At 64.5% G+C, this 57671-nt stretch carries 50 protein-coding genes, 1 pseudogene and 2 riboswitches (2 of these 53 cut by a window edge); of the genes and pseudogenes, 29 read left to right on the top strand and 22 right to left on the bottom strand.

Features of this window, described 5'->3' with window-relative positions; genetic code table 11:
* Positions 1–2068: the 3' portion of a TonB-dependent receptor gene (locus ACLRDN_RS23200; protein ID WP_413458187.1), read on the top strand. Its footprint begins 8 nt before the window's first position; 2068 of the gene's 2076 nt are visible here — the last part of the coding sequence; its start codon lies beyond the left edge, outside the window; it ends in the stop codon at positions 2066–2068.
* A 13-nt stretch (positions 2069–2081) separates the two neighbouring features.
* Here the strand turns inward: ACLRDN_RS23200 and ACLRDN_RS23195 are convergent, their stop codons facing one another.
* The 5 genes from ACLRDN_RS23195 to ACLRDN_RS23175 all read right to left on the bottom strand — a co-directional run bounded on the left by ACLRDN_RS23195 (position 2082) and on the right by ACLRDN_RS23175 (position 8430).
* Complete coding sequence (locus tag ACLRDN_RS23195; RefSeq protein WP_413458186.1) at positions 2082–3533, bottom strand: cytochrome c; 1452 nt, start codon at positions 3531–3533, stop codon at positions 2082–2084.
* Between the two features lie 11 nt (positions 3534–3544).
* On the bottom strand, positions 3545–5326 hold the full coding sequence (locus ACLRDN_RS23190; protein WP_413458185.1) for a GMC family oxidoreductase: 1782 nt from the start codon (positions 5324–5326) through the stop codon (positions 3545–3547).
* Positions 5327–5370: 44 nt separating this feature from the next.
* The gene (locus ACLRDN_RS23185) at positions 5371–6078 is read right to left on the bottom strand and encodes a gluconate 2-dehydrogenase subunit 3 family protein (RefSeq protein ID WP_413458184.1); all 708 of its coding nucleotides are present in this window, start codon (positions 6076–6078) and stop codon (positions 5371–5373) included.
* 192 nt (positions 6079–6270) lie between these two features.
* Positions 6271–7203, bottom strand: a complete 933-nt coding sequence (locus ACLRDN_RS23180) for a TorF family putative porin (RefSeq protein ID WP_413458183.1) — start codon at positions 7201–7203, stop codon at positions 6271–6273.
* Positions 7204–7353: 150 nt separating this feature from the next.
* A complete protein-coding gene (locus ACLRDN_RS23175) occupies positions 7354–8430 on the bottom strand; it encodes a putative urea ABC transporter substrate-binding protein (RefSeq protein WP_413458182.1) in 1077 nt (358 codons plus the stop codon).
* A 67-nt stretch (positions 8431–8497) separates the two neighbouring features.
* A riboswitch (guanidine-I (ykkC/yxkD leader) is annotated at positions 8498–8597 on the bottom strand.
* A 440-nt stretch (positions 8598–9037) separates the two neighbouring features.
* Here ACLRDN_RS23175 and ACLRDN_RS23170 point away from each other — a divergent pair.
* The 7 genes and pseudogenes from ACLRDN_RS23170 to atzF all read left to right on the top strand — a co-directional run.
* The gene (locus ACLRDN_RS23170; protein ID WP_413458181.1) at positions 9038–9193 is read left to right on the top strand and encodes a hypothetical protein; all 156 of its coding nucleotides are present in this window, start codon (positions 9038–9040) and stop codon (positions 9191–9193) included.
* A gap of 94 nt (positions 9194–9287) precedes the next feature.
* A riboswitch (guanidine-I (ykkC/yxkD leader) is annotated at positions 9288–9388 on the top strand.
* A 148-nt stretch (positions 9389–9536) separates the two neighbouring features.
* Positions 9537–10352, top strand: coding sequence for an ABC transporter permease (locus ACLRDN_RS23165; RefSeq protein WP_413458180.1), 816 nt, complete (start codon positions 9537–9539; stop codon positions 10350–10352).
* Positions 10349–11125 (top strand): ABC transporter ATP-binding protein, encoded by a 777-nt coding sequence (locus ACLRDN_RS23160; RefSeq protein ID WP_034333837.1) that lies wholly within the window; start codon positions 10349–10351, stop codon positions 11123–11125. Before ACLRDN_RS23165 ends, ACLRDN_RS23160 begins: the two co-directional genes overlap by 4 nt.
* Before the next feature lies 1 nt (position 11126).
* Positions 11127–11858 (top strand): urea amidolyase associated protein UAAP1, encoded by a 732-nt coding sequence (locus tag ACLRDN_RS23155; RefSeq protein ID WP_039783237.1) that lies wholly within the window; start codon positions 11127–11129, stop codon positions 11856–11858.
* 15 nt (positions 11859–11873) lie between these two features.
* Positions 11874–12509 carry an urea amidolyase associated protein UAAP2 gene (locus tag ACLRDN_RS23150; protein WP_286866202.1) on the top strand — a complete coding sequence of 212 codons (636 nt, stop codon included), beginning with the start codon at positions 11874–11876 and terminating at the stop codon, positions 12507–12509.
* A gap of 98 nt (positions 12510–12607) precedes the next feature.
* Entirely contained in the window at positions 12608–16231 is a 3624-nt protein-coding gene (gene uca, locus ACLRDN_RS23145; RefSeq protein ID WP_413458179.1) for an urea carboxylase, read from the top strand.
* Positions 16231–17622, top strand: a pseudogene (gene atzF / locus ACLRDN_RS23140) (allophanate hydrolase); the annotation flags it as partial. The gene uca and the pseudogene atzF, both read left to right, overlap by 1 nt.
* A 45-nt stretch (positions 17623–17667) precedes the next feature.
* Here atzF and ACLRDN_RS23135 read toward each other — a convergent pair.
* Together ACLRDN_RS23135 and ACLRDN_RS23130 are read right to left on the bottom strand one after the other, a co-directional pair.
* A complete protein-coding gene (locus ACLRDN_RS23135; RefSeq protein ID WP_413458178.1) occupies positions 17668–18918 on the bottom strand; it encodes a nitrate- and nitrite sensing domain-containing protein in 1251 nt (416 codons plus the stop codon).
* A 117-nt stretch (positions 18919–19035) separates the two neighbouring features.
* Entirely contained in the window at positions 19036–19707 is a 672-nt protein-coding gene (locus tag ACLRDN_RS23130) for a YitT family protein (protein ID WP_413458177.1), read from the bottom strand.
* A gap of 275 nt (positions 19708–19982) precedes the next feature.
* Here ACLRDN_RS23130 and ACLRDN_RS23125 point away from each other — a divergent pair, with 275 nt between their 5' ends.
* Both ACLRDN_RS23125 and ACLRDN_RS23120 read left to right on the top strand, forming a co-directional pair.
* Positions 19983–20858, top strand: a complete 876-nt coding sequence (locus ACLRDN_RS23125) for an AraC family ligand binding domain-containing protein (protein WP_413458176.1) — start codon at positions 19983–19985, stop codon at positions 20856–20858.
* A 48-nt stretch (positions 20859–20906) separates the two neighbouring features.
* Entirely contained in the window at positions 20907–21314 is a 408-nt protein-coding gene (locus ACLRDN_RS23120; RefSeq protein ID WP_413458175.1) for a DUF2000 family protein, read from the top strand.
* Positions 21315–21399: 85 nt separating this feature from the next.
* On the opposite strand, the gene ACLRDN_RS23115 is transcribed toward ACLRDN_RS23120, so the two are convergent.
* Positions 21400–22281, bottom strand: a complete 882-nt coding sequence (locus ACLRDN_RS23115; protein WP_413458174.1) for a LysR family transcriptional regulator — start codon at positions 22279–22281, stop codon at positions 21400–21402.
* 127 nt (positions 22282–22408) lie between these two features.
* Here ACLRDN_RS23115 and ACLRDN_RS23110 point away from each other — a divergent pair, with 127 nt between their 5' ends.
* From ACLRDN_RS23110 to ACLRDN_RS23085, 6 genes are all read left to right on the top strand, one after another.
* A complete protein-coding gene (locus ACLRDN_RS23110; RefSeq protein ID WP_413460438.1) occupies positions 22409–23356 on the top strand; it encodes an amidohydrolase family protein in 948 nt (315 codons plus the stop codon).
* Positions 23357–23367: 11 nt separating this feature from the next.
* Positions 23368–24714, top strand: coding sequence for an MFS transporter (locus ACLRDN_RS23105; protein WP_413458173.1), 1347 nt, complete (start codon positions 23368–23370; stop codon positions 24712–24714).
* Entirely contained in the window at positions 24711–25631 is a 921-nt protein-coding gene (locus ACLRDN_RS23100; RefSeq protein ID WP_039783259.1) for an SMP-30/gluconolactonase/LRE family protein, read from the top strand. The genes ACLRDN_RS23105 and ACLRDN_RS23100 overlap by 4 nt, the downstream gene beginning before the upstream one ends.
* Positions 25632–25678: 47 nt before the next feature.
* Positions 25679–26368, top strand: a complete 690-nt coding sequence (locus ACLRDN_RS23095) for an RraA family protein (protein WP_329801282.1) — start codon at positions 25679–25681, stop codon at positions 26366–26368.
* Positions 26365–27306 (top strand): hydroxyacid dehydrogenase, encoded by a 942-nt coding sequence (locus tag ACLRDN_RS23090; RefSeq protein ID WP_413458172.1) that lies wholly within the window; start codon positions 26365–26367, stop codon positions 27304–27306. The genes ACLRDN_RS23095 and ACLRDN_RS23090 overlap by 4 nt, the downstream gene beginning before the upstream one ends.
* 61 nt (positions 27307–27367) lie before the next feature.
* Entirely contained in the window at positions 27368–28690 is a 1323-nt protein-coding gene (locus ACLRDN_RS23085) for an MFS transporter (RefSeq protein ID WP_413458171.1), read from the top strand.
* Positions 28691–28759: 69 nt separating this feature from the next.
* Here ACLRDN_RS23085 and ACLRDN_RS23080 read toward each other — a convergent pair whose 3' ends face one another.
* Both ACLRDN_RS23080 and ACLRDN_RS23075 read right to left on the bottom strand, forming a co-directional pair.
* Positions 28760–29689, bottom strand: coding sequence for an amidohydrolase family protein (locus tag ACLRDN_RS23080; protein WP_413458170.1), 930 nt, complete (start codon positions 29687–29689; stop codon positions 28760–28762).
* 242 nt (positions 29690–29931) lie between these two features.
* Positions 29932–30309 carry a MerR family transcriptional regulator gene (locus ACLRDN_RS23075; RefSeq protein ID WP_413458169.1) on the bottom strand — a complete coding sequence of 126 codons (378 nt, stop codon included), beginning with the start codon at positions 30307–30309 and terminating at the stop codon, positions 29932–29934.
* Between the two features lie 90 nt (positions 30310–30399).
* Between ACLRDN_RS23075 and ACLRDN_RS23070 the strand changes: the two genes are divergently transcribed.
* A complete protein-coding gene (locus ACLRDN_RS23070; protein WP_413458168.1) occupies positions 30400–31305 on the top strand; it encodes an alpha/beta fold hydrolase in 906 nt (301 codons plus the stop codon).
* A gap of 59 nt (positions 31306–31364) precedes the next feature.
* Here the strand turns inward: ACLRDN_RS23070 and ACLRDN_RS23065 are convergent, their stop codons facing one another.
* Complete coding sequence (locus tag ACLRDN_RS23065; protein WP_413458167.1) at positions 31365–32294, bottom strand: NADP-dependent oxidoreductase; 930 nt, start codon at positions 32292–32294, stop codon at positions 31365–31367.
* Between the two features lie 439 nt (positions 32295–32733).
* Here ACLRDN_RS23065 and ACLRDN_RS23060 point away from each other — a divergent pair, with 439 nt between their 5' ends.
* The 4 genes from ACLRDN_RS23060 (at position 32734) to ACLRDN_RS23045 (ending at position 38926) form a co-directional block, all read left to right on the top strand.
* Complete coding sequence (locus ACLRDN_RS23060; protein ID WP_413458166.1) at positions 32734–33132, top strand: cobalt transporter; 399 nt, start codon at positions 32734–32736, stop codon at positions 33130–33132.
* Between the two features lie 69 nt (positions 33133–33201).
* Positions 33202–34476, top strand: coding sequence for a TolC family protein (locus tag ACLRDN_RS23055; RefSeq protein WP_413458165.1), 1275 nt, complete (start codon positions 33202–33204; stop codon positions 34474–34476).
* Positions 34477–34484: 8 nt separating this feature from the next.
* Positions 34485–35717, top strand: a complete 1233-nt coding sequence (locus ACLRDN_RS23050; RefSeq protein WP_413458164.1) for an efflux RND transporter periplasmic adaptor subunit — start codon at positions 34485–34487, stop codon at positions 35715–35717.
* 29 nt (positions 35718–35746) lie between these two features.
* Entirely contained in the window at positions 35747–38926 is a 3180-nt protein-coding gene (locus tag ACLRDN_RS23045; RefSeq protein ID WP_413458163.1) for a CusA/CzcA family heavy metal efflux RND transporter, read from the top strand.
* A 36-nt stretch (positions 38927–38962) separates the two neighbouring features.
* On the opposite strand, the gene ACLRDN_RS23040 is transcribed toward ACLRDN_RS23045, so the two are convergent.
* Positions 38963–39826: a LysR family transcriptional regulator gene (locus tag ACLRDN_RS23040; RefSeq protein ID WP_413458162.1), complete on the bottom strand. Its 864-nt coding sequence runs from the start codon at positions 39824–39826 to the stop codon at positions 38963–38965.
* Between the two features lie 479 nt (positions 39827–40305).
* Here ACLRDN_RS23040 and ACLRDN_RS23035 point away from each other — a divergent pair, with 479 nt between their 5' ends.
* The 4 genes from ACLRDN_RS23035 to ACLRDN_RS23020 all read left to right on the top strand — a co-directional run bounded on the left by ACLRDN_RS23035 (position 40306) and on the right by ACLRDN_RS23020 (position 44089).
* Complete coding sequence (locus tag ACLRDN_RS23035; protein WP_413458161.1) at positions 40306–41049, top strand: acetoacetate decarboxylase; 744 nt, start codon at positions 40306–40308, stop codon at positions 41047–41049.
* 36 nt (positions 41050–41085) lie between these two features.
* On the top strand, positions 41086–41874 hold the full coding sequence (locus ACLRDN_RS23030; RefSeq protein WP_413458160.1) for a 3-hydroxybutyrate dehydrogenase: 789 nt from the start codon (positions 41086–41088) through the stop codon (positions 41872–41874).
* Positions 41875–41889: 15 nt separating this feature from the next.
* Positions 41890–43071 (top strand): patatin-like phospholipase family protein, encoded by a 1182-nt coding sequence (locus ACLRDN_RS23025; protein ID WP_413458159.1) that lies wholly within the window; start codon positions 41890–41892, stop codon positions 43069–43071.
* A 142-nt stretch (positions 43072–43213) separates the two neighbouring features.
* Entirely contained in the window at positions 43214–44089 is an 876-nt protein-coding gene (locus ACLRDN_RS23020; RefSeq protein WP_413458158.1) for a LysR family transcriptional regulator, read from the top strand.
* 112 nt (positions 44090–44201) lie between these two features.
* Here the strand turns inward: ACLRDN_RS23020 and ACLRDN_RS23015 are convergent, their stop codons facing one another.
* Positions 44202–44957 (bottom strand): sulfite exporter TauE/SafE family protein, encoded by a 756-nt coding sequence (locus ACLRDN_RS23015; protein WP_413458157.1) that lies wholly within the window; start codon positions 44955–44957, stop codon positions 44202–44204.
* A 443-nt stretch (positions 44958–45400) separates the two neighbouring features.
* Here ACLRDN_RS23015 and tauA point away from each other — a divergent pair, with 443 nt between their 5' ends.
* From tauA to ACLRDN_RS22995, 4 genes are all read left to right on the top strand, one after another.
* Positions 45401–46429: a taurine ABC transporter substrate-binding protein gene (tauA, locus tag ACLRDN_RS23010; RefSeq protein ID WP_413458156.1), complete on the top strand. Its 1029-nt coding sequence runs from the start codon at positions 45401–45403 to the stop codon at positions 46427–46429.
* 43 nt (positions 46430–46472) lie between these two features.
* A complete protein-coding gene (locus ACLRDN_RS23005; protein ID WP_413458155.1) occupies positions 46473–47258 on the top strand; it encodes a taurine ABC transporter ATP-binding protein in 786 nt (261 codons plus the stop codon).
* A gap of 47 nt (positions 47259–47305) precedes the next feature.
* Positions 47306–48157 (top strand): ABC transporter permease subunit, encoded by an 852-nt coding sequence (locus ACLRDN_RS23000; protein ID WP_413458154.1) that lies wholly within the window; start codon positions 47306–47308, stop codon positions 48155–48157.
* Between the two features lie 64 nt (positions 48158–48221).
* Entirely contained in the window at positions 48222–49733 is a 1512-nt protein-coding gene (locus ACLRDN_RS22995; RefSeq protein ID WP_413458153.1) for a PLP-dependent aminotransferase family protein, read from the top strand.
* Positions 49734–49762: 29 nt separating this feature from the next.
* Here ACLRDN_RS22995 and ACLRDN_RS22990 read toward each other — a convergent pair whose 3' ends face one another.
* From ACLRDN_RS22990 to ACLRDN_RS22950, 9 genes are all read right to left on the bottom strand, one after another.
* On the bottom strand, positions 49763–51166 hold the full coding sequence (locus ACLRDN_RS22990) for an NAD(P)/FAD-dependent oxidoreductase (RefSeq protein ID WP_413458152.1): 1404 nt from the start codon (positions 51164–51166) through the stop codon (positions 49763–49765).
* A gap of 47 nt (positions 51167–51213) precedes the next feature.
* Positions 51214–51636 (bottom strand): nuclear transport factor 2 family protein, encoded by a 423-nt coding sequence (locus ACLRDN_RS22985; RefSeq protein ID WP_413458151.1) that lies wholly within the window; start codon positions 51634–51636, stop codon positions 51214–51216.
* Positions 51637–51983: 347 nt separating this feature from the next.
* Positions 51984–52790: a c-type cytochrome gene (locus ACLRDN_RS22980; RefSeq protein WP_413458150.1), complete on the bottom strand. Its 807-nt coding sequence runs from the start codon at positions 52788–52790 to the stop codon at positions 51984–51986.
* Positions 52790–54409: a cbb3-type cytochrome c oxidase subunit I gene (locus tag ACLRDN_RS22975; RefSeq protein ID WP_413458149.1), complete on the bottom strand. Its 1620-nt coding sequence runs from the start codon at positions 54407–54409 to the stop codon at positions 52790–52792. Before ACLRDN_RS22975 ends, ACLRDN_RS22980 begins: the two co-directional genes overlap by 1 nt.
* Positions 54396–54983, bottom strand: coding sequence for a cytochrome C oxidase subunit II (locus ACLRDN_RS22970; protein ID WP_413458148.1), 588 nt, complete (start codon positions 54981–54983; stop codon positions 54396–54398). Before ACLRDN_RS22970 ends, ACLRDN_RS22975 begins: the two co-directional genes overlap by 14 nt.
* Entirely contained in the window at positions 54980–55189 is a 210-nt protein-coding gene (locus ACLRDN_RS22965; RefSeq protein ID WP_413458147.1) for a hypothetical protein, read from the bottom strand. The genes ACLRDN_RS22970 and ACLRDN_RS22965 overlap by 4 nt, the downstream gene beginning before the upstream one ends.
* A gap of 3 nt (positions 55190–55192) precedes the next feature.
* Positions 55193–56479 (bottom strand): c-type cytochrome, encoded by a 1287-nt coding sequence (locus tag ACLRDN_RS22960; RefSeq protein ID WP_413458146.1) that lies wholly within the window; start codon positions 56477–56479, stop codon positions 55193–55195.
* A gap of 5 nt (positions 56480–56484) precedes the next feature.
* Positions 56485–57093, bottom strand: coding sequence for a c-type cytochrome (locus ACLRDN_RS22955; protein ID WP_051156204.1), 609 nt, complete (start codon positions 57091–57093; stop codon positions 56485–56487).
* A 215-nt stretch (positions 57094–57308) separates the two neighbouring features.
* On the bottom strand, positions 57309–57671 hold the 3' portion of the coding sequence (locus ACLRDN_RS22950; RefSeq protein WP_413458145.1) for an efflux transporter outer membrane subunit. The gene runs 1074 nt beyond the window's last position; 363 of the gene's 1437 nt are visible here — the last part of the coding sequence; its start codon lies beyond the right edge, outside the window; the stop codon is at positions 57309–57311.

Genomic DNA, 57671 nt, shown 5'->3' with positions numbered 1-57671 from the left:
TCACTTTGCCCGCCGGCCCGGGCCGCTGCATCGCGCACGACCCGTATTCAAACTTACCGCCCTGTCCGGCCTGCTGGCCTTGGGGGCCGCCCCTTGGGCGCTGGCGCAATCGGCCAGCGCCGCCGAGGATTCTTCACTGACGCTCGGTACCGTGGAGGTGAGCGCTCGCCGCAGCGGCCCGCTGCAACTCAACAACGTGCTGACCTCGGTGGACCTGATCGGGGCTGATCGCATCCAGCAACAGCAGGCGCAATACAACTGGGAGCTGTTCGCGCAGTCGCCGGGCGTGATGCTGACCCAGTTCCGCCAGGGCAACGAGTCGGGCAAGCTGTCCTTCCGTGGCTTCAACGGCGAGGGCGAGGTCAATGCGGTCAAGCTGCTCATCGACGGCGTCCCCAGCAACGATAACGCGGGTGGCATGCCTTTCCTGGGCACGCTGTTCCCGCTCGATATCGCCCGCATCGAGGTCGTGCGTGGCACCAACGACGCGCGCTACGGCCTGCACAACATCGCCGGCAACGTCAATATCGTCACCCGCCAGGGCGGCAACTACGACGAGGCGCGCCTGACCTATGGCAGCTTCAACACGCGCCAGGTGCAGGTGGTCAAGGGAGTGGAAAACGGCAACTGGTCGCAGAATTATTTCGTCGGCTACGAAAAATCAGATGGCTACCGCGACCATGCCCAGGCCGAGAACATCGCCTTCTCCGGCAAGTGGTTCTACACCAGCGACGATGGCCGCTATCGCACGGGCCTCAGCATCCGTCATGCCAATGCCTATGCCCAGGAACCGGGCTACCTGACGGCCCAGGACGCGCGCAGCAACCCGACCTCGTCCTATGCCTATGCCCAGTCTGATGGCGGCAACCGCCAGATGGACCAGGTCAGCCTGCACTTCGACGGCGACATCGATGACCAGCTCTCGGTCGGTGCCAAGCTCTATCTCAATCGCGTGCGCGACCAGCGCTGGCTGCGGTATTCCTCCACGACCTCGCAGCAGGAGCGCCTCATCGACGAGACCCACTACGGCCTGTTGACCAATGCCACCTATCGCCCGCGCTGGAAGGCGCTCGAAGGCATGAGCGACCTGGCCCTGGAAGGCGGCTTGAGCATGGAGCGCCAGGAAGACCAGAGCCCGCGCTACAACACCGTCAACAAGGTGCGCGTATCGCAGACGCGCGACCATCACTTCGTCTTCGATACGGTCGGTGCCTATGTACAGGCTGTGATCAAGCCGGTGGAAGCGCTGCGCATCATCCCCGGTTACCGGGTCGACCATGTGGGAGGACGTTTCAACGATCCCTCGCGCGGGGTGAGTTATGGCATCCAGAATTACGGCTACATCCGCCAGCCCAAGCTGAGCGTGGTCTACGCACCGATCCGCGAGGCCAGCCTGTATGCCAACTGGGGCCGCACCTTCCAGGTCGGCGCGGGCGCGGCGGCCTACAAGTCCAACAACAATGACCTGCGTCCTTCCATCAATGACGGCTGGGAAAGCGGCGTCAAGTTCACCCCGGTGGACTGGCTCGATGGCCGCGTGGCGGTGTGGGAGCAGCGTGCCTCGGATGAGGTCAAGCGGCGCCTGAACGATCCCACGGGCGACTCGGAAAACGTGGGACGGACCAAGCGCAATGGTGTCGACCTGCAGATCAACCTGCGCGCCAGCAAGGGCACCACGCTGTGGCTGGCGTATTCGCGCCAGCGTTCGGAAATCATCACGCCGGACCCGACCGCACCCAACACCCTCGGCAAGGAAATCGACCACGTGCCGCGCCAGGTCTATTCCGGTGGCATCGACTACCAGGCCACGGCGGACCTGAAGCTGTCGGCCTCGGTCAACGGCCAGGGCAGCTACTACCTGACCACCGCCAATACCGGCGGCAAGTATGGTGGCTATACGCTCTTCAATGCCAGCGCGACTTATCAGGTCAACGACAAGCTGAGCCTGGAACTGCAGCTCAAGAACCTGGCCAATCGATACTATGAATATGTCTGGATCAACGACCAGACCCGGCATGCGCCGGGGGATGGGCGGGCGGTCTACCTCTCGGCCAATGTGAAGTATTGAGCCGGATGGCGCCTCACGGTGCCCGCTCCTCCACCGGCTTGGCCGTCTTGCGGATCTTGGCCACATCGGCAGCACTCACGGTCGCGCCGCGATTGCCCCAGGCGGTCTGGATGTAGGAGGTCACTTCGGCCACCTGCTGATCGTTGAGCAGCTGCGCATACGGTGCCATCACCAGTCCCGCCGTGGCGGCATCGGTGGAGGGCTGGCGCCCCCCTTGCAGGATGATGCGGATGGCTGAGGTCGCATCCTGGGTCTGCAGCACCGGATTGCCGGCCAGCGCCGGGAAGGCCTTGCCATAACCGGTGCCGTTGCTGCGATGGCAGGCCGCGCAGCGATCCAGGTAGAGCGCCGCCCCTGTCGTCTGCGGACGTCCTTCGTAAGCCGCCGTGGCCGTGGCCTCGTCATAGCGATAAGGCTCGGCGCCGTTGCGTGGTGCCAGGCTCAACAGGTAACGCGACATCGCGTTGAGATCGGCGTCCGTCATGTATTGCATGGAATGCTCGATCACGTCATTCATGGCACCGAAGGAAGCCGTGTACTGGTTGCGGCCGGTACGCAGGAAGTCGACCAGGTCGGCCTGGCTCCAGCCCGCGATGCCGCCGCCATGTTCATTGCGCAGTGACGGCACGCTCCAGCCATCGACCACTTGTCCTCCGGAGAGATACAGGCGGCTGCTGTCATCGCGCAGCGACTTCTCCTGCATCGTGGTCGAGCGCGGCGTGTGGCAGCTGCCGCAGTGGCCCAGTCCTTCGACCAGGTAAGCCCCGCGCGCCAGTTGCGCATCGGTCCCGGCCGGTGCCGCATAGGGCGCAGGCGTGGGCGCGAACAGCTTGCGCCAGATCGCCAGCGGCCAGCGCATCGACAAGGGCCAGGGGATGTCATTGGCGCGATTGGCCTGCGATGAGGGCGGCACGGCCTTGGTGAAATACGCATACAGCGCCTGCATGTCCTCATCGGTCAGGCGGGAATACGAGGGATAGGGCATGGCCGGATAGACCGTATGACCTGCTTTGGTCACGCCGGTGCGCATCAGGCGCGCGAAGTCCTCATAGCTCCATTCGCCGATGCCGTGTTCCTTGTCCGGCGTGATGTTGGTGGAGTAGATCGCACCGATCGGGGAGGCCAGCGCCAGTCCTCCTGCGAAAGGCGCGCCCCCCTTGCTGGTGTGGCAGGCGACGCAATCCCCGGCGCGTGCCAGGTAGGCGCCGCGCAAGAGTTGCTGGTCATCGGCACTGGGGCTGCCTTGCCTGGCGATGCGCTCGGCCAGTGCCGCATCGGCTGGCGGCGTGGCCAGCGGTCGTTGCGGTGCGATTTCCCGGTTGAGCAGGCGCGCGCCCACGGGCGGCTTGGGTGGTGCAGGAACGCTCAGCGATTCATCGGCATGCGCCAGGTTGTAGGCGGCACTGGCGGCCAGCGCCGCCGTACCGAGCGCCAGGGCCGAGATCAGGATCAGTCGTTTCATCATCGCTCCCGTCTTCACGCGCTGACCAGCGGCCGCGGGTCCTGCAGGTACTGCTCGCGGATGGCGCGTGCCGACCAGTAGGTCAGCGCCACGGCCGCCCCGGTCGGGTTGTAGCCGATGCCCTGGGCAAACACGCCCGAGCCCACCGCAAACACGTTGTGCACATCCCAGCTCTGCAGGTAGCGGTTCACCACGCTGGTGGAAGGATCCGTGCCCATGGCCACGCCACCGGCCCAGTGCGTGGTCTGGTAGCTGCGCAGGTCGGGCGCGGCCCCGAAGTCCTTGACGGTGACCTTGATCTCGCGCGCCTTCAGTTCGTGCGCGATCTTGACGGCCTGGTCGGTGACGTAGCGGCTCATGCGGATGTCGTTGTCCTTCCAGTCGAAGGTGAATCGCAGCAGCGGCTGGCCGAAGGCATCCTTGTAGTTGGGATCGAGATCCACATACACGTCGCGATAGACCATGTTGGCCCCATGCACGTCGAAGGACATGGTGTTCAGGTAGCTGGCCTTGACCGCACGCTTCCAGTCGCGGCCCCACTTGGGCGTACCGCTGGGCACGGCGATGCCCGAGATCGGCTTGGCCCCGGCCGGGTTGCACCAGATCGGCGAACCACCGACGAAGCCCAGCGGGCCGTGGTCCATGTGGTCGCCATTGAAATCATCCACCGCCACCCCATTGCCACCGGCACCGATGAAACCGTTGATGTTCTTGCCCGGATCGAAGAAGGCGTTGATGGTCGACATCATCTGGAAGGCGATGTTGCGCCCGACCGCACCGGTGTTGCTCACCGGATCATAGGGCTTGCCGATGCCCGAGAGCAGGAACAGCCGCGCATTGTTGTATGCGAAGGTACTGGCGATGACGATGTTGGCCGGCTGGAATACGGTATCGCCATTGGCATCCACGTAGGTAACACCGGTGGCTTTCTTGCGGCTGCTGTCGAGTTCGATGCGCAGCACGTTGCAGCTGCTGCGCAATTCGAACAGCGCACTCTTGCGCAGGGCCGGCATGATGTTGACGTTGGGCGAGGCCTTGGAATAGTTGTAGCAGGCATAGCCGGAGCAATAACCGCAGAAGGTGCAGGGCCCCATCTGGCAGCCGTACTGGTTCACGTAGGGCGCCGAGGCATTGGCCGAGGGCAGGGTGAAGGGGTGGAAGCCCGCCTGCTGCGCGGCCTTGCGGAACAGCGCGGCCTGGTATTGCTCCTTTTGTGCCGGCAGCGGGAAGTTGTCCGAGCGGTTGGCCTCGAAGGGATTGCCGCTGTCGTCGACCACCTTCCCGCCCACGCGGTAGGCGGTGCCGGAGGTTCCCATCATCTTTTCGGCGAAATCGAAATACGGCTCCAGTTCTTCGTAGGTCACGCCCCAGTCCTGCAGGGTCATGTCCTTGGGAATGAAACCCTTGCCATAGCGTTCCTCGTAGTGGCTGCGCATGCGCAACTCTTCCGGCAGGATGCGCCAGTGGCAGCCCGACCAGTGCAGGCCCGCACCGCCCACGCCTTCGCCCGGCTTGAACATGGCGATCTGGCGATAGGGGATAGCGCTGTCGGCGCTCTTGCGGCGGAAGGTGAACGAGGATTTGTTCAGATTCTGGAATAACTTGAAGCGCTGCTGGTATTCCAGCTCATTGATGGTCTTGGGATAGGCGCCGTCCGGGTAAGTGTCGCGATAGACGCCGCGTTCCAGCGCCACCACACTTTGTCCGGCCTCGGTCATTTCCTTGGCCATGATGGCACCGGTCCAGCCGAAGCCGACGATGACGACGTCGACTGTTTTCATGTTCTTGTTGGCCATATGCTTGGGCTTTCGGGGTCAGACGATGCTAAGGGAGGCAGCGATCAGCCGCGCGAGATCGGGGGCAGGGGATAGGTGCGGCCGTATTGGTCGACCCAGTCGTAATAGTCGGCGCGGGCACCGGGGAAGCCGATCATCTTCCAGGAAGCCATCCCCTTGTTGCCGCCATCGGTGGGGTCGCAGAAATAGCCTTCGTGCACGTTCTGCAGCAACAGGTTGAACAGCGCTGCAGGCGGGATGGTGGCCATCTTGATGCTGCCCTGGTCGCCCTTCTCGAACTCGCCCATCATCTTTTCGCGTTGCTGGGTGTTCAGTTCCACATAGCCGTGGCCGTATTGCTGGCGGATGGCCGCGTCGAATTCGGCCAGGCCCTTCTTGTACAGTTCGCGCGGCGGATAGGGCAGCTGGTAGCCGAACTCGGGCGGGGCGTCCGGGGTGAAAGGGCCCTGCATGTACCACAGCTGGCCCTGTCCGTAAGGGGTGTTCATCTGCGCATCGATGAAGGCGGGCACGCCCGCTTCCAGCGCGCCGGGTCCAGTTTCGTCGGCTGGGATGAGGGTATCGGCCAGGGCGCTCAGGAGCGCGAATTCATCCTGGTTGAAGAAGACGGGTTTGTGGGGGGTGTTGCCGGCTTGTTCCTGGGCACTGGCGGAAAGGCTGCCGGTGGTCACAACCAGCGCCGCCGCGGGTGCGGCGGTCAGGGCGCCGCGCAGGAAACGGCGGCGATTGGCGGAGATGCTTATTTTTTTCATGGCGCGTTTCCTTGAGGGAAATCCGGAGCGTGAGCAAGGTCTTGCCTTGCCCACGGCTGAGCCATGATGCGCGCGATGACGCCGCGGGGGGATCAGTCATCCTGCGCTTTTGATGTCGGAAATGTCTGACGCGCCCGCATCAGCGGCTTGATACCCGGGAGGTATCAAGCCCTGCGTGTAGGCAGCGCGGCTTCAGAAGCCCCAGCTCAGCATGCCCACCAGCTGGTTGCCCTGCTTGACGTCAAAGCGGTTGTAGCCGCCGAGGATGGCCTGCAGCGACCAGGTGATGGACGAGTCGGGGAAGGGCGCCGACAGGCCCAGCGTCAGGTGGCGCAGGCCGCCGCTGCTGGGGCCGTTGCCGGCGAAGCAGCCATTGACCACGAAGGCCTGGCCCGCGCCGCAGGCGGCACCGGTGGCGGTATCGCGGGTGCCCAGATACTTGCCCTCGCGGCTGTAGGTGTAGGCGCCCAGCGTGCCGGTGAAGGTGATGTCGTAGGGCAGCGGCTTGGTGTAGACCAGAGTCCAGTAGGTATCGCCCTTGTTGCCCCAGACCACGTCGTTGAGCAGCGTCTGCGCATTGAAAGACAGCGCGCCCCAGGTCAGGCCGGCCTTGGTTTCCAGCGCATTGGCATGGCGCCCGTTGGCGTAGTAGTAGCCGGTCATGCCCAGGGTATAGCCGAGGTCGCCGCTGATGTTGCCGGCGTAAGCGAAGTAGAAATCGTTTTCCACCGAACGCGGCTTCTGGAATTCGGTGATGCTGCGATCGCTATAGGAGTTGCCAAGCTGCTTGTACGAATAATTGATGGTCGAGGCCCAGTAGCCGAAGCTCCAGCCGCTGCTGTGGACGAAATCGATGCCCCATTGCAGCGCGGCCTGGTCCGATTCGGGCGCGTCGGCACCGGCATTGCCCAGCGGCTGGCCGTTGCCATAGGTGGTGGTGACGCCGCGCAGCACGTAGCGCGAGGCCAGGTCGATGTGTTTGGTGATGGTCCACGGGCCGGCAGGGGCCGCAGCCGGCGCCGCATCATCGGCCAGTGCGGGAGCGCAGGCCAGCAGGGTGGTGAGGGCAGCGGCGCAGGTGCCGAGGCCGCAAAGGCGCGACAGGGAAGTGGCGTAGGTAGTCAAGGTTCTCTCCGTTGGGTGGTCTGGAATCAGCGTGGATCAAGGTGAAAGCGAGGGACGAGCAGGCCCCGGCGGGTCCGTTGCCGGACCCGCGCATGACAGGGCGTGATGCAGTTGTTGTGGTGAAGCCGGGCGCGCGTGCGCGCGAAAAACTTAAAGTTTTCCGTCGGCCGCCATCTTCATGTAGGCCGGATCGAAGCGCAGCTTGACGTTCTTCTTGTCGCCGATCACCACGTTGCCGTCGAAGGCGACACCGATGCCATCAGCGCTCTTGACGTTGGGACCGAGGATGCCGTGGTCATAGCTGAACTTGGCGATGCGGCCCATGATGGCCGGCAGCTCCTTCTTGGTGGCGAATTCCAGCGCCGCCTTGGGCTGGTAGAACATGGCGGTGGCCGCCAGCTGCGACTGGAAGCCTGCCAGGTCGGTGCCGGAAGCCTTGCCCATGGCGGTCAGTGCGCGGGTGGCGCGCTCATCCTTGGCGGTCATGATGGCCATCATCTCGTACCAGGCACCGGTGAGGGCCTTGCCGAAGGCGGGGTTCTCCTGCAGGGTTTTTGTGTTGACCACCATCAGGTCCATGATCTCGCCGGGCAACTGCTTGGAGGTGTAGACCAGCGACACATCGGGCGAGGCCGCAATCGAGGACAGCATCGGGTTCCAGGTCACCGTGCTGGTGACGGCCGGGGTGGCGAAGGCGGCAGTGATGTCGGCATCGCTGGTGTTGACCACCTTGACGTCACGCTCGCGCAGGCCGGCCGTCTCCAGCGCGCGCGCCAGCAGGTAGTGCGAGACCGAGAATTCCACCAGCTGCACCGACTGGCCCTTGATGTCGGCCAGCTTCTTGTTCTTGCCCTTCAAGACGATGCCATCGTTGCCGTTGGAATAGTCGCCCACGATGAGCGCCGTGGAGTCCACGCCACCGGCGGCGGGAATGGTGAGCGCATCCATGTTGGTCATGGTGCAGCCGTCGAACTTGCCGGCGGTGTACTGATTGATCGACTCCACGTAGTCGTTCAACTGCACGGCACTGATGGTGATGCCGTACTTCTTGCCCCACTTGGCCAGGATGCCTTGCGCCTGGGCTTCGCCCCAGGGCATCCAGCCGGCATAGATGGAGGTACAGACCTTGAAGTCGGTGCGGGGGGCGGCGTGGGCCGATGAAAGCGCGCCCGTGAAGGCGGCCAGGGCGATGGCAGCGCCACCAAGGATTCGGGAAATGTTGTACACGGCGTAGGGTCCTCGAAGGGTTTATTGGAAAAAAGCCCGGGAGCGGCGCGGTCGTTGCGAACGCGTCATCTCCCGGGCTTTTCTCCCGCCGTGTAACCCCTTGCGAGGTCGACTGCTCTCGGACCAGACATCCGCACCAGCGAACCGGAACCCTAGCTGTCCATTGCAAATTGTGCTGACTCAAGACCGGACTCGCCGGCTCCCGCTCGCTTTTCAGCAAGGTTCATGCCAATGCCCTCTGGCGATGTCGATGATGCGGGATGCCGGTTTTCGCTATTAATAGCGAACGGCTCAACGCTTCATTGGCTGCGGCATCCGTGAGCGATGCTGGCGCATCGTGTCCGCGCCAAATCGGTGCCGGCTTGCACCATGCTTGCGCTCCGGCGATGTGCGATGCGCCACGCGATTGGCTGCGCGCCAGTGCAGGTGCGGGTTTGCGCCGGGTGCGCAAGAGCGTGCAGGGCTGGTCTGGATCTTGCATGCAAGATTGTCGTTCTCGCCGTGGGCGAGCCAAGACGACTTGGGCCGAAGCAAATGAAGCGCATGCATCACGCGTGGCATCGGCAACCATCCCTGGACGGCCAGGCCATGTTCGCAGGAGCAGACCATGCCCATGACCCGATCTCACGACACTGCCGTTTTTCCCTTCGCCTTTTCCAGCGAGGCCGCACAGGCCCTGCCGCTATGTGGCCGCATGCGCACTTCATTGCTGCTCATTGAAGTGCTTGCGCATGCGCTGCGCTGGCTGCGCCGTGCGCGCTGATGGTATGGAATTTGCTGAAATCCAATGACATGCAGGGCAGCCCGCACCGATGATCTGGCGATGACCTGATCATCCGACGGCTGCACAAGACGTTCAAATAGCTGGCTAGGGTTCCGGTCTGCCGCAGGCAGATGACTGGTCCGAGAGCCGGCGACCTCGGTCGAGGTTACACGGCGGGACAAAAGCCCGGGAGAGAGTTGCACCACAGGTGCCGCGCTGCTCCTGCTTTTGTTCAACCCCGACCGGAGTTTCCCGTGATCGCTGTTCGCCACCCCAGGTTCCATCCCGTAGCCCTTGTGCTGCGTCCGTCCCTGCCTCGGTCCTTGTCACAGGGAGGCGCGCCATGCGCTTCCTGAATCGCCACCCCGGCCGCTCCGGGCAGTGGCTGCTGACGCTCCTGCCCTTCCTCATTCTGGCGCTGCTGTACGCCTTCGGCTCGGCCACGCGCCTGGCCGACAATCCCAATGACAAGCTCTTGCCCAGTCTCGCTCAGATGGTCGATGCGGTCCGTCACATGGCCTTCATGGAAGATCCGCGCACCGGCGACTACCTGTTCTGGAGCGACACCCTGGCCAGCCTGCAGCGCGTGCTGCTGGGCCTGGGCATCGCGGCCGTGGCCGGGCTGGTGCTGGGCATCGCCAACGGCATCTTCCCGGTGCTGCGCGCAGGATTCTCGCCGCTGCTGACCGTGATCTCGATGGTGCCGCCGCTGGCGATCCTGCCGATTCTCTTCATCGTCATGGGGCTGGATGAATTGTCCAAGGTGATGTTGATCGTCATCGGCGTCACGCCCTTGCTGGCGCGTGATCTCGAACACACCGGCCGCGCCATCCCCGCCGAACTGCTGATCAAGGCGCAGACACTCGGGGCCAACAGCTGGACGCTCGTACTGCGTGTGGCCTTGCCGCAGATGCTGGCGCGCCTGCTGGTTTCGCTGCGCCTGTCGCTGGGGGCGGCGTGGCTGTTCCTCATTTCCGCTGAAGCGATTTCGGCCACGGCTGGCCTGGGCTATCGCATCTTCCTCGTGCGCCGCTACCTGGCCATGGACGTGATCCTGCCCTATGTGGTCTGGATCACGCTGCTGGCGTGGCTGATGGACTGGTCTCTGCGTGCGATTCACCGCCGCTTCTTCCCCTGGGCTGAAGGAGGCCGCGCATGAGCTACATCGAGATTCGCAACGTGTGGCAGCAATACGGCCAGAACGTGGTCCTGGAGCGCCTCAACCTGCGCGTGGAAGAAGGCCAGTTCTGCACCCTGGTCGGCGCCTCCGGCTGCGGCAAGTCCACTTTCCTGCGCTTGCTGCTGGGGCAGGAGCGCCCCAGCAAGGGCCAACTGCTGCTGCAGGGCCAGCCCTTCCCGGCCGAGCCAGATGCCACGCGCGGCGTGGTGTTCCAGCGCTATTCCGTGTTTCCCCACCTGAACGTGCTGGACAACGTGGCCATCGGTCTGGAGCTGCCGCGCTCGCCCTTGCTGGGTCGCCTCTTCGGCGGTGCCAAGCGGCGCGCTCGTGAAGAGGCGGCGCAGCTGCTGCATCGTGTCGGGCTGGGCCACGCGCTGGACCTGTATCCCAGCAGCCTGTCGGGCGGCATGCAGCAGCGGCTGGCGATTGCCCAGGCGCTCATCGTGCGCCCGCGCGTGCTGCTGCTGGATGAACCCTTCGGTGCCCTCGATCCGGGCATCCGCAAGGAAATGCATGCCCTGCTGCTGGACCTCTGGAAGGACAGCGGCCTGACCGTCTTCATGGTCACCCATGACCTCTCCGAAGGTTTCACCTTGGGCACGCGCTTGCTGGTGTTCGACAAGGTGCGCGTCGATCCGCAATACCCGCAGGCCTATGGCGCCCACATCACTTACGACATCGCCCTCAACGAGGCCCGTGCCCGCGAACAGGCGGACAAGCTGGCCTCCCTCCTCACTGCAAAGGAAAGCTGACATGAGCAAGGATCCCCTGGCCCTGCAGGCCAGACTCTACGAAGAACTGCTGCCCGGCGGCGGCCATACGTCCTTCATCCTCAAGCGCGGGCAATCGCTGCGCATCACCGACATCGAAGGCGGCGCCAACGTCAGCATGATGATGCTCAACGCCCAGCAGCCCAGCGAACGCCTGAACCTGCCCGACACCCTCAAGGGCCAGCACACGGCGCGCCTGCAGGCCGGTCACTGCCTGTACTCCGACATGGGCCGCGTGCTGGCGGCCATCACCGAAGACACCTGCGGCTGGCATGACAGCTTCGGCGGCGTGCTCAATGCCGAAGAGGTGCGCGAGAAATACGGCCAGGGCCGCTACCAGGAATTGCGCAACGGCTTTCATCGCAACGGTGCCGACAACCTGCTGGTGGAAATGGGCAAGTGGAACCTCGACCTGCAGGACCTGCTGATGGTGGTGAACCTGTTCTCGCGCGTGAACGTGGATGCCGAGGGCGTCTTCCACTTCGTGCCCGGCAATTCCAAGGCGGGTGACTTCATCGAGCTGGCCGCACCGATGGACACGCTCATTATCCTGACCGCCCTGCAGCATCCCATGGACCCGCATCCGCACTACGCACCGCGCCCGGTCCGGCTGGCGTGGCTGCAGACCCACAGCGACGACAGCACCCATGCCTGCCGCCATTCTCGCCCCGAGAACGAACGCGCCTTCCACAACACCGAACGCTTCCATCTCTGAACCAGGGAGACTCACATGCACATCATCGAAAGCCAGCGCGCCCCAGAACAAGCCGTGTTCCGTCACGTGATCCCGGCCGGCGAACCCTATCTCTTCAACCTCAGCGCCGGGCAGACCGTGCGCCTGCTGGACCTGGAAGGCAACCAGGCCATCGATACGCTGTTCTACAGCGCCACCCATCCGCGTGAACGCTATGATCCCCAGCGCACCCTGCGCCGCCAGAATCGCGCCTACCTGGGTGCGGGCAGCGTGCTGTATTCCAACCTGGGCCGGGCACTGGCCACCATCGTGGCCGATACCTGCGGCCGCCATGACACGCTGGGCGGGGCCTGCGCGCAGGAGAGCAATACCGTGCGCTATGCGCTGGACAAACGCTACATGCACAGCTGCCGCGACAACTTCCTGTGTGCCTGTCTTCATGATGGCCGCCTCAACAAGCGCGACATCGGCGCCAACATCAACTTCTTCATGAACGTGCCGGTCACCCCCGAGGGCGGTCTCACTTTCGAGGATGGCATCTCGGCGGCCGGCAAGTACGTGGAGCTGCGCGCCGAGCAGGATCTCATCGTGCTGATCTCCAACTGCCCGCAGCTCAACAATCCCTGCAACGGCTGGAACCCGACGGCGGCCGAGGTGCTGGTGTGGGACTGATCCACATCGCTTGAACGACCGCAGTAGTGCACCCCTCGCGGACGACCGCGAGCCGGTTTTTCGAATCACGGGACGACCCGGATTTCCAGGCCCACTCCATGTTTGACCATCTGCTCATCGCCAATCGCGGCGCCATTGCCTGCCGCATCCTGCGCACCTTGCGCACGCTGGACGTGACCGGCGTGTGCGTCTATTCCGAAGCCGACCTCGGCAGCCTGCACGTCTTGCAGGCCGGCCGCGCCATCTCGCTGGGAGAAGGGCCGGCCGCCCAGACCTATCTGGCCGTGGACAAGATCCTGGCCGCCGCCCGCGACAGCGGCGCGCAGGCCATCCACCCGGGCTATGGCTTCCTCTCAGAAAATGCGGCCTTTGCCGAAGCCTGCGAAGCGGCCGGCATTGCCTTCGTCGGCCCCACGCCCGCGCAGTTGCGCATCTTCGGGCTCAAGCACACCGCGCGCGCACTGGCACGTGAGCAGGGCGTGCCGATGCTGGAAGGCACCGACCTGCTGGAGAGCATCGATGATGCGCTGGCCGCTGCAGCCCGTGTCGGCTATCCGGTGATGCTGAAGAGCACGGCCGGTGGCGGCGGCATCGGCATGCGCGTCTGCCGCAGCGATGCCGAACTGGGCGATGCCTTCGATTCGGTACGCCGCCTGGGCCAGAACAATTTCAGCGATGCCGGCGTCTTCATCGAGAAATACATCGAACGCGCCCGCCATCTGGAAGTGCAGGTCTTCGGCGATGGCCAAGGCGAGGTGATCGCATTGGGTGTGCGTGACTGCTCGGTGCAGCGGCGCAATCAAAAGGTGCTGGAAGAAACCCCCGCCCCCAACCTGCCCGAGGGCATGGCCGACGCCCTGTGTGCGGCAGCCATCAAGCTGGCCAAGGCGGTGAACTACCGCAGCGCCGGCACTGTGGAGTTCGTCTATGACAGCCTGGCCGGGCAGTTCTACTTCCTCGAAGTCAATACCCGCCTGCAGGTGGAACATGGCGTGACCGAACAGGTCTGGGGCGTGGACCTGGTGCGCTGGATGATCGAGCTGGCCGCCGGCGACCTGCCGCCGCTGGCGCAACTGGCAGCCAATCTGCAGCCGCGCGGCCATGCGATCCAGGCGCGCCTGTATGCGGAAGACCCGGGCCGCCAGTTCCAGCCTTGCCCGGGCCTGCTGACCGCTGTCGATTTCCCGGACGCCGATGGAAAGGCGTTGCGCATCGATACCTGGGTCGAGGCCGGATGCGAGATCCCGCCGTATTTCGATCCCATGATCGCCAAACTCATCAGCTGGCAGCCCACCCGCGAAGCAGCCCGTGTGGCGCTCAATACTGCGCTGCGCGAGACCGCGCTGTACGGCGTGGAGACCAACCAGCACTACCTGCGCCAGATCCTCGACGATGTCCCCTTCGCCAGCGGCCAGCCGTGGACGCGCTGCCTGGAACAACTGGTCTATCGCGCCGATACGGTGGAGGTGCTGTCACCCGGCACCCAGACCACGGTGCAGGACCATCCCGGCCGCATCGGTTACTGGGCGGTCGGCGTGCCGCCCTCGGGCCCGATGGATGAGCGCGCCTTGCGGCTGGGCAATCGCCTGCTGGGCAATGCCGAGGATGCGGCCGCACTGGAAGTGACCATGATGGGCCCGGTATTGCGCTTCAATACCGCTGCCTGCGTGGTGGTGACCGGTGCCGTGATCCCGGTGCTGCTCGATGGCGTGGCCCAGCCCATGGCCACCGTTCTGCATATTGCGGCCGGCAGTACCTTGAAGCTCGGCACCATCAGCGGGGCCGGTGCGCGCAGCTATCTGGCCGTGCGCGGTGGCGTGCAGGTCCCGGCCTATCTTGGCAGCCGCAGCACCTTCACGCTGGGCCAGTTCGGCGGCCACGCGGGCCGCGCGCTGGCCAGTGGCGACATCCTGCATCTGCTGCCGCTGGCCGGCGATGAGACGCCCGCGGCCGGCCAGGTCTTGCCGGCCGACCTGTATCCTGCGCTGGAGACGGTGCGGCAGGTCCGCGTGATCTATGGTCCGCATGGTGCGCCGGAGTATTTCACGCCGGCCTACATGGAGACCTTCTTCGCCACCGACTGGGAAGTCCATTTCAATTCCAGCCGCACCGGCGTGCGCCTCATCGGTCCCAAACCGGAATGGGTGCGTGACAGCGGCGGCGAAGCCGGGCTGCACCCCTCCAACATCCATGACAATCCCTATGCCGTGGGTGCCGTCGATTTCACCGGCGACATGCCGGTGATCCTCGGACCGGATGGCCCCAGCCTGGGCGGCTTCGTCTGTCCGGTCACGGTGATCGAGGCCGATCTCTGGCAGATCGGCCAGCTCAAGGCGGGCGACAAGGTGCGCTTCATTGCGGTGGACGTGAGCACGGCACGCCGCATCGCCCTGGCCGCACACGCCGGTATCGCCAGCCTGCAAGCCCAGCCGGTGGACTGGTCGCCTGCACCGCTGGCCTCACCCATCGTGCTGGACCTGGGCCAGGATGAACAGCGCCTGGTGGCGCGCCTGTCGGGCGATGCCAACCTGCTGCTGGAAGTGGGTAGCCCGCAACTGGACCTGGTGCTGCGTTTCCGCGTGCACGCCCTGATCGCGGCGCTGGAAGAACAGGCCTTGTCCGGCGTGATCGACCTGACCCCCGGCATCCGTTCGTTGCAGGTGCATTACCAGCCGGAAGCGCTGCCATTGCCAAAGCTGCTGGAGACCATCGCCGGATTGTGGGACGCCGTCTGCGCCCGCCAAAACCTGACGGTTTCGTCGCGTATCGTGCACCTGCCTTTGTCCTGGGACGATCCGGCCTGCCAGCTCGCCATCGAGAAATACATGACCACGGTGCGCAAGGATGCGCCCTGGTGTCCCAGCAATCTGGAATTCATCCGCCGCATCAACGACCTCAAGGACATCGGTGCAGTGCGCGAGACGGTCTTCGATGCCAGCTACCTGGTCATGGGACTGGGTGACGTCTACCTGGGCGCACCGGTGGCCACACCGCTGGACCCGCGCCATCGCCTGGTCACCACCAAGTACAACCCGGCGCGCACCTGGACTGCCGAGAATTCGGTGGGCATCGGCGGCGCTTACCTGTGCATCTATGGCATGGAAGGGCCGGGCGGCTACCAGTTCGTGGGCCGCACGCTGCAGATGTGGAACCGCTATCGTGAGGTCGCGGCCTTCCGGGGCAAGCCGTGGTTGCTGCGCTTCTTTGACCAGATTCGTTTCTATCCGGTCACGGCCGACGAATTGCAGACCATCCGCCGCGATTTCCCGCTGGGCCGCTTCGAGGTCGGCATCGAAGAGACCCAGCTGAACCTGGCGGACTACCAAGAGTTCCTGCAGCGCGAAGCCGAGGGGATTGCTGCCTTCCGCCAGCACCAGCAGGCTGCCTTCGATGCCGAACGCCAGCGCTGGATCGCCAGCGGCCAGGCCAACTACGAGAGCGAGGAGAGCAGCGCCATCGTGCAGGAGCACCAGCCGCTGCAGGCGGGCCAGCTGGCGGTGGATGCACCGATTGCCGGCAACCTGTGGCAGGTCAAGGTCAGCCCCGGCCAGCGTGTGGCGCAGGGCGAGCTGCTGATGATCCTGGAGTCGATGAAGATGGAAATCAACATCACCGCGCCTGAAGCGGGCATCGTCGCCGAAGTGCGGGTGCAGCCGGGCAGTCCGGTGCGTGCAGGACAGTGCGTGCTGGTCATGGAAAACACTGAAGCGGAGGCCGCATGATCCATTCCTTCGACCTGCGCATCGATGCGCTCACAGCGGCCTATCGTGATGGCAGCCTGTCGCCGCGCGCCGTGATCGCCCGCCTGCGCGAGAGCGCCATGGCGCTCAACCCGCAATACCGGCTCTACATCCACCTGTTGAGCGAGGAAGAAATCGAGCCCTACCTGCAGGCACTGGAGGGGCAATCCCCGCACAGCCTGCCACTGTATGGCGTGCCGTTCTCGATCAAGGACAACATCGACCTGGCCGGCATCCCGACCACGGCCGCCTGTCCGGCCTTCAGCTATGTGCCGCGCGAGAGCGCCACGCTGGTGGCGCAGCTCATCGCGCTGGGCGCGATCCCCATGGGCAAATGCAACCTGGACCAGTTCGCCACCGGCCTCAACGGCACGCGTTCGCCCTATGGCGCTTGCCGCAACAGCGTGCATCCGGATTATCCTTCCGGCGGCTCGTCCTCCGGCTCGTCTCTGGCGGTGGCATTGGGCTTGAGCAGTTTTGCACTGGGCACCGATACCGCCGGCAGTGGCCGCGTTCCTGCTGCCCTGAACAATCTGGTCGGCCTGAAGGCGACCAAGGGGTTGCTCTCCACCGCCGGTGTGGTGCCGGCCTGCCGCACGCTCGATTGCGTGACCTTCTTCACCGCCACGGCGGCCGAAGCGAGCCACCTGCTGGCCCTGTGCACGCAGGCCATGCAGCCTGATGAGCGCGATGAATACAGCCGCGCCAACCTGCCGCACAACGATGCAGCGGCCTTCCAGCCACCGCGCAAAGGCTTGCGCGTGGGGGTGCCGCGCCAGCTGGAATTCCTCGGCTGCAGCGAGAGCCCGGCCCTGTTCGTGGAAGCGATGGGACAACTGGAAGCCATCGGCGCCGTGCCCGTGTCCATCGATTTTGGTCCCTTCCTGGAGGCAGCGCGCCTGCTTTATGAAGGTCCGTGGGTGGCTGAACGCTACAGCACCATCGAGGCGCTGCTGCAGGAGCGGCCCGGCGAGATCCTGCCGGTCATTCGTGACGTATTGCGCAAGGCGCCCCAGTTCAGCGCCGTCGATACTTTCCGCGCCCAATATCGCCTGCAGCAACTGAAGGCCGAATGCGACCGCATCCTCGCTACCGTCGATTGCGTGGTGACGCCGGCCTATCCGCGCCCGGTGACGCTGGAGGAACTGCGCGAGCAGCCGGTGCAACGCAATTCGGACCTGGGCTGGTACACCAACTTCATGAACATGCTGGATTACGCCGCAGTGGCCACGCCCATGAACTTCATGAAGAACGGCCTGCCCTGGGGCATCACGGTATTCGGTCCGGCCTTCAGCGACCAGAGGCTGCTGGGCGTGGCCGATGCCTTGCAGCGGGCGCACGGGCGGCCGCTGGCCGGGCAGCGTCACATCGAAAGCCGATTGCTGGCTGCTTGAACCAGCGCGGAAAGGGACGCCGGATCAGGTGTCCGGCAGGATTTCGGTCAGCGACAGGATCGCCTGCGCCACTTCGGCGATGCGCCGGTTCTGGTTCATCGCATGCTTGCGCAGCAGGCGATAGGCCGCCTCTTCGTTGAGGCCCTGCTTCATCATCAACACGCCCTTGGCGCGTTCGATGAGCTTGCGTTCTTCCAGGCTCTCGCGCACGGTGGCCAGTTCCTGGGTCAGGTTCTGCAGGCGCTCGGACTGGCTGCGCAAAATATCGACGATGGAGTGCGTCAGGTGCGGCCCGACGCCGGCGCGCAAGGAGTCATCCGGCAGCGGCTGGCCTTCCAGGCTGGAAGAGAAGGCTTCGAGGGGATCGCGCGCCTCCTCCTGGCTGAAGAGCTGGGCCTGGTCGCCCAGTGTCTTCTGCAATTCGACGATCTTGTCCTGGCACTGGGATTGCACGTATTGCGCCAGGTGGATCTCCACCTGGTGCAGGCCATCCATGCGGGTCGAGCAGCACTGGTACCAGGTGTCGGCCAGCTCGGGGTCCAGCGGCCGGCCGTGGGCGGTCAGCAGCTTGCGGCGCAGCCTTTCCAGATCGGCCAGGGGCAGCGTGGCCTGCATGGCCGTCCATTCGTTGCGGAAGCCTTCGGCAAAGGATTCGAAGCGGCGCAGGGCCTGCTCCTGCATCTCGATCTGGGTTTCGATGGTCTGTTCCTGCTCGCGCGTGATCTTGCCCGTGACAAACGCGGCGGCGCCGGCGGCCCGTTCGCGGCCCGCAAATTCCTTGCCTTGCATCAGGTTGAACAGCGCCACCAGCAGCCGCGAAATCTGCGGATCCACCGCCACGTCGGCGGCTTCGAACACCAGCGCCAGCAGGGCGCCCACGACCGTCTTGAAGCGCTCGTAGCTGGCCGCCGGCGTGCAGGCCAGCGCGGCTACGTCGGCGCGCAGCTTGGGTAGTCCCTCCAGCGCGTGCAGGGCGAAGGCGATGCGGGTATAGAGACGGGCGCCGTTGGAGAGGGCGTTGTCGTGTTCGACCGATTCCAGCCAGGTCTCGCATTCCCCTTGCGCGGCCTGGCTGGCCGCGACCCGCTCCTGCCACACCTGGGCATCGCGCTCACCGTGCGAGCCGAGGTAGATGTTGGAGATGCCGCGTTCCTGCTGCAGGCAATGGATCAGCTTGCCGACGGTCAGCACCAGCTGGCAGGTGCGCGCCAGGCGTTGCAGTTCCTCCACTTCGCAGCGGCGGGCGGTGATCAGGTAGTTCAGGACTTGGCTCATGGCGGGCAGGGCTCAGAATCACGGGGGCTGGCCGCATCGCGCGCAGGATTGGCGCGATGCATGGACGACCCGGATTGTAATGGAATCGCTCCGCCGGCGGCCGTTTCGGTGCGAGGGCTAGCGCGCGATATACCACTCGTAGCGATGATTCCACGCCACGAACACGTTCATGGTGACGGCACCGACCAGCGAATAAAACACGCGATCCATCGGCAGGAACAGGGCCGCCGTGGCAAACAGCGCCAGGTCGAAGCCCATGAGCAGCCAGCCGGCCTTGAAGCCGGTACGTTCCTGCACGTAGGTGGCCAGGATGCTCATGCCGCCGCAGCTGGCCTGGTGGCGGAACAGGCCGATCAGGCCAATGCCCACGCACAGCCCGGCCAGCACGGCGCCGACGGCGGGATCGAGATGGCTGTAGCTGATGTAGTTGCCGGCCACGTTGGTCAGGACCGATACGGCCGTGACCGCCGCCAGCGTGCGCCAGGTGAAGGCCGCGCCCATGCGCAGGGCGGCCAGCAGGTAGAAGGGCAGGTTGATGAGGGTAAAGGCCATGCCGAAGCTGATGCCGGTGGCATAGGTCACCAGGAAGGCCACGCCGGCGATCTGGCCGATGATCAGGCCCAGGCTATGCAGCATGGACATGCCGAAGGCGATCATGACCACCCCGAAGAGCTGGCCCTGGAGATTGTCGATCCAGCTGTGGCGCACGGCAGGCGCGGCCGGGGCGCGCGCGGACGGGGTCGACGCAATGGGGGTGGAAGGCGAGGAATCCGCAGTGGAAGTCGTCATGGCAATACCAATCATCAATCGTGGATAACGAACGCGTCACGTCAATGGCCAGGCCGGCGGGTAAGCCGGATCGGCCATCGGTGTGCGGCTGCCTTCTGTCGTCGGCAGCCGCCGCAGGGGCGCATGGTAAAGGATTTGTTGCAGTGCGGCGATAGCCGGATGAGGCGGCGCGGCGCCGCTGCAACACTTCTCATCAAGCAGGAAATGTGCCAGGAAGTCCCGGTGGGCGGGACGAGATTGTGCCCCGCGCGGCCGTCCGGGGCTAGAATTCGGCCATGGACATCCCTTCCACACCGCATCAAGTTGCCCCGCGCGTGCTGCAGACCGAATGGGTCGACTTGCGCCGTGACGACGACAGCGGCATCGAGAGCATCAGCGCGCACTTTTCCGGCCATGCCTACGATCCCCATGCGCACGACGAGATGCTGGTCGGCGTCACCTTGCAGGGCGTGCAGCGTTTTCGCTGCGGACGTGCCTTGCATGTGAGCACCCCGGGCAAGTCCATCCTCATCGAGCCCGGCGCCATCCATGACGGCCGTGCGCCGCACGAGAGCGGCTTCACCTACGCCATGCTCTACCTGCCGCAGCCCTGGCTGGCCGCCATGGCCGAGCATCTGCAGTTGCCCGCCGTGTCGCGCTTTGCCGCCTTTGACCAGACCCTGCATGATGACGCGCCCCTGGCCCAGGCCATCCACCGCGCCTTCCTCGCCTTGCACCTGCGTGAGGGCCGGCTGGCGCGTGACGAGTCGCTGGACCGCATGCTGGTCTTGCTGGCGGGCAGGATCCGCGCTTCCGGCAGCGGGCGCAGTGCGGCCGCCTCGCCCGCGCTGCAACGAGTGCGTGAACTGATGCATGCGAACCTGGCCCATGACCTCAGCCTGGAGGATCTGGTGGCTTGTTCGGGACTGGATCGCTTTCGCCTGACGCGCCAGTTCAGTGCGGCCTTCGGCAGTTCGCCGCATGCCTACCTGGTGCAATTGCGCCTGCGTGCAGCGCGCCGCCTGCTCGCCAGCGGTGCGGACCCGGCGCAGGTCGCGGCCGATACCGGGTTTGCCGACCAGAGCCACCTCGGGCGATGGTTCCGGCGCGCTTACCGCATCACGCCGGCGGCTTATCGCCGTGCCTGCACAAACGTTCTAGCCGGGGACTGAGGCGGTTTCCTAAGATGCGGCGGGTCAAGTGTCCTCAAGGAAAACCGCATGTTCGATACCAAAATCGCCATCCTGGTGCGCAATGACCTGCCCATGTGGCAGCGCCTGAACGTCACCGCCTTCCTGGCTACCGGCATTGCCGCATCTGCACCGGAGTCGCTGGGCGCGCCCTATGTGGACGCCAGCGGCCAGCGTTACGCCAGCCTGTGCGGCCAGCCCATCCTGATCTTCGAGGCCGACCTGGCCGGATTGCAGGCGGCCCATCGCACCGGGCTGGCGCGCGAGCTGACGATGGCCGCCTATGTTTTCCCGATGTTTGCCACCGGGCATGACGAGGCCAACCGCCAGGTCTTCCTGGCAGAAGATGCCGACAACATGGACCTGGTCGGCATCGCCTTGCGCGGCCCGAAGAAGGGGGTGGAGAAAGCTACCAAGGGCTTGGCGTTGCATCCTTGAGGCCAGGCCAGGTCGGACCTGCGCGGCAAATCGCTTTCCTGGCCAGCGCAAACCGCCTCGACCGGCTGCACTGAAACCTGTTTCGCTAATCCAGCGAGGTCCCGCGAATGATCTTGATGAGCCTCAGTGCCGCCGGCGAGAGATAGGTATCGCGCCGGTAGCTCAATCCCATCCGGCGCAGCATCGTGGTTTCCTTCAATACCACTTCGCGCAGGTGATTGCGTCCGGCCAGCAGGTTCTGCTTGGAGGCGAAGCCCAGCAGGTTGCTGCGCTCGATGAGCGGCATGATCATGTTCAGCACCGTCGGAGTGATCTGCACCGTCGGACGCGACAGGTGATGACGGTCGAAGACGTTGTCCAGCCACTGCCGGCTCAGTACCGACTGCGCCGGCAGCACCCATTGATACTCCAGCAGATGGCGCAGCCGGATCTTGCGGTCAAAGATGGGATGATTGGGGCTGGCCATGACGACCATCTCGTCGCGCATGATTTCTTCGGTGTGAAACAGCTCGTCATCCTGGATCATCGGTCCCAGCACCACATCCAGTTCTCCCGCCTTCAGGCCCTCCAGCAGGGCATCGTTCATCGACACCTTCAGGTCGATCGTGACCTTCTCCGCCTCGGCCAGCAACTGCTGGCAGATGCCCGGCAGGATGTGTTCGGCCAGGGTCGGGATGCAGCCCAGGCGGATGTTGCCTTCGCGCCCGTGCGCATAGTCGCCGATCTCGCGTGCGGTCTCGTCCATCATCAGGCTGATGCGTCGTGCCCGATGCAGCAGGGCTTCGCCCACCGGTGTGAGGCGGATGCCGCGACCCACCCGCTCGAACAGCGGTGCGCCCAATTGTTCTTCCAGGCGATCAATGCACTTGGTCAGCGCCGGCTGCGTCTTGAAGAGCCGCTCGGCCGCCCGTCCCACGTGCCCTTCCTCGGCGATGACGGCGAAATACTTGAGATCGCGGAAGTCCATGATTCATTCCTGAAAGTTATGGATAACAAAATAAAAGCAAATATACATTAAATATCCCCGCACGTAGACTGCCCTCCAAACAAGAACCCTCGCCCCATGCGGCGACGACAACATGGAGACCAGCACGATGCAAGACCTGCCTTCCCGGCGCGCTTTCCTGCGGCACAGTACACGGCTCGCGCTCGGCCTCGGTGCCATCGCCCGGCTGCCGCTGGCGCGGGCGCAAACCGAGCCCTCTGCCCACTCTGCCGGCACGCAACACGCCGCCAGCCGCCTGCCCGCCGATGCCTGTGATTGCCACATGCACATCTACGACCCGCGTTTCGCATGGGCACCGGGTGCCAAGCTGCTGCACGCTCCGGCCACCGTCCCCATGTATCGCCGCCTGCAGCAGCGTCTGGGCACGACGCGCAACGTGGTGGTGACACCTTCGGCCTATGGCGTGGACAACAGCTGCACCCTCGATGCGCTGGCGCAACTGGGTGCGACTGCCCGCGGCGTGGCGGTGGTCAATGACCAGGTCAGCGATGCCGAGCTGCAGCGCCTGCATCAGGCCGGCGTGCGCGGATTGCGCTTCAACCTGGCGCTGGGATCGGTCACCACCGTGGAGATGATGGAGCCTCTGGCGCGCCGCGTGGCTGCGATGGGCTGGCATCTCCAGGTCAACATGCCCAATGACGCGCTGCTGGCCAATCGCGCGCTGCTATCGGCCCTGCCGGTGCCGCTGGTCTTCGATCACTTTGCGCGCATCCCCCTGCAGGCCGGTTCGGGCCATCCGGTCTTCGATTTCGTGACGTCGCTCATGCGCGAGCAGCGCGCCAGCGTCAAGTTCTCCGGCGCCTACCTCTACAGCAAGCGTGGTGCGCCCGACTACGAGGATGTCGCGCCGCTGGCCCGTGCACTGGTGCAGACAGCGCCGTCGCAGGTCGTCTGGGGCAGCGACTGGCCGCACCCGACCGAGCAGCACAAGCCCGATGATGCGCGCCTGCTCGATGTGATGACGACATGGCTGGGGTCCGACGCGATGCTGCGCACGGTACTGGTCGACAACCCCGCCCGCCTTTACCAATTCTGACGGAGAACACCATGTCGCAGATTTCCACCCAAGCCGCGGCGCACGCCGCCGCAGCCGGCGCTACCGCCGCCGTCAGCGAAGAAGCCATCATGAAGAAGGTGATGCGCCGCCTCATCCCCTTCATCCTGCTCTGTTACGTGGTCAGCTATCTGGACCGCATCAACGTCGGCTTCGCCGCGCTGACCATGAACAAGGACCTGGGCCTGACGCCCTCGCAATTCGGGCTGGGTGCGGGCTTGTTCTTCATCGGCTATTTCTTCTTCGAGATTCCCAGCAACCTGGCGCTGCATCGCTTCGGCGCGCGCATGTGGATCTCGCGCATCATGATTTCCTGGGGCGTGATCTCGATGGCCACCGCCTTCGTGGTCGGCCCCAAGAGCTTTGCCTTGGCGCGCTTCCTGCTGGGCATGGCCGAGGCCGGCTTCACGCCGGGCATCTACCTGTATTTCACGCAGTGGTTCCCCGGTGCCTGGCGCGGCAAGGCCACGGCCTTTTTCCTGATCGGCATCCCGGTGGCCAACATCATCGGTTCGCCGCTGTCGGGTGCGCTCATGGAATTGCACGGCATGTGGGGCTTCAAGGGCTGGCAGGTGCTGTTGCTGCTCGAGGCACTGCCGGCCGTGCTGCTGGGCGTGCTGTGCCTGTTCCTGCTGCCGGATCGTCCGTCCAAGGCGGCCTGGCTCACGCCTTCTGAAAAGCAGTGGCTGGAAAACGAATTGTCCACCGAACAGAACGTGCTGGCCGCCCGCCATGGCAACAAGCTCAAGGATGCCTTCACCAACTGGCGTGTCTTCGCGCTGGCCGGTGCGAATTTCTGCGGCATCATCGGTTCGCTCAGCATCGGCCTGTGGCTGCCGCAGATCATCCGCGAGTTCGGACTGCCCTCGCATCAGGTCGGCCTGGTGGCGGCCATTCCCTACCTGGTCGGCGCGGTGGCCATGACGCTGTGGGCGCGCCTGGCCAATCGCAGTGCGCACCGCCTGTTCTTCGTGGCCGGGGCCATCGTGCTGGCGGCGCTGTCGCTGGCCATTTCGGCCTTCCTGCATACGCCGCTGCTGAAGATGCTGGCCATCACCATTGCAGTGGCGTCGATCCTGTCGTTCCAGGCGACCTTCTGGGCCATTCCTTCGGGCTTCCTGACCGGCCGCGCGGCCGCCGGCGGCCTGGCGCTGATCGTCTCCATCGGCAACCTGGGCGGCTTCGTCGGCCCGTCGGTGATCGGCTTCATTCGCGAAAGCACCCAGGGCTTTACCTATCCGCTGATCTTCGTGGCCGGTGCCTTGCTGCTCGGTGCCGTCATCACGCTGGCACTGGGTGATCCGTCCCGTGCCCCTTCCACTTCCAAGGAAACAGCATGAGCTTCTTTGCCCCGCCTCCCACGGTCGAAGCCAGCGTCTTCACGCGCTTGCCCGATCATTTCCGTACCCCCCGCAAGAATGCCTGGGGCGATGCCAACCGGGGCGGCCTGCCCATCGATTCCTTCCTCGAAGGCCCGTCCTTCGACCGCCAGGGCCGGCTCTACGTCACCGACATTCCCTATGGCCGCATCTTCCGCATCAGCATGGACGGCCAATGGGAACTGGTCACCGAATACGACGGCTGGCCCAATGGCCTGAAGATCGACAAGAGCGGCCGCATCGTCATCACCGACTACAAGCGCGGCCTGGTGCAGCTCGATCCCGATACCGGTACCGTCACGCCGCTGCTGGAAACGGTCGGCTCGGAAGGCTTCAAGGGCGTCAATGACCTGGTGTTCGGTCCCAAGGGCGAGATCTATTTCACCGACCAGGGCCAGACCGGCCTGCAGGATGCCACCGGGCGCGTGTATCGACTGGCACCTGATGGCCAGCTGACCTGCCTCATCAACACCATCCCCAGCCCCAACGGCATCGTCTACGACCCGGCCCTGAACCACCTGCTGGTGGCGGTTACGCGGGCACAGCAGATCTGGCGCATCCCGCTGCATCACAACGGCGTGGTGGGCAAGGTCGGCGTGTTCGCCAACCTGCACGGCGGCATGGCCGGTCCCGATGGCCTGGCGCTGGATGCCGAGAGCTGCCTCTACATCGCCCACACCGGCTTCGGTTCCATCTGGCGTCTGTCGAAGTTTGCCGAACCCTTGCTGCGCATCCGCTCCACGGCCGGCATCTCGACCACCAACCTGGCCTTTGGCGGGCCGGACGGCAAGAGCCTTTTCATCACCGAATCCCAGACCGGATCCATCCTGCGCGCCGACGTGCCGGTGGCCGGCCTGCCCATGTATTCCCACGCTTGAGCGTGGTCCCCTGACTGCATCTTCAATTCTTCCATCAAAGGATCCCCATGAGCACCCAACCTGATTTCATCCGCGACATCGAACGCGTCGACGCTGCCATCGTGGCCCAGGCTGCAGAATTCCCGGCCTCCATCCTGGCCGATGTGGCCGGCCGTCGCGGCACCCTGTGCAGCCGCGTGGCACCGCTGTCGCCCTCCATGCGCGTGGCCGGACCGGCCGTGACGGTGGAAGTGCGTCCCGGCGACAACCTGATGATCCACGCCGCCATGGCCATCGCCAAACCGGGCGACGTGCTGGTCATCGATGGCAAGGGTGATGAGACCTGCGCGCTGATGGGCGAGATCATGGTGTCGCAATGCAAGGCCAGCGGCCTGGCCGGCATCATCATCTATGGCTCGGTGCGCGATACCGAAGCCATCCGTGCCATCGGCTTCCCGGTCTATGCCGTGGGCGCCAATCCGAACGGCCCGACCAAGAACATCGCTGGCCGCGTGAACTGGCCGGTCTCGGTAGGCGGCACCGCCGTGCAGCCGGGTGACCTGATCGTGGGCGACGCCGATGGCGTGGTGGTGGTCGAGCGTGAGAAGGCCGCATCGCTGCTGGCGGCAGCCGCCAAGAAGGTGGCCGATGAAACCAAGCGTCTCACCGAAATCCGTGGTGGCGGCCCGCTGCGCCCGGGCTGGCTGGAAGGCGCACTGCGCAAGGGCGGCGTGCTGGCCGAAGGAGAATCGCTGTGATTGCCGTCAAGAAGGAAGTGGTGATCGTCACCGGTGTCGACCTGGCACCGCAAGCGGTAGAGATCCTGCGCGACTTTGAGCTGGTCTATGCCGGTGCCAAGCCGACCGAGGAAGACATGGTCAGGCTGGCGCAGCAACATCAGCCGGTGGCCATCATCGTGCGCTACGGTGGCGTGAGCGCGCGCGTGATGGATGCGGCCCCCGGCCTGCGCGTCATTTCCAAGCACGGCACCGGCATCGATTCCATCGATACCGAAGCGGCCAAGGCGCGCGGCATTGCCGTCAAGGCAGCGGCCGGTGCCAATGCACCGGCGGTGGCCGAGCATACCTGGGCGCTCATCATGGCCTGCGCCAAGAACGTGGTCGGACTGGACCAGCGCATGCGTGAAGGCCACTGGGACAAGTCCACCCACAAGAGCCTGGAGCTGCGCGGACGCACGCTGGGCCTGGTCGGCATCGGTGCCATCGCGCGTCGCGTGGCCGCCGTGGCGGTCGCGCTGGAGATGCCGGTGCTGGCCTATGACCCGTATGCGAAGGAAGCGCCGCAAGGCGTGCGGCTGGTCGATCTCGATACGCTGTTTGCGCAATCCGACGTGGTCTCGCTGCACTGCCCGCTGACGGCCGACAACAAGCACATGATCAATGCGCAATCGCTGGCGCGCATGAAGGATGGCACGATCCTGGTCAACACGGCGCGTGGCGGGCTGATCGATGAAGCGGCGCTGATCGCGGCACTGGCTTCGGGCAAGCTGCGCGCAGCCGGCCTGGACAGTTTCGAGAAGGAGCCCTTCACCGCACCGCATCCGCTGCAGGACGTCAGCAACGCCATCCTGAGCCCGCATATCGGCGGCGTGACCGCCGACGCCTACATCGCCATGGGCACCGGCGCGGCCAGCAATGTCCTGGCGGTATTGAACGAACAGACCGTTACCGGCTGATTCATAATGACTGACGGGCCAGCCGCCGATACAGGCGGCACCCGACTTCCGAGAGAGAGACATGGAGACCATCCAAGACGACAAGCGGCTCGAACAAGAGACCGTGCGCAAGGTGACCTGGCGCTTGCTGCCCTTCCTGATGCTGTGCTACCTGTTTGCCTTCATCGACCGCGGCAACATCGGCATGGCGGCCTTGCAGATGAACCACGACATCGGGCTCTCGCCCAAGATGTTCGGCTTTGCCAGCAGCCTGTTCTTCATTGCGTATTTCATCTTCGAAGTGCCCAGCAACCTGGCACTGCAGAAGTTCGGCGCACGCAAATGGCTGGCCCGCATCATGGTCACCTGGGGCCTGATCTCGGCCTGTACTGCCTTCGTGCAGGGGCCGGTGTCGCTGTATTTCGTGCGTTTCATCCTAGGCGCCGCGGAGGCCGGATTCTTCCCTGGGGTGGTGCTGTACCTGACCTATTGGGTGCCATCTGCATATCGCGCCCGCATCGTGGCGCTGTTCATGGTGGCTATCCCGGCGGCCAGCTTCGTGGCCTCGCCGGTCTCGGCGCTGCTGCTGCAGATGGATGGCATCGGCGGATTGCGCGGCTGGCACTGGCTGTTCCTGCTGGAAGGGTTACCGACCGTGTTGCTGGGCGTGGTCTGCCTGTTCTTCCTGACGGATCGTCCGGACCAGGCGCGCTGGCTCAATGATGCGCAGCGCCAGTGGCTGGTTGCCACCATGAACAAGGAAGCAGCCAGCCGTACCGCCAAGCAGCACATTCCCCTGTGGAAGCTGTTCAGCCAGCCGCACGTGTGGGGCATGGCCCTGGTGTGTGCCTGCGCTTCGGCGGCCGGTTCGGTGTTGAACGTGTGGCAGCCGCAGTTGCTCAAGTCCTTCGGGCTGACGGTGATGCAGACCGGCCTGGTCAATTCGATTCCCTACCTGGTGGCCTCGGTGCTGATGGTGTGGTGGGGCCGTCATTCCGACCGGACCGGTGAACGCCGCTGGCATACCGCCATTCCGCTGATCCTCATCGGTGGCGGCCTGGCGCTGGCGTCGCTGGCCAACACGCTGGCCCCGGTGGTGCTGCTGCTGACCATGGTGTTGATTGGCGCGTATTCGTTCAAGGGACCGTTCTGGGCCGTGGCCTCGACCTGGCTGGCGACGGGTTCGGCTGCTGCCGGACTGGCGGGGATCAATGCGGTCTCCAACCTGATCGGCGGTGGCCTGATGGTCAACGCCTACGGCTGGATCAAGGATGCGACCGGCAGCTACGCCATGGCCTTGTTGCCGCTGGTGGGCTTGTCGGTGGTGAGCGTGGCCATCCTGCTGGTGCTGTCGCGCAAGTCGCGCGTGGCCGCTACCGGCGGCTTGAAGGAAGCCGTGCGCTGAGCACAAGCGTGATGACAAAAGAGCCGCCTTGCTTGCGCAGGCGGCTCTTTTGCATTGCGTGTCGCGGTTTCAGGAAAAACCGAACAAACTCGCCGGATTGCTCACCAGGATCTGGTGGCGCAGCGCCGGATCAGGGGCCCAGGCGGCCAGCAGGTCGAACAGCACGGCGTCATCCGGTTTGATCTTTTCGGTGGGATGCGGCCAGTCGCTGCCCCACAGCGTGCGCTGCGGTGCCGCCTGCAGATAGGCGCGCGCCAGCAGGCTGGTATCGGGATAATCAGGCGGCCCCTGCAACGTATCGGCATAGGGCTCGGAGAGCTTGATCCAGGTATTGCCCTTGGCCAGCAGGCGCAGGATGGCTTGTGCGCCGCGATGATCCAGTCCTTGCGGCTGCGGGATGCGGCCCAGATGGTCGATCACCACCGGGGTGGGCAGGCCGGCCAGCACGGTTTCATGCTCGGCGATCTGCGTCCCCGACATCAGCACCTGCACATGCCAGCCCAGCGGCGCGATGCGCTTTGCCGTGCGCAGCAAGCGGTCCACGGTCGTGATGCCCCAGCTTTGCGGCGACAGGAAATTGATGCGCACGCCGCGTACTCCCAACTGATCCATTTCCTTCAATTGCGCCAGTTCCACGTCATCGTCGATGACCACGATGCCGCGTGCCTGCGCGCCGAACTGGGTGAGGGCATCGAGCAGGCAGCGGTTGTCGCTGCCATAGGTGGAGGGCTGGACCACCACGTTGCGGGCGATGCCGAGCTTGGCCATCAGGCGCCGGTAGTCGGCCACGGTGGCGCCGTCGGGGCGGCCGCCGCGCCAGTGCGGCGAGACCGGGAAGCGCGCGTCATAGATGTGGTGATGGCTGTCACAGGCCAGTGCTGGCGCCTTGAGCCGGGGTGGCTGGTCGCCGGCGGAGTTGGGAATGGACTGGGCGATGGCCGAGCGCGCTGCAGTACAGGCGAGCAGGCTGCCGGCCAGGAATTGTCTTCTGTTGACCATGGGTCTCCTTGCGTTGTTGTTGTCGGGACGGCCGGGGCGCACCAGATCAGAGGGCACCAGCGTCTGCCATGGAGTCTAGTGATGGGGTGGGATGCAGACTATTTCCTTTTTTTTCTGCATTCATAACTGCGGGGAATGGATTGCAATTCAGGCCGGAATGTCTGTTGACTTTGCGTGGGCTCAAAGACTGCCTGCGTTAGTGACGTTCTGCAACGAAGTGACCAGCCGGCGATGCCGGCCATTCATTTTCCAGCGCTGTCCTCGAGCATCGAGCGCAACTGCAAGCGGCGCTTCTGCAATTGCGTGATTTGCTTGTCGATGGCCAGCAGCCTTGCCCGTTGTGTCCCTTTGGTTTCCGGACAGGCCAGTGCACCATCGACGATGAGCATGCATTCGGGGAAACCCTTGATCTCGGCCAGATTGAATCCTGCATCGAGAAAGCGGCGGAGCTGCTTCACCTGGGTGATCGCCAGTGTTGAAAACATCCGGTAGCCATTGGCCGATCTGGTGGAAGCCAGCAGGCCCTGTTCGTCATAGTGCCGGATGGCTCGAATGCTGGCTCCGGTGCTTTTTGCCAGCTCACCAATCGAAAGCTGGCTGTGGCGCTCTTTCATCTTCATCGCCCTGACTCCAAAAAATGGCTTGACCCTCACATGGATGTCAGGGTCGAGACTGCGAGTCTAAACCACTTGCCCAATAAGGAGTTCCCCATGCTTGTCCAGCAGTCTTGCCGATTTCTAGTCTTGCTGATCCTGTCCCTGGCCTTTGCCGGCCCGGGTTGGGCGCACTCCGGCTTGAAAGAATATTCTGCCGTGGCCCCTGATGGCGTCGTCCTGGCCATTCAGGAGGCAGGCAATCCCGAGGGGCCGCCCGTGCTGTTCATCCACGGTCTGCTGGGCAGCCACCTGAACTGGGAAACACAGTTCGCCGATAGCACGCTGGCGAAGTATCGCCTGATTTCTTATGACCTGCGCGGTCACGGAAAGTCGGACAAGCCGGCAACCGAGAACGCTTACCGGGACGGGCACATCTGGGCCGCGGACCTGGCGGCGGTGATCCGGGCGGCCCATGCAGAGGGCGCGGTCCTGGTCGGTTGGTCGCTGGGCGGTGTGGTCATCTCGAATTACCTGGCTGCCTACGGTGACGCAAGCATTCGCGGTGCCGTCTACGTCGACGGCGTGGTGGAGTTGAGCGCCGAGCAGATCACCTCGCATCCGCAGGTGTACAAGGACATGATCTCGCCGGACCTGAAGACGCATCTGGACGGCGAGCGTGCCTTCCTCGCACTGTGCTTCAACAGCAAGCCCGATGAGGCCACGTTCGCCCGGCTGCTGGCCAATGCCGCCATGGCGTCATGGCCGATGCAGAAGGCGGTGCAGTCCATGAGCGTGTTTGCTGCCGAGGGCATCGGCCGGGCCAGGGTTCCGCTGCTCTTCCTCTACGGTGGCAAAGACGAGCTGGTCAGGACGGAGCCGACGATTGCCCGGGCGCGTCAGCTCAATGCCGCGATGGAGAGCATTGTCTATCCTGATTCCGGACATGCGCCGTTCATCGAGGAACCGCACCGTTTCAATGTGGACCTGGCATCTTTTCTGGGCAAACATGCTGGCCGGTAAGGTACAGCGCGCTCCAGCCTCCCGGGCGATAAACTGAACCGGGTTCTAGGGATGGCCGGTCAAGCGATATCGAGAACGATCCTCCCGCGCGCTGCCTTGCCCGACTCCAGCAATGCATGCGCGCGCGCTGCCTCGGCCAGCGGGAAACATTGGCCGACCGCCGGCACCATGACCCCTTGTTGCGCCAGCATCGCGACCTCGCGCAGACACTGTGGATCGTCATCGATCATCGAGCGGACCACGCGCACCTTGAATTCTTCCCCGCGCTCCCTGATGGGCGCGGCGACCAGCCACACCAGCTGCCCGCCCGGCTGGAGAACGGGATAGGAGCGGTCGTGGGTGTCGCCACCGACCAGGTCGAACACGACATCGAATCCCCGCAGGGCCGAGAAATCTTCCTTGTCATAGGCGATCACTCCTGCCGCGCCCAGTGCCAGGACATCCTCCCTGTTGGCGCTGCTGCAGGTGGCCCACACCTCGGCGCCCAGATGCACTGCCAACCGCACCATCAGACTGCCCGCCGCACCAGAACCGGCGTGGACCAGCACCTTCATCCCGCTGCGTACCTGCGCCGTCCTGACGATGGGAATCCATGCACTGGCACCGGGCTGCAACAGGGCGGCGGCCTGCCGGTCCGAGAGCGTGGCAGGCTGCGCAACCACGCGCTCGGCCGGCAGGACGATGGTCTCGGCGTAGGTGCCCTGGCCCAGCATGTCGGCAATCACGCACACGGCCTGGCCGACTTGAAATCCCTGCGCTGCCGACTCGGCGATCACGCCCGCGCCATCACGGTCCGGGACCTTCGGCAGCGGCAGCTCAATGCGCCCCTGCAACAGGCCCGCACGCAGCTTGGTATCGACGGGAGCCACGCCTGCTGCCCGCAGGCTGACCCGGACCTGGCCCGGTGCCAGGGCAGGTTCCTCAATGGATTCCAGCGCCATGACCTCGGGTGGGCCATAGCGGTGATAGCGAATTGCCTTTGCGTTCATCGTGCTTCTTTCAGTTTGGTTTGTTGCGGAAGCGCTCAGGCAGATCGCTTGCAGCGCTTCCCGGAATACCTCGGCATCTCGCAGAGTGAATGTGAACAGGCCCTGGTGCAAATCGACCCTTTCGATTCCAGCGATAAGCCTGACTGATGGCACTGCAAGCCTGTGCCAGAGGCCGCCCTGTGGCGCTTCAAGCGAAGCTGATCGCCATCGCCCTTCAGACGCGCCAATCCCCATGCCAGGTCTCTGGCGACAGTCATTACAAATCTGTAATGACTGCGCCATCTTTCTGTCGCGGGCACTTCCTTAGAATCCTTTCCAACCATGCGCGCGGCCAAGCCACGTACTGCCGGTAGCGTGGTGCATGGCAAGGCCTTTGACGCCGCGCTGTACACCGGGGCATAATCGCTGCCGCGTCTGGCCGGCGCCGCCTGTTCACTGCATGGCGGCCGACCGGATGGGCCCGTCGTCATTCTCCTTTTCAGCCATGCGTGCACTGATTCTCCTGCTTGCTTTCCTGTTGCCGATGCAGCTCTCCTGGGCGGCGGTGGCATCGTATTGCCAGGCAGAAAAGGACAGGGTAGCGGCGCACCTCGGCCATCACGAACATCCCTCCGCCAAGACGCAAGAGCAGGCGGCTTCCCAGGATTCCAAAGCAGGCCAGGCCGACCTCGATTGCTCGCTGTGCCAACTCTGCGCCATGAAGTCGGTGCAGGCATGCACGGCCCTCTTCGCTGCGCCGCTGGCCACACGGCAGCCGTCGCACTTCAACCACCTTTCCCATCCTGCTTCGCACATCGCCGACGGGCCCGACAAGCCCAACTGGCTGCTCGCCGCCTGAGTCGGCGAGGACACTTCATTCCCATCATCTGCTCTCGCCGAATTCCCCTTTTCATCACCGGAGAATTCGATGTTTCGTCACAGCTTCATGCTGGGGCTGGTGCTGCTTGCAGCAAGCTCCAGCCATGCGCAATCCAACCCGCAGTCCATTCTGCCCGTCACCGCATCCACCCTGGACCAGGACACCGGTCCGCTCTCGCTGCAAGCCGCGATCAGTCTCGCCTTTGAGCAGAACAAGACGCTGGCAGCCGCCCGCAAAGAGATCGAGGCCGTCGACGCCACGATCCTGCAAGCCGGAGCCCGGCCCAATCCGGAGTTCTCGGCACTGATCGAGGATGCCCGCAAGTCCAGCCGTACCACCACCTACCAGATCAACCAGCCCATCGAACTGGGCGGCAAGCGCAGCGCCCGCATCGAGGCTGCCCGGCGCGCACGCGACATGGCCGTGCTGGACTACGCCGCCAAGCGCAACGAACTGCGCGCCGCCGTAGTGGCAGCGTATTACGAGGTGAGGGTGGCCACGGAACGCCAGCGACTGGCCCACGAACTGCTGGCGCTGGCCAGCACCTCGGCCGGGATGGCGCAACGCCGCGTCATGGCCGGCAAGATTTCTCCCGTCGAGCAGACCAAGGCGCAAGTGGCGCAATCTGCTGCGCAGCTGGAACTGAACCAGGCCAACAGCGAGCTCAGTCTCGCCCGGCAAAAACTGGCGATGCTCTGGGGCGCCACGGCCGCCCGCCAGCCCTTGAGCGACCAGGGGGTGGAAGCCCTGCCGCCCTTGCCGGCCATTGCACAGCTGACCGAACAGGTGGCCAATGGCCCGGCCGTGCGGCTGGCCCGGCTGGAAGTCGAGCGCCGCCGTGCATTGGCCAGCATCGAGACCAGCAAGCGCACGCCCGATGTGAGCCTGACCCTGGGCAACAAGCGCGATGAATCCAACGTCAGGAACATGTGGGTGGTGGGTTTCTCCGTTCCCATTCCGGTTTTCGACAGCAACCAGGGCAATGAGCTGGAAGCCTTCAAGCGCGTTGATATCGCGCGCGATGCGCTGGCACTGACTGAACTGCAGATGCAGGGGGAAGCCGCGCAGGGCTTCGAACGCTTGCGCAATGCCAGGGAAGAAGCCACGGTCTTGCGCAATGACATCGTCCCCGCCGCGCAATCGGCCTACCAGGCGGCCCGCACAGGATTCGAACTGGGCAAGTTCGGCTACCTGGATGTGCTCGATGCACAACGCACCTATTTCCAGGCCAAGGCGCAGTACTGGAAAGCCCTGTCCGCCGCCTTCCAGGCGGCCGCCGACCTGGATCGCCTGGCCGGTACCGAGACCCCTCCAGCAGAGTGAGAACAGACATGACCAAGAAACAGACATTGACCATCGCGGCGATCATCGCCATTGCAGCGCTCGTCTCGGGAATCCTCCTGATGAAGGGCAACAGCACCGAAGGCGGCAGCGACAAGCCGGACGCCCACCAGGATGAGGGCGGACACAAGGAAGACGACCATCATGATGAGGACAAGGACGGCGAGCACAAGGACGGCGAGCACAAGGAAGAAGGAAAGATCGCATTGACCCAGGAGCAGATCGCCGCCGCCGGCATCGGCCTCAAGACCGCCGCTGCGCTGCAGATCAGGTCCGGCCTGCAATTGCCGGGCGAGATCCGTTTCAACGAAGATCGCACCGCCCATGTGGTGCCGCAGGTGGCCGGCATCGTCGAATCGGTCTCGGCCAAGCTCGGGCAGAAGGTCAGGAAGGGCCAGGTGCTGGCCGTCATCAGCAGCAGTGTAGTCTCCGAGCAGCGCGCCGAACTGCTCAATGCAGAACAGCGCCTGTCGCTGGCCCGCAGCGCCTATCAGCGCGAGAAGCACCTGTGGGAACAGAAGATTTCTGCCGAGCAGGATTATCTGCAAGCGCAAGCTGCGTTGCGCGAGGCCGAGGTGGCCGTGCGCAACGCTCAGCAGAAACTGCGTGCCATCGGGGCTACCGGTGCATCGTCCGGCAACCTGAACCGCTACGAAATCCGCGCACCCTTCGACGGCATCGTGGTCGAGAAGCATCTCGGCCTGGGCGAGGCCGTGCGCGAGGATGCCAATGCCTTCCTGATCTCCGATCTGTCCAGTGTCTGGGCCGAGATCATCGTCTCGCCCAAGGACATGCAGGGGGTGCGTGTGGGCAAGAAGGTGGTGGTGCGCGCCACCGCCTTCGACGCGGCTGCCGAAGGCGCTATCTCCTACGTCGGCGCCCTGATCGGTGAACAGAGCCGCACCGCCAAGGCGCACGTGGTGTTGCCCAATGCGGCCGACCTGTGGCGTCCGGGCCTGTTCGTCAACGTCGAGGTGGTGGCCGAGGAGACCCAGGTGCCGGTGGCTGTCGTGGCAGATGCCGTCCAGACCGTCGAAGGCAAGAGCGTGGTGTTCGTCCGTGTCGCCGACGGCTTCGTGGCGCGGGAGGTCAGCCTGGGACGCTCCGATGGACAGTTCGTTGAAATCACCGCCGGTCTTGATGCCGGTACCGACTATGCCGCCACCGGCAGCTTTGCCATCAAGGCCGAACTGGGCAAGGGCTCTGCCGAGCACAGCCACTGAGCCGCGCGACTTCAGGAAAGACGACAATCATGTTTGAACGCATCATTCGCTTTGCCATCGAGCATCGATGGCTGGTCCTGCTGGCCGTGCTCGGGATGGGCGCCTACGGGTTATACAGCTACCAGAAGCTGCCCATCGACGCCGTCCCCGACATTACCAACGTACAGGTGCAGATCAATACGGCCGCGCCCGGTTATTCGCCGCTGGAGACCGAACAGCGCATCAGCTATCCCATCGAGACCGTCATGTCCGGCCTGCCGCATCTGGAACAGGTGCGCTCGCTCTCACGCTACGGCTTGTCGCAGGTGACGGTGATCTTCAAGGACGGCACTGACATCTACTTTGCGCGCCAACTGGTCAATGAGCGCATCCAGCAGGCCAGGAGCCAGCTGCCGCCGGGCATCGACCCCGGCATGGGACCGATCTCCACCGGCCTGGGCGAGATCTACCTGTGGACGGTGGAAGCCAGGGAGGATGCACGCAAGGCCGATGGCACACCCTACACCGCCACCGACCTGCGCGAGATCCAGGACTGGGTCATCAAGCCGCAGCTGCGCCTGGTGCCGGGCGTGACCGAGATCAACACCATCGGCGGCTTCGCCAAGGAGTATCTGGTGGCCCCCTCGCCGCAGAAGCTGGCCTCCTACGGCATGACCATGGACACCGTCGTCAGGGCGCTGGAGAAGAACAACAACAACGTCGGTGCCGGCTACATCGAGCGGCGCGGCGAGCAATACCTGATCCGCGCACCGGGCCAGGTCGGCTCCACGGAAGACATCGGCAACATCGTCCTGGCCAACGTGAAGGGCGTACCGATTCGGGTACGTGACGTCGCCGAGGTCGGGATCGGCCAGGAACTGCGCACCGGCGCGGCCACCGAGAATGGCCGCGAAGTGGTACTGGGCACCGTGTTCATGCTGATCGGTGAAAACAGCCGCAAGGTCTCGCAGGCGGTGGACAAGAAGATGCGCGAGATCAACCGCACCCTGCCGCAGGGCGTGGAGGCGGTCACCGTCTATGACCGTACCGTACTGGTGGACAAGGCCATCGCTACCGTCAAGAAGAACCTGGTCGAAGGGGCCTTGCTGGTGGTGGCGGTGCTGTTCGTCTTCCTCGGCAACATCCGCGCGGCCATCATCACGGCCACCGTCATTCCGCTGGCCATGCTCTTCACCTTCACCGGCATGGTCTCCAACAAGGTGAGCGCCAACCTGCTCAGCCTGGGGGCGCTGGACTTCGGCATCATCATCGACGGCGCGGTGGTGATCGTGGAAAACTGCGTGCGCAGGCTGGCCCATGCGCAGCAACATCATGGGCGCACGCTCACCCGCAGCGAGCGCTTCCATGAAGTCTTCGCGGCGGCCAGGGAAGCGCGCCGTCCCCTGCTGTTCGGCCAATTGATCATCATGATCGTGTACCTGCCGATGTTTGCGCTCACCGGTGTGGAGGGCAAGATGTTCACCCCGATGGCCTTTACCGTGGTGGCGGCGCTGATCGGCGCGATGATCCTGTCGGTCACCTTCATCCCGGCGGCCATCGCGCTCTTCATCGGCGAGCGCGTCGCGGAAAAAGAGAATGTCATGATGGCCTGGGCCAAGCGCCTCTATGCGCCCATGCTCACGCGCATCATGGACAACAAGGCCGTGGTGCTGACCTTTGCCGGGGCCCTGATCGTGGTGTGCGGTGCAGTGGCGACGCGCCTGGGCACGGAGTTTGTACCAAGTTTGAACGAAGGTGACATGGCGATCCAGGCGCTGCGCATTCCGGGGACCAGCCTGAGCCAGTCGCTGGAGATGCAAAAGCAGATCGAGCGCACCCTGAAGCAGACCTTCCCCGAGATAGAACGTGTCTTCGCCCGCACCGGCACGGCCGAAGTGGCGTCCGACCCGATGCCGCCGAACATCTCTGACGGCTACATCATGCTCAAGCCGCAGGACCAATGGCCGCAGCCGAGAAAGACGCATGAGGAGCTGCTGGCCGCGATCCAGGCCGAAGTGGAAAAGATCCCGGGCAACGGCTACGAATTCTCGCAACCCATCCAGCTGCGCTTCAACGAGCTGATCTCGGGTGTGCGCAGCGACGTCGCGGTGAAGGTCTTTGGCGATGACATGAACGTGCTCAACGACACCGCCGGCAAGATCGCGGCCGTGCTGCAGAAGATTCCCGGCGCCACCGAAGTCAAGATCGAGCAGACCACCGGCCTGCCGATGCTGACGGTGGACATCGATCGCCAGAAGACGGCGCGCTATGGGCTCAATGTCTCGGACATCCAGGACACCCTCGCCACGGCCATCGGCGGCAAAGAGGCCGGGACCCTGTTCCAGGGCGACCGCCGCTTCGGCATCGTGGTGCGCCTGCCTGAGCAGGCGCGCACCGACCTGGAAGCGATGCGCCGCCTGCCGGTCGCCTTGCCGCTGCAGGAGGGCGCGCTGCGCACCAGCTACGTGCCGCTGGGTGAGGTCGCCACGCTCAACATCGCGCCGGGGCCCAACCAGATCAGCCGTGAAGATGGCAAGCGCCGCATCGTGGTCAGTGCCAACGTGCGCGGGCGGGACCTGGGTGGTTTCGTGGCCGAGGCCGGGCGCGAGCTGCAGTCCGAGGTCAGGATCCCGGCCGGTTACTGGACCACCTGGGGCGGCCAGTTCGAGAACCTGCAATCGGCCACGCAGCGTCTGCAGATCGTCATTCCGGTGGCCTTGCTGATGGTGTTCGTGCTGTTGTTTGCGATGTTTGGCAACGTCAAGGATGGCCTGCTGGTGTTCACCGGCATTCCCTTTGCGCTGACCGGGGGCATCCTCGCGCTGGCCTTGCGTGGCATCCCGATGTCGATCTCGGCGGCGGTGGGCTTCATCGCGCTGTCCGGGGTGGCGGTGCTCAATGGCCTGGTGATGATCTCCTTCATTCGCAGTCTGCGTGAGGATGGGCGTTCGCTGGATGCCGCCATTCACCAGGGGGCGATGACGCGCCTTCGCCCGGTGCTGATGACCGCGCTGGTGGCTTCGCTGGGCTTCGTGCCGATGGCGCTGGCGACCGGGACCGGCGCCGAGGTGCAGCGGCCGCTGGCGACTGTCGTCATCGGCGGCATCCTGTCCTCCACGGCCCTGACCTTGCTGGTGCTGCCGCTGCTGTACCGGCTGGCGCATGGGGGGGATGAAGAGGGCAGCTCGCGCGGGTTCAATTTTTTGCGCAAAGGGAAGGCCGGATCATGAGGGCCACATAGCGGTGCCGCCTGCGCGCACTCGTCGTTACGGATACTGGAGGGTGCTGCGCAGGATGGTCACCAGGGAATCGATGGATTCATTGTTGCCCGACGCAAAATTGAGGAAGAACTCGATATGCCCCGGATCGGGCAGCTTGTCGGTGTTCGCGTGCTGAGGGAAACCGGGTTCGTCGGCTATCGTTTCTTCGTTGAACAAGGAAATGCCCCATCCCGCCAGGATGGCGGCGCGCATGGTGGTGGCATCATCGCATTCCGTATGCACGGTCCAATGCAAACCGGCCTTGCTGAGGATATCGAAGATGTGCTCACGGATGAATGCGGGCGCCGGAAGCATCACCAACGGAATCGGCGCGTCTTGCGTAACCAGACTGTCGACGTCGCCGACCCATACCAGCCGTTCCTTCCTCAGTACCTCGCCACGCAGGTCACCGGCGCGCTGGGCCCCGAGCACGATATCCAGGTTGCCTGACTGCAGTCGGGCCACGAGCTGTTCGCTGGGCGCCGTCTGGCACCGTACCTCAAGCCTGGGATGTGATCGCCGCAGTTCACTCATGAGAGGGAAGAGCAGCGAAGGCGCAATACCGGGATTGAATCCCAGCCTGACCACCCCCTCCAGAGGCATGGTCGAGAATTGGCGCCGCAGGCGATCCGACAGATCGACCACTTGCCTGGCCGTGATGAGCAAAGCATCGCCGTCATGGGTCAGTTCCACCTTGTGGTGGCTACGCTTGACCAGGGTGCGGCCGGTCAGCTCTTCCAGGCGCTTCATCTGCGCGCTGATGGCTTGCTGGGTCAGGTTCATGCGTTCGGCTGCACCCGTAAAGCTGCCCTCTTCGCTGAGGTACACGAACATGTGCATCAGCGCAGGATCGATGAGTCGATTGATCATGGTCTTCTCCCCGAAATGCCGGGCCCCTGCCCGGCTTGTCCGTGCGCGCGCACAGGCCCGCTGGCCACGCACGATATCCACAAATCTTTATTGTTCTGGCTACAAATATTCTTTGTTTCTCATCCTCCTGCCCGAACCTTATGATGTCTTGGCCACTTGGCAGGTGGAGATCCCGGTCCCGGATGGCATCTTCAACCGCCGCCATTACACCGGATTGCCGAATCGATATGCATTGTAGGACGCTCAAAGGATGATCATGTGTTCGCGCCGTATGCCCGCCGTTCGTCTTCACTCTCTCGCTGCCCGTCGCGGCAGGTCCTCTGCCATAGAGGGAATTGCCTGATCCCTTCCGTTGCCTGCGTGTGCCTGCCTGCTGCCGGTGCCCGCGCTCATTTTCGCGCCCGTATCGCCACCGGCCTGGTCCGGCTCAGCGCATGGGGGCGCCCTTGAACCGGCGATTACTGTTAAAGGAAAGAACGATGAAAGAAGAAGACATTCGTCAGCAAGCCTATGCCATGCCGTTCACCAGCCCGGCATTTCCCAGGGGGCCTTATCGTTTCAATGACCGGGAGTACCTGGTCATCACCTATCGCACCGATGTGGACAAATTGCGTGCGGTGGTTCCCGAACCCCTGGAGATCGATCCCGAGCAACCCTTCGTGAAGTACGAGTTCATGCGGATGCCGGACTCTACCGGATTTGGCGATTATACGGAATCCGGACAAGTCATTCCGGTGAGCTTCCAGGGGCGCCGGGGCGGCTACAGCCATTCCATGTTCCTCGACGATGATCCGCCGATCGCCGGTGGCCGGGAGCTGTGGGGCTTTCCCAAGAAGCTGGCCAAGCCCTCCCTGAAGGTCGAAACCGACTGCCTGGTCGGCACGCTCGATTATGGCTCGGTGCGGGTGGCCACGGCCACCATGGGATACAAGCATCGCCCGCTGGAGCTGGACCCGCTGCGGGCCTCCCTTGCCACGCCCAACTTCCTGCTCAAGATCATTCCCCACGTCGATGGCACGGCGCGTATCTGCGAACTCGTTGAATACCATCTCGAAGACATCGACCTGAAGTGGGGCTTCAGCGGACCGGCCGCACTCTCGCTGACCTCCCATGCGCTGGCTCCGGTCGGTGACTTGCCGATCCTGGAGATCGTCTCGGCGGCGCACTTCAAGGCCGATCTCACCTTGGGTCTGGGCAAGGTTGTCCACGATTATCTGCGTTAGTCCATTCATCACACATCACACACCACAGGGGTAGAAATGCGTCTCGACAATAAAGTTGCCATCGTCACCGGTGCTGCCAGCGGCATCGGCAAGGAAATCGCCCTCACGTTCGCCCGCGCAGGCGCCAAGGTCGCCATCGCCGACCTCAACCTGCAAGCCGCCGTCGCCACCGCAGCGGAAATCGAAACCATCGCAGGCAAGGGCAGCGCCATCGGCGTGGCGATGGATGTCTCCAACGAAGAGCAGGTCACCACCGGCATCGACAACGTGGTCAGCCACTTCGGCCGCCTCGATGTGCTGGTGAGCAATGCCGGTATCCAGATCGTCGCGCCGCTGGACCAGTTCGATTTCGCCAAATGGAAGCAGATGCTGGCCATTCACCTCGATGGCGCCTTCCTGACCACCAAGGCCGCTCTGCGCCACATGTACGAACTCGGCAATGGCGGCAGCATCATCTACATGGGGTCCGTGCATTCCAAGGAAGCCTCCTTGCTCAAGGCCCCCTACGTGACCGCCAAGCATGGCCTGATCGGCCTGGCCAAGGCAGTGGCCAAAGAGGGCGCCAAGCATGGCGTGCGCGCCAACGTCGTCTGCCCGGGCTTCGTCCGTACCCCGCTGGTAGAAAAGCAGATCCCCGAACAGGCGCGCACGCTCGGCATTTCCGAACAGGACGTGGTCAAGAACGTCATGCTCAAGGAAACCGTCGACGGCGAGTTCACCACCGTCCAGGACGTGGCCGCAGCCGCCCTGTTCTTTGCAGGCTTTGACAGCAATGCGCTGACCGGCCAATCCCTGGTCGTCAGCCACGGCTGGTTCATGCAGTAATCCACGAGAGCGACCATGAACAAGCCCCAATCCCGTGCTGCTGCAAGGCCATCCGGCAAAGGACGCAGCGCCTTCGAATGCATCGCATTGGTCCTGCAGGGCGGCGGTGCACTGGGCTCCTACCAGGCTGGTGTCTATGAGGCGCTGGCCGAAGCCGAGGTGCATCCGGACTGGATTGCGGGCATCTCCATCGGTGCGATCAATTCCGCCATCATCGCCGGCAACGCCCCGCAGGACCGGGTCGCCAAGCTCAAGGGTTTCTGGGATTGCATCACCGCCAATCCGGTCCTGGACATGGCCGTGCTCTCCGAGGTCCATGGGCCCCATGGTGATTTTTCGCGCGGTCTGTTCAACCAGATCAGCGCCGGCATGGCGCTGTTCAAAGGGGCGGCGGGGTTCTTTGAGCCGCGCCGGCCGTCGCCCTTTTTTCATCCCAATGGCAGCCTCGGGGCGACCAGTTTCTACGACACCTCCGCATTGAAGGGGACGCTGGAACGCTTCATCGATTTCGACCGCATCAACAGCCGGGAAACCCGCCTGAGCGTGGGTGCGGTCAACGTGCGGACCGGCAACTTCACCTGTTTCGATACGGAAACCCATCTGATCCGGCCGGAGCACATCATGGCCAGCGGCTCGCTGCCACCGGGTTTCCCGGCCACCGAGATCGACGGCGAATTCTATTGGGACGGTGGCCTGATCTCGAACACCCCCCTGCAATGGGTCGCCGATGGTCCGACGCGCCAGGATACCCTCGCCTTCCAGGTTGACCTGTGGAACGCCGAGGGCAACTTGCCCGGCAACCTGGTCGATGTCACCACGCGCCAGAAGGACATCCAGTATTCCAGCCGCACACGCAGCGCCACCGATCATTTCAAGCGCGTGCAGCGGGTGCGCGGCGCGCTGGCCAACCTGCTGCAGAAACTGCCGCGCCAGTTGCAGGATATGGAAGGATTGGAGTTGCTGCGGGAGGTGGCCGATCACAAGGCCTACAACATCGTGCACCTGATCTATCGCTCACGGCAGTATGAGAGCCATTCCAAGGACTATGAATTCTCGCGGCTGACCATGCAGGAACACTGGCAGGCCGGGTATGAAGATGCCGTGGCGACGCTGAAGCACCCGGAGATTTTCGAGCGGCCGTCGAACCAGGAAAACGTGATGATCTTTGACAGGCTGGGCACAAGCCGGCGCGCCTGAGGGCGCCGCACGCATGGGTTGGAAGACAGGTTGTCCCTCGGGTTGACCTGGGTAGTACCGTCATCGCGGCCATAGGCGGCGTTGACGAGCGCATCTGCTCGGGGGAGCGGAGCGGACTGGTTCGCCGGATGGTGAGAATAAATTGAATAACAGGTTCATCGATCCCGCACTCATGCATATGCTGGTCTATCTGCATGAGGAGGGCAGTATCAGTGGCGCAGCCAAGTGCCTGCATCTTACTCAACAGGCTGTGAGCGCCCAGCTCAAGCGGCTGGAGGAAATGGTCGGCCGGCCACTGGTGTGCCGGCAGAATCAGCGGATAGAACTCACCCCGGATGGCGAGGTGATCCTGCTGGCAGCACGCAAGATGGTGGATATCGCCAATCGTATCCGCTACCAGTTTTCCAACACGACCCTGGATGGTTTCGTGCGCTTCGGCTTTACGCAGGGCTTGAGCCTGCCCACGCTGTTTGCCCTGCTCAGCGAACTGCGCCGTGCCCAGCCGCGCCTGGAAGTGCGTTGCGAGACCGGCCGCACCAGCCAGCTGCTGGCCAAGCTGGAGGCCGGCGGTCTGGACGTGGTGCTGGGGGCGCAAGCCGACGGCAATGCCCAGGGGGAAGTGATGCGCCGCGAGCGGCTGGTGTGGGTCGGCGACCTGCATCACCTGGTGCGGCCGGGGATGACCATCCCGCTGGTGGTGCTGCCTGCGCCGACCTTCATCCGTGAACATATCTTCGACACGCTCAGCTCGGCCGGTCACAAGTGGACCGTGCATTTTGAAAGCGATGATCCCGCCTCGCTGCGCACGGCGATCCGTTCGGGATGGGGAATTTCCCTGTTCAACGAAGAGACCGTGCTGGGCGATTTCACCCTGCCGCATGCGATGGAGACGACGCTGCTGCCCTTTCCCGGTCACGTTGAATTCTTCATGCGCTACAACCCGCTCAGGAATGATGCACTGATCCGGTCCTTCGCCACCGTGCTGCGCAAGGTGCTCAACCGGCCGGCGGGCATCTAGGGTCTGTTCACGCGATTTTTGTTTGACCGCAAGCGTTGGTGATGGAAGGCAACGAAGCCCGATATCAGCGTATCGCGCATTGCCTGCCCGCCTGGCGCCATGTATGTTCGCGTCAACCTGCCAGGGCCACCATTCCTGCACAGAACAGCAAGCCCGCTACGATACGCTGGAACCATAGCGGCGACAGCCATCCGTAGATACGTTCGCCCATCAGCACCCCGCCAGCAAAAGCCGGCACCAGCCAGGCGCTCATCGACAGTTGCGACCAGCCGACCTGGCCATCCCATGCCAGGATCAGGGCAGCGCCAAAGAACAGCACCATGAAATACGCCAGCAGATTGGCCCGCAGGAAAGCTGTCTGCTCTGGCTCGGCCGACGACGCGGCTGCGCGCCGGATTCCGTCGAAGTAATACACGGCAGCCACCCCGCCAATCCCGCACAAGGCGGTCATCATCCCCGAGATCGCACCTGCGGCCAGCGTGGCGCTGGCGCCCCCGCTGTGACGCCAGCGCCAGCCCAGCACGTGCAGTGCAGTCACCGCCAGCACGGACAGTCCGATGAGCCGATGCAGATCCGGCAGGCGTCCGCTGGCAATGAGTTGCACGCCCACGGCTGTACAGGCCAGGGCAATGGCGGCCAGCGGCAAGACCGTGGGCCAGTGTGCGCACCGTATCCAGCCGCGCCAGCCCTGCAGCGAAGCAGCGCAATTGACCAGCACGATCAGGGCGGCGGCCTGCGAAGACGGCAAGACCAGCCCGAACAGCGGCGCCATGACCAGCGCCCCGCCGAAACCGGTCACGCCCTTGGTCAGCCCGGCCAGCAGGCTGACCGCCATCAGGCCCGACAGCAGCGGTAAGGAGGGACTCATGTGGCCACCTCGGCAGCAAGGAAAAGGGATCGTTCATCCATGGCGCAATCATTGCATTGACCAGGGCAGGCACATAAGACCAGGAGGGAGCTTTTCATGGAGCCAGCAGCCCGGGTGCGTGCGGCCGGCAGCACGCACGAAAACGGTGCCAGCTGCCTGAGTGCTGCACCATCGCCGCACTCGGCGCCCGCTGCGCCTGCACGGCAGGCACCCGGGTGCGGCAAGCTGCTGCCCTTGTCTTTCAACAAGGATGCGAGGCAGACCGACTTCAAGCCTGCTGGTCCAATCGAAAGCCTGCCGTGGCTCCATCGGATGGCGCGGTTTCTGCGTCACAGTAGACGCGCTGCCAACACCGTACCAGGCAAAGCAGCCGCAGGCCGCCTTGCCTGCTCCCATTCCTGCATCACGAATATCACGAATATCACGACAACGAGGGGTTCCACATGAAAGCATTCGCATTGCGCCGTACGCTGTCCACCCTGCTGGCTTCCGTCTGCCTGTTTTCCGCCACCCTGGCCAGCGCCGCCGACAAGGAGGTCACCATCGCCTACCAGGACATGATGGTGCCGTGGCGCTACGCCCAGCAGCTGGACGAAGCGGCCAAGGAAACCGGCTACAAGGTCGGCTACCGCAAGTTCGGCGGAGGCGGCGACGTGATCCGCGCCATGGCCTCGGGCAACGTGCAGATAGGAGAAGCCGGGTCCAGTCCGGTGGCGGCCGGACTGTCACAGGGTCTGCCGATCCAGTTGTTCTGGATCCTGGACAACATCAATGACGCCGAGGCACTGGTGGTTCGCAACGGCTCCGGGGTCAGTTCGGTGGCGCAGTTGAAGGGCAAGCGCTTGGGTGTGCCCTTCGTTTCCACCAGCCACTTCCATGCATTGATGGCCATCAAGCAGGCCGGCCTGTCTGCCTCGGACGTGAAGGTACTCAACATGCGTCCGCCTGAAATCGCCGCCGCCTGGGAGCGTGGCGACATCGATGCGGCTTACGTCTGGAACCCGGTGCTGGCCAAGATCGGTGCCAGCGGTTCGGTGGTGACCAGCTCGGGCAAGATCGCCGCCCAGACCGGTATCGCCACCTTCGATGGCTTCGTGGTCAACCGCGAATGGGCCAAGGAAAACGAAAAATTCATGCTCAGTTTCACCCGCATTCTGGCCAAGTACGACGCCCTTTATCGTGCCAACCCGGCGCAGTGGACCGGCGATACCCCGCAGGGCAAGGCGGTAGCCGCCATCTCCGGCGGCGAACCGGGTGAAGTGGCCGCCGCCCTCAAGCTCTACCAGTTCCCGACGCCGGCCGAACAGGCATCCACCCGCTGGCTCTCGGGCGGCAAGGAGGCCGGTGCGGTCAAGTCACTGCAAGCCACTGCCGAGTTCCTGAAGGAGCAGAAGACGCTGCAAGCCGTCCTGCCGGATTACTCGGTGGGCGTGACCGACCAGTACGTCAAGGCCATTGCGGCTGGCAAGTAAGCCCGGCGGCAGCCGTTCCACCCCTTCACCCTGGAGAGCAACCATGCTGGAAATCGACCAGATCTCAATCGAATACCCGGCCCGCAAGGGGCCACCCAGCCTGGCGCTGGATCAGGTCTCACTGGCCATTGCGGCTGGCGAATTCGTGGTGGCCCTGGGAGCGTCGGGGTGCGGCAAGACCACCTTGCTCAATACCATCGCCGGCTTCATCGCGCCGACCCGTGGCGAGATCCGGCTGGGTGGCGAGACGATCGAAGGCCCGGGTTCGGATCGCGGCGTGGTGTTCCAGAAACACGCCCTCATGCCATGGATGAACGTGGTGGAAAACGTCGAGTTCGGCCTCAAGCTGCGCAAGATGCCACTGCATGAACGGCGCCGCATCGCCCTGGAATGTCTCAACAAAGTCGGCCTGCTGTCCTCGGCCTACAAGCAGGTCTACGAACTTTCCGGCGGCATGCAGCAGCGCGTGGGTGTGGCGCGCGCCATCGCTTCCTCGCCTGCGGTCATGCTGTTGGACGAACCGCTGGGGGCGCTGGATGCGTTCACCCGTGAAGCCATCCAGGAACTGTTGCTGAACCTGTGGAATGAATCGCAGGGCGTGTTCTTCTTCATCACCCACGATGTCGAAGAAGCCCTGTTCCTGGCGACCCGGCTGCTTATCATGGCGCCGGCTCCAGGCCGGGTGGTACATGACCTGCCCATGCCCTTCGCCAAGCGCTACCTGGCCACGCGCGATGCGCGCCGCACCAAGGCCGATCCTGAATTCATCGCCGCACGCGAACACGTGCTGGCGCTGGTGCACCAAACCTCTTCCAGCGGAATGCACTGATGAACACTACCGCCCCTACCCTCACTGCCGAGACAACGGAGACTGCCATGCCAGCCAGCCCGATCCCGTCTGCCACCGGCCAGGCCAAGCCACGCAAGCGCCGCCGTCCGCGCAACTATGGCGCACCCGGTCAGGGCAGTACCTGGCTCATCAGCAGCCTGACCATCGTGGTCCTGCTGCTCCTGTGGTGGCTCGCGACCACACTGCACTGGATCAAGCCGCTGTTCCTGCCCACCCCGCAAGCCACGCTGACGGCCCTGGCGGAGGCCTTGCGCGGCCAGACCCAGGGCGATACGCCACTGGCCCAGCACGTGCTCATCAGCATCACCCGGGTGATGGTGGCCTTCCTGCTGGCGGTGCTCACGGCAGTACCGGTTGGCCTGGCCATGGGAACCTCGCGCCTGGTGCGCGGCATTGCCGATCCCATCATCGAGTTTTATCGTCCGCTACCGCCACTGGCCTATCTGCCTCTGATCGTGATCTGGCTGGGTATCGATGAAAGTGCCAAAGTCACGCTGATCTATCTGGCCTGCTTCGCCCCGCTGGCCATGGCATCCAAGGCCGGTGTGCGTTCGGTGGCCATCGAACAGATCAATGCCGCACGGTCGCTGGGCGCGAGCAACTGGCAGGTGATCCGCATGGTGGTGTTTCCGGCAGCCTTGCCGGAGATTCTCACCGGCATGCGCATCGCGGTCGGCTTCGGCTGGACCACCCTGGTGGCCGCCGAGATGGTGGCGGCAACGGCCGGGATCGGGCAAATGGTGCTCAATGCTTCCAACTTCCTGCGCACTGATGTGGTCATCATGGGCATCATCGTCATCGGCGTGCTGGCCTACCTGATCGACCTGCTCATGCGCAATATGGAGCGCAAGCTGATCCCCTGGAAGGGCAAGATGTGAGCCGGATACAGCCTCTGGCACGAATCCTGCGACAGTGCAGGCTTTGGGATTGCGGAGCAAAGCAGTGCGTGACCACCAAGCCCACCAGGTAATGTGGCATCAGATCTTCCCCGAACCGCAGCGTCAGGGCGCCACCCTGCAAAGCCAACTGCGGGTGCGGCTGGTCGATGCGGTACTGGACGGCCGCCTGCCGGCGGGCATTCGCCTGCCTTCCAGCCGCGAGCTGGCCGGCATGCTGGCCATCTCGCGCAATACCGTCGTACTGGTCTATGAAAAACTGGCCGAGGACGGCTACCTGGAAAACCGACCGCGCAATGGCTACTACGTCAGCGAACGCTACCTGCACCAGCAGCCGCCGACGCCGGCCGCCACACCACTGGCGCCGGACGTGGTACCGCATGCGGTGAATTGGCAGGCCAGGATGCAGAGCGAACCACCCGGCATCAGATGGCTGGACAAGCCGGAAGACTGGCAGCGCCATCGCTACCCCTTTCTTTATGGCCAGTTCGATCCCAGCCTGTTTCCCATTGCCGATTGGCGCGAATGCAGCCGACAGGCACTGGACGTCAGCTCGATTCGCGGCTGGGCACCGGATGCCATCGACCACGACAACGCCTCGCTGGTGGAGCAGTTGATCAAGCGGGTGCTGCCCCGGCGCGGAATCGCCGCGCGCCGTGACGAAGTACTGCTGACGGTGGGCGCCCAGCAGGCGCTGTATCTGGTGAGCGAACTGCTGGTGCCGCCGGGTTCTACCGTGGCCGTGGAAGACCCGGGCTACATGGATGCGCGCAACATCTTTCTGTGCCGTGGGGCGCAACTGGTCGCACTGGAGGTGGACCGGGATGGCGTGCTGCCCGATGCTGCCGTGCTGGCGCAGGCGCGAACCCTCTATTGCACGCCCAGCCATCAATGTCCGACCGGCATCACCCTGTCCACCGAGCGCCGTCTGGCTTTGCTGGAATGGGCCAGGCATCATGATGGCGTGATCATCGAGGATGACTACGACGCCGAGATGCAATACGCCGGCAAGCCCTCTCCGGCCCTTAAAGCCATCGACCATGACCGGCGGGTGATTTACATCGGCAGCCTGTCAAAGACGCTTTCGCCGGGACTGCGCATCGGTTACATCGTGGCGCCGGCCGAAGTGGTGGTACGCCTGCGGGTGTTGCGGCGGCTGATGATCCGCCACCCGGCCACCAACAACCAGCTGGCAGCGGCGCTGTTCATCTCGCATGGCCACTATGACCGCTTCCTGCACCAGATGCGCGAAGAACTGGCACGGCGCGCAGCCCTGCTCATCGCCGCCGTGCGCACGCATCTGCCGATGATGGACTTCACGGCGCCCGATGGTGGCTCGGCCTTGTGGGGCCGGTTTGCACCGGAGATCGACACCCGTCTGCTGCAGCAAGCGGCCTTCGGGCAGGGCATCTTGATCGAATCCGGTGAGGCCTTCAGTCTGCAGGACCCGGCCCATTTCAACTGCCTGCGCCTGGGGTTCTCGTCAATCCAGGCCGAGCGCATCGAGCCTGGCATTGCCGCGCTGGCTGCCTTGCTGCCACGTTGCCGCAGGCGCTGAGGCAGTCCTGCGCGGGCAACACCCGCGCCTCAGAGAATCTCGTCGCGCAGCCAGTACCAGTGATACAGCATTGCCTGTCCGAGGCGGCGAAACGGCGCAGCCCATTCTCCCTGGCGCGGAAAGGGCAGGGCGCTGTCATAGATGGGCAGATCGACCTCGGGCCCGCGCAACCCGGCCACGCGTTGCGCCATGCGGCGCCCGGCGTGGGCCGAGAAGGAGACGCCGTTGCCCCCGTAGCCGAGGGCGTAATACACGCTTTGCAGCGGATCGGGCTGCACTACGCGCGGCATCATGTCGTGACTGACGTCGACCCAGCCCCACCAGGAGTGGTCGATGCGGATACCCTTCAAGGCGGGAAACTTGCGCGCCAGGCCATCGACCAGCAGGCGATAGTGGCTGTCGCGGTGGGCATCGGCGCCCGTGATCGCACTGCGGCTGCCGATCTGCACCCGGCGATCAGGTAGCAGGCGGTAATAGAAGCGCAGCGTGCGCGTATCGGTGATGGCCTGGTGCGTCAGGAAATTGGTCGCCTGCAATTCTTCGTCGGTGAGCGGGCGCGTGACGATGGAGTTGGAGAGCACGGGAAAGACCCGGTTCTTCAATAGCGGCGTCAAGCCCGGCAAGCCGTACGCACCGGTGGCCACCGCCACGGCACGGGCGCGCACGGTGCCGCCGGGGGTACGCAGGTAGTGGACACCCTGGCGGGTCTCCCACGCCGTGACCGGGCTGGAGGGATGTACGCGCGCGCCCAGGGCGCGGGCCATCTTCATGTAGCCGAAAGCCAGTTTGAGGGGATGGACGCAGATCCCCGTGGGCTCATGCATGGCACCGGCGGCCTCTTGGTCGCCGCACCAGTCGCGGCGGACTTCTTCGCCCGTGAGGATGCGGGTGTCGTAGCCGAAACGGCTGCGCATGACCTCGGCTTCGTGGCGCAAGAAGGCCATCTTCTTGGGACGATGGGCGATGTAGAGGTGGCCACCCGGTTGCGCGTCGCAATCGATCTCCTCGGTGAGCTGGCGGAAGGTCTCGAAACCGTTACGGATTTCTTCATCCAGTCGCAAGGCGGTCGGCAAGCCCCAGCGTTCTATCCATTGCGAGCGATACAGGCGGCCGCTGGCGTTCTGCCCTTGCCCGCCATTGCGGCTGGTGCAGCCCCAGGCCACCTGATTGGCTTCGAGCACGGTAGCGCGAATGCCATGTTCGCGCGCCAGGAACAAGGCGGTGGCCAGGCCGGTGAAACCGGAACCGATAACGACCACATCGGCGTCGATATCGCCATCGACAGGGCCATCGTCCATGGGCGGCTCGCCAGCGCTGGCGACCCAGTAGGTCGGGGCATATTGCATGTTGTGGCCTGGCGAATGCGACACCAGGGGATCGAAGGCGGGATCGTAGGCGGCGGCACCCAGTTCGGCGCGGGACAAGCTGTTCATGGCGGTGGCCCTGTTGGCGGTTCAGGTAGATGATGCTGCAATGGCGCTCAGGCCGGCTTGGGGGTGCGATTCTTGCGGAACACGTTTTTCTGCAGGATCTTGCCGTCGCGGAAGACGAACAGGTCCACGCCATCAGCCTCGATGGGCGTGCCGTCTACGGCAGTGCCGGTGAAGGTCCATTCGGACACACCGCGCTCGCCGGCGACCCAGTGCCGGCCATTGCGCCACTGTGCATCGGGCACGCTGATCCAGGCCGAGGCGAAGGCCCGCGCTACCGCTTCCGTACCGGTGTGGCGGGTGCCGTGGGCGTCGTGGCCGGCAGCAGCAAGGAATTCGCACTCGGGGTGCATGAAGCGCATCAACGCATCGATGTCGTGACGGTTCCACGCATCGGAAAAGGCTTGCAGGGTTTCTACCGTCACCGGTGCATCGGCGCTGGAAGAGGAAGGCAACTGGACGGACGAGGACATGCGGACTCCATGGAATGGCCTGATGCAGGCCGATGACACACAGCCTAAAGGAGCCTGGGCCGTCGGCCATAGAGCCAGCGGGAGCTTTTGATCAGGCCAGGTCCGTACCAGTGGCACCAGGCTGGCGCAACCGAGCCAACCGTCATCGCTACCACCCATCGGTCAAGCGCCACATGACCAGTTTGGCCGCACCCAATGCCGCCCGCTGGCCCCGGCCAGAGTGCGCTTGGCGACCTCTCGCACTCGCAGATTAAGTGTGAAGTGTGAACAGGCCCCTGCTCAGGAAATACGGCCGCATTCCCTTCACGCAAATGCGGCCGTGGTCCATGCCCTTCGGCAGCGCAAGCTCAGAATGGCTGCAGTGCCGCGCGCGCGTAATAGTCGGCGATAGCGCTGATCTCGTCCTCGCGCATGGCGTGGGCCACATTGCGCATCTGGAGCATGGCGTCGTTGGCCCGCTCGCCGCGTTTGAAGAGGGCCAGCTGCTCGGCCAGATAGTGGCGCGGCAGGCCATCGAGCCAGGGCGCCCCGATCTTGCGGTCGGCGCCGCCGTGGCAGGAAATGCAGGGCGCGATATTGCGCAGGGGATCGCCCACCTGCACCAGCCGGGGAACGGCGCTGTCGGCCAGGCCGCCTGCCTGTGCCGGGCGGGGCAGGCTGGCGAAGTAGGCGGCCAGGTCGGCGGCGTCGCGGTCGGACAGGGTCCGGGCCAGTGCGCCCATGACGGCGCTGTTACGCTTGCCGCTGCGGTAATCGGCCAGCTGCTTGATGATCACCTCGGGGAATTGTCCGGCCAGGCCGGGCGCGTCCGAACGGCTGTGGCCCTGGACCCCGTGGCACATGGTGCAGGCCAGGGCCAGGGTGGCCCCGCGTCCCACGGCCTGGGGCGACGCCGGACGGCTCATCGCCGGCAGCAGCACCACATTGCTGGCCACCACCGGCGCTGGTGCCTTGGCCGACGGCGCGCTCCACTGGCCGGGCACGCCGGCGGCGCGGCAGATGCTGTCCCACAGGCTGGCGGCACGGAAGTCGGCCTGCACCGACGGCAGCCAGAGGAAGCCCACCGCCAGGCAGGCCAGGACCACGCACAGCAGGGCCAGTACGCTCCAGCGCGTGGCGGGGCTCATCGGTGGGCGCTTGCTTGCGAGGGGCATCACTGTCCTCCAATCGGAATGACCGGCACCCAGGCCTCGGGCAGTGAAGCCAGCTGGGCGATGGGATAGGCGTAGTTGACCAGGGTCAGCGCGATCATCATGCCGACCCACAGGCGCAGGCTGTTCAGGGGCGCGGGCGGGCGCAGCTCCGGATGCACCGCGACGGCGAAGCTGAAGGGGCGCACCGGACCGTTCTGCGTGCGGGCCGAGGCAAGGATGTAGAGGAACAGCCCGGCCGACACCACCAGCACCATGCCGCCCACGACCGAGATCAGCACCAGCAGGCCATGTGGATGCAGGGCCGGATGGGTGTAGTCGTAATAGGCCATGCGGCGAGGCGCACCCAAGAGGCCCACGAGATGCCAGGGCATGGTCAGGATCATCATGCCCGCGAACCAGAGGGCGATCTGCAGTTTGATGAGCCGGGGCGAGGGCGTGGCATTGTGACGCAACTGCGGCCACAGCTCATAGGCCGCAATGAAATACATGATCACGATGGCACCGGCAAAGATCAGGTGGAAATGGCCGGTGACCCATTGCGTATTGTGCACCGTCTCGTTGACCTGGTAGTTCATGTTGATGAGGCCGCCGGCCCCGCCGAATCCCAGCATGATGAAGGCATAGGTGACGGCCAGCATCATCGGCTGGTCCCACGGCAGTGCCTTGACCCAGCCGAAGGGCCCCTTGCCGCCGCGCAGGCGCCCGACGATCTCGGCCGAGGCGACGATGGTGAAGACGGTCAGGAAGGTCGGGATCGACACCATCGCGGTCATCGCCGCATGCACGAACTTGAAGCCGGCACCGACCTGCGGATCGGCGAAGAGGTGGTGGATGCCGATGGGCATGGAGAACACCAGGAACAGTGCGAAGGACACGCGGGCCATGGTGTCGCTGTAGAGCCGGCCGCCGATGGCGCGCGGGAAGATGGTGTAGAACACCAGGTAGGCCGGCACCAGCCAGAAATACACGATGGCATGCAGGGTCCAGGAGAACAGCACGCGTGCCAGGCCGGCATTGATGGTGTCGGTCCAGCCCAGCGAAGCCGGCAGGATCTGCAGCAGGATCTCGCTGCTGGCGCCCATCGAGGTCCAGGCCCACAGGCAGGCACCGGCGACATTGCCATACATCGCCAGCGGCACCACCTGGCCCGGATGCGCACGCTTCCAGGCCAGCAGGTTGATGACCATCAGCGCCACCCAGATCCAGGATCCCACCACCACCAGCACGACGCCGAGGTAGTAGAAGGGGCTGCCGATCATGGGCGGATAGAAGGTGTAGAGCACCGAGGACTTGCCTGCCGCCGTGGTGGCCCCGGCCATCACCGTGCCGCCGATGACCAGCCAGAATCCCAGCCAGGCCCAGCGCAGGCCGAGCAGGGGCTGCCGCAGCGCGATCTCGGTGATGGCGTAGCCGATGCCCATCGCCACCAGCGTGGGCAGCACATAGGCCATCACCGTGCCGTGCAGGGTCACCGAACGATAGTAATGCTCGGGATTGCTGATCCAGCTGTGCAGCGGACTGCGGATGTACATTTGCCACTCGCCCAGCAGGATGGCGAGGAAGAAGGCGATGAAGGCGATCCAGAGATGGGCCAGGACCAGGCGCTTAACGTGATACACAGTTCAACCTCTCTTCGTGTTGCATGCGCGACTGGAATTCTTCGCGCGAGATGACCTGGACCTTGGCCCACATGGCTTCATGGCCCACGCCGCAATATTCGTGGCAGGGCATGAGCTGCTCGCCCTGTTGCTCGAAGCGGGTGGTGAAGGTGGAGATGAAGCCGGGGATGAGCATGGTGTTGGCGTTGGTCTTGCCGATGAGGAAGCCGTGGATGGCATCGGTGCTGGTGCCGCGGAAGGTGACCGGGGTTTTTTCCGGTACCACCAGGCATTGCGGCACAAATGAATATTGCTGCGCCACCAGCCGCACCACCACGCGCCCGCCGGCTTCCTGGGCGGTGCCGAGATTGCTCTCGATGAATTCGCCGCGCAGGTGGACGCTCTTCACGTCGATCTTCTCCACCCGCGAAGGCGGCATGGCAGCCCAGTGCAGGGCCGTAAAGACCATCAGCGACAGCAGCGCGAGGATCACCAGCAGCACGAAGATCAGCCAGCGCCGCTCGGCCAGGCTGGCCACCAGCGCCGAACGCTGAAGGCCGGAGGACGTTGCCGGTGGAGGATTGAGTGGATTCATTGGACGATGCCTCGCGGCAGGTAGACGAAGAAGTAGAACAGGAAGAACAGCGCGATCACGATGGCCGATGCCAGGCCGGCCACCGCAAAGGCACCGCCAGGACCACGCTGGACGATGGCGTCGATGTCGGTGCTGTGCGCATCGTCGTGGTGCTCGCCACGGCTGTGCCCTGCAGAAGCAGAAGGGATGGGGTCGGGTGCGTGCATGGCTTACTCCGGTAACAGCTTGCGCAGGTCGTTGACCGCCTGGCCGGCCACAGGCGTACCACTATTGCCCCAGGCCACGCGGATATAGGTCACCACGGCGGCGATCTCGTCATCCTTCAGGATGTGGGAGAACGGCGGCATGCCATGCGGACGCGGATTGTCGATGGTGCCCGGCGGGAAGCCGCCATTGAGCACCATGCGGATCGGGTTCACGGGCGAAGCCATGGTGATGGAGGGATTGCCCGCCAGCGGCGGATAGGCGGGCGGCATGCCCCGGCCGTTGGCGCCATGGCAGACGGCGCACTGGGCGCTGTAGAGCGTGCGGCCGAGTTCCATCTTCTCAGGCGCCACCAGGCGGTCCTTGGGCGCGGGCGGCGGCGATTCCTGCTTCTGCGGCAGCGACTTCAGGTAGACGGCCATGGCGCGCACATCTTCATCGGTGAGGTATTGCAGGCTGTTGTAGACCACTTCGGCCATGGGGCCGTAGACGGTGCCGCGATGGGAAGCACCCTTGCGCAGCAGGTCGGCGATCTCGCCGATCTCCCAGTTGCCCAGCCCGGCTTCCATGTTGGAGGTCAGCGAGGGGGCGTACCAGTTCTGGTTGGGGATCATGCCGCCTTCGAAGGCCTTGGCATTGCTCGATCCGCCCAGCGCATTGATGGCGGTGTGGCACATGGTGCAGTGGCCCAGTCCCTTGACCAGATAGGCCCCCCGGTTCCACTCCACCGTTTGCCCCGGATCGGACTGGAACTCACCGGGTTTGAAATACAGGGACCGCCAGCCCAGCAGCAGTTCGCGCTGGTTGAAGGGGAAGCGCAATTCATGCTCGCGGTTTTTCTTCTTCACCGGCGGCACCGACATCAGGTAGGCATAGATGGCGTCGTTGTCCTCGCGCGTAACCTGGGTGTAGGAGGCATAAGGCATGGCCGGATAGAGCAGGCTGCCATCGGGCGAGATGCCGTGATGCATCATGCGATGGAAGTCGTCGGCGCTCCAGCGGCCGATGCCGGTCTCATCGTCGGGGGTGATGTTGGGGACGTAGAGATTGCCGAAGGGCGTGGGCATGGGACGGCCACCGGCAAACAGCTGGCCGTTGGCGGCCGTGTGGCAGGCCACGCAATCGCCCACCCGGGCCAGGTATTGGCCGCGGCTGATGATGTCATTGCCGGCCGTGCGCTGCACTGGTGCGGCCGAGGCGGCCGGCTCGCGGCCCAGGTAGAGCCAGCTGGTGCTGGCGGCGAGGATCGCCAGGGCGGCCAGGGGAACAAGGTTTTTCAGCTTCGCGCGCATGGGAGTCAGCCTTGGCTGCCGCAGGCCAGCGGCATGCGGATCAGGTTGGATGCTTCGGGTGCCGCGTTGTCAGGCGCGGGTTGTTGGGCCAGCCAGCCGGCCACCGCGCTGATGTCGCTGTCGGTGAGCCGCGTGGCGATACGTTTCATGCAGTCCGGCTCGGCCGCCACGCGCTCGCCCACCCGCCAGCGCGTGAGCTGGCCGGCGATGTAGGCGGGCTTGAGGCCAGCCAGCCCGGGAATGCCGGGCAGCATGCCGGTGAGCTGCTTGCCATGGCAGGCCACGCAGGCCGGGATGCCGTGGGCCGCATCCCCCTGCTGCACCAGTGTGCGGCCGCGTTCGGCCATGGGCGCACTGAGCGGCCGCGCGGCTGTGGTTTCGAAGGCCGGCCGCTGGGCGGCGAAGTAGTCCGCGATCTCCTTGAGGTAGGCATCGGGCAGGTAGCTCACCAGGTAGTTCATCGGCGGATAGACCCGCCGGCCCTCGCGGAAGGCCAGCAGCTGGTTGTAGAGATAGGCGGCCGGCTTGCCGGCAATGCGCGGGAAGTATTCATCGGAGGTGCCCTGGCCCTGCTGGCCATGGCAGGTCACGCAGGCCTGCATGCGCGCCTCCATGGAATCGAGCTTGCGGAAATAGGGCGTGGCGGCATCGCGCTTGTCCTGCGCCTGGGCCAAGGGCGGCCACAGGAACAGCATGGCCAGCGCGGCCACGGCCAGGGCCTGGATCGCGATGGCGATGCGCTGGCGGGAAGTTGGGGCGAGGGTCACCGGGGGCTCCTGGATCGTTTAATGGTGTTCGGAGGGATCATTAAGCTGCGTTTAATGCTCGCTCATGGACGGGCCAGGCTGCTGCTGGCCTGCGGCGGCAGGTCCTGGCCGCGTTCTGCTTCCCAGCCGCCGCCCAGGGCCTGTGCCAGGCTGACCATGGCGCTGAGGCGATCGGCGCGGGCCTGCACTTCCAGCAACTGGGCCGAGAGCAAGCCACGCTGCGCATCGAGCTGTTCCAGATAGGGCGAGTAACCGGCGCGGTAGCGTTTGCGGCTCATGGCCAGGGCTTCGCGCAGGGCCACTTCCTGTTCCTGCACGGCCTGTTGCTGGGCCTGGGCGCCGCGGGCGGCGGCCAGTGCATCCTCCACGTCGCGCCAGGCCCCGAGCACGGCTTTCTGGTAGGCATACGCGGCTTCATCGCGGCG

The organism is Herbaspirillum huttiense, assembly GCF_047300815.1.
GTDB lineage: Bacteria > Pseudomonadota > Gammaproteobacteria > Burkholderiales > Burkholderiaceae_D > Herbaspirillum > Herbaspirillum huttiense_A.
Note: the sequence above shows the minus strand (reverse complement) of the source record. Positions and strands in the feature narration are given on the sequence as shown.

Coding starts and splice junctions, on each gene's coding strand:
- ACLRDN_RS23195 (WP_413458186.1), bottom strand. CDS start 3,533: ATGATGAAACGACTGATCCTGATCTCGGCCCTGGCGCTCGGTACGGCG.
- ACLRDN_RS23190 (WP_413458185.1), bottom strand. CDS start 5,326: ATGGCCAACAAGAACATGAAAACAGTCGACGTCGTCATCGTCGGCTTC.
- ACLRDN_RS23185 (WP_413458184.1), bottom strand. CDS start 6,078: ATGAAAAAAATAAGCATCTCCGCCAATCGCCGCCGTTTCCTGCGCGGC.
- ACLRDN_RS23170 (WP_413458181.1), top strand. CDS start 9,038: ATGCCCATGACCCGATCTCACGACACTGCCGTTTTTCCCTTCGCCTTT.
- ACLRDN_RS23165 (WP_413458180.1), top strand. CDS start 9,537: ATGCGCTTCCTGAATCGCCACCCCGGCCGCTCCGGGCAGTGGCTGCTG.
- ACLRDN_RS23160 (WP_034333837.1), top strand. CDS start 10,349: ATGAGCTACATCGAGATTCGCAACGTGTGGCAGCAATACGGCCAGAAC.
- ACLRDN_RS23155 (WP_039783237.1), top strand. CDS start 11,127: ATGAGCAAGGATCCCCTGGCCCTGCAGGCCAGACTCTACGAAGAACTG.
- ACLRDN_RS23150 (WP_286866202.1), top strand. CDS start 11,874: ATGCACATCATCGAAAGCCAGCGCGCCCCAGAACAAGCCGTGTTCCGT.
- uca (WP_413458179.1), top strand. CDS start 12,608: ATGTTTGACCATCTGCTCATCGCCAATCGCGGCGCCATTGCCTGCCGC.
- ACLRDN_RS23135 (WP_413458178.1), bottom strand. CDS start 18,918: ATGAGCCAAGTCCTGAACTACCTGATCACCGCCCGCCGCTGCGAAGTG.
- ACLRDN_RS23130 (WP_413458177.1), bottom strand. CDS start 19,707: ATGACGACTTCCACTGCGGATTCCTCGCCTTCCACCCCCATTGCGTCG.
- ACLRDN_RS23125 (WP_413458176.1), top strand. CDS start 19,983: ATGGACATCCCTTCCACACCGCATCAAGTTGCCCCGCGCGTGCTGCAG.
- ACLRDN_RS23120 (WP_413458175.1), top strand. CDS start 20,907: ATGTTCGATACCAAAATCGCCATCCTGGTGCGCAATGACCTGCCCATG.
- ACLRDN_RS23115 (WP_413458174.1), bottom strand. CDS start 22,281: ATGGACTTCCGCGATCTCAAGTATTTCGCCGTCATCGCCGAGGAAGGG.
- ACLRDN_RS23110 (WP_413460438.1), top strand. CDS start 22,409: ATGCAAGACCTGCCTTCCCGGCGCGCTTTCCTGCGGCACAGTACACGG.
- ACLRDN_RS23105 (WP_413458173.1), top strand. CDS start 23,368: ATGTCGCAGATTTCCACCCAAGCCGCGGCGCACGCCGCCGCAGCCGGC.
- ACLRDN_RS23100 (WP_039783259.1), top strand. CDS start 24,711: ATGAGCTTCTTTGCCCCGCCTCCCACGGTCGAAGCCAGCGTCTTCACG.
- ACLRDN_RS23095 (WP_329801282.1), top strand. CDS start 25,679: ATGAGCACCCAACCTGATTTCATCCGCGACATCGAACGCGTCGACGCT.
- ACLRDN_RS23085 (WP_413458171.1), top strand. CDS start 27,368: ATGGAGACCATCCAAGACGACAAGCGGCTCGAACAAGAGACCGTGCGC.
- ACLRDN_RS23080 (WP_413458170.1), bottom strand. CDS start 29,689: ATGGTCAACAGAAGACAATTCCTGGCCGGCAGCCTGCTCGCCTGTACT.
- ACLRDN_RS23075 (WP_413458169.1), bottom strand. CDS start 30,309: ATGAAGATGAAAGAGCGCCACAGCCAGCTTTCGATTGGTGAGCTGGCA.
- ACLRDN_RS23070 (WP_413458168.1), top strand. CDS start 30,400: ATGCTTGTCCAGCAGTCTTGCCGATTTCTAGTCTTGCTGATCCTGTCC.
- ACLRDN_RS23065 (WP_413458167.1), bottom strand. CDS start 32,294: ATGAACGCAAAGGCAATTCGCTATCACCGCTATGGCCCACCCGAGGTC.
- ACLRDN_RS23060 (WP_413458166.1), top strand. CDS start 32,734: ATGGCGGCCGACCGGATGGGCCCGTCGTCATTCTCCTTTTCAGCCATG.
- ACLRDN_RS23055 (WP_413458165.1), top strand. CDS start 33,202: ATGTTTCGTCACAGCTTCATGCTGGGGCTGGTGCTGCTTGCAGCAAGC.
- ACLRDN_RS23050 (WP_413458164.1), top strand. CDS start 34,485: ATGACCAAGAAACAGACATTGACCATCGCGGCGATCATCGCCATTGCA.
- ACLRDN_RS23045 (WP_413458163.1), top strand. CDS start 35,747: ATGTTTGAACGCATCATTCGCTTTGCCATCGAGCATCGATGGCTGGTC.
- ACLRDN_RS23040 (WP_413458162.1), bottom strand. CDS start 39,826: ATGATCAATCGACTCATCGATCCTGCGCTGATGCACATGTTCGTGTAC.
- ACLRDN_RS23035 (WP_413458161.1), top strand. CDS start 40,306: ATGAAAGAAGAAGACATTCGTCAGCAAGCCTATGCCATGCCGTTCACC.
- ACLRDN_RS23030 (WP_413458160.1), top strand. CDS start 41,086: ATGCGTCTCGACAATAAAGTTGCCATCGTCACCGGTGCTGCCAGCGGC.
- ACLRDN_RS23025 (WP_413458159.1), top strand. CDS start 41,890: ATGAACAAGCCCCAATCCCGTGCTGCTGCAAGGCCATCCGGCAAAGGA.
- ACLRDN_RS23015 (WP_413458157.1), bottom strand. CDS start 44,957: ATGAGTCCCTCCTTACCGCTGCTGTCGGGCCTGATGGCGGTCAGCCTG.
- tauA (WP_413458156.1), top strand. CDS start 45,401: ATGAAAGCATTCGCATTGCGCCGTACGCTGTCCACCCTGCTGGCTTCC.
- ACLRDN_RS23005 (WP_413458155.1), top strand. CDS start 46,473: ATGCTGGAAATCGACCAGATCTCAATCGAATACCCGGCCCGCAAGGGG.
- ACLRDN_RS23000 (WP_413458154.1), top strand. CDS start 47,306: ATGCCAGCCAGCCCGATCCCGTCTGCCACCGGCCAGGCCAAGCCACGC.
- ACLRDN_RS22990 (WP_413458152.1), bottom strand. CDS start 51,166: ATGAACAGCTTGTCCCGCGCCGAACTGGGTGCCGCCGCCTACGATCCC.
- ACLRDN_RS22985 (WP_413458151.1), bottom strand. CDS start 51,636: ATGTCCTCGTCCGTCCAGTTGCCTTCCTCTTCCAGCGCCGATGCACCG.
- ACLRDN_RS22980 (WP_413458150.1), bottom strand. CDS start 52,790: ATGCCCCTCGCAAGCAAGCGCCCACCGATGAGCCCCGCCACGCGCTGG.
- ACLRDN_RS22970 (WP_413458148.1), bottom strand. CDS start 54,983: ATGAATCCACTCAATCCTCCACCGGCAACGTCCTCCGGCCTTCAGCGT.
- ACLRDN_RS22965 (WP_413458147.1), bottom strand. CDS start 55,189: ATGCACGCACCCGACCCCATCCCTTCTGCTTCTGCAGGGCACAGCCGT.
- ACLRDN_RS22960 (WP_413458146.1), bottom strand. CDS start 56,479: ATGCGCGCGAAGCTGAAAAACCTTGTTCCCCTGGCCGCCCTGGCGATC.
- ACLRDN_RS22955 (WP_051156204.1), bottom strand. CDS start 57,093: ATGGAGGCGCGCATGCAGGCCTGCGTGACCTGCCATGGCCAGCAGGGC.